The sequence below is a fragment of the Pseudomonas canadensis genome (assembly GCF_000503215.1).
Classification (GTDB): domain Bacteria; phylum Pseudomonadota; class Gammaproteobacteria; order Pseudomonadales; family Pseudomonadaceae; genus Aquipseudomonas; species Aquipseudomonas canadensis.
Genome location: NZ_AYTD01000016.1, coordinates 171,722 through 227,767, shown reverse-complemented (window position 1 = coordinate 227,767; position 56,046 = coordinate 171,722). Strand labels below are relative to the sequence as shown.

The 56,046-nt window shown below is 61.3% G+C and carries 54 protein-coding genes (1 of these 54 running past the window's edge); 30 read left to right on the top strand and 24 right to left on the bottom strand.

Translation table 11 applies throughout. The features are described from left to right. Positions 1 to 26: 26 nt before the first annotated feature. The 3 genes from U367_RS0118185 to U367_RS0118175 form a co-directional block, all read right to left on the bottom strand. Positions 27 to 668, bottom strand: coding sequence for an oxidoreductase (locus tag U367_RS0118185; protein ID WP_028618084.1), 642 nt, complete (start codon positions 666 to 668; stop codon positions 27 to 29). A 29-nt stretch (positions 669 to 697) separates the two neighbouring features. Next, positions 698 to 2,416 (bottom strand): C13 family peptidase, encoded by a 1,719-nt coding sequence (locus U367_RS0118180; protein ID WP_028618083.1) that lies wholly within the window; start codon positions 2,414 to 2,416, stop codon positions 698 to 700. Positions 2,417 to 2,625: 209 nt separating this feature from the next. After that, the gene (locus tag U367_RS0118175) at positions 2,626 to 3,081 is read right to left on the bottom strand and encodes a MaoC family dehydratase (RefSeq protein ID WP_028618082.1); all 456 of its coding nucleotides are present in this window, start codon (positions 3,079 to 3,081) and stop codon (positions 2,626 to 2,628) included. Between the two features lie 177 nt (positions 3,082 to 3,258). On the opposite strand from U367_RS0118175, the gene U367_RS0118170 reads away from it, so the two are divergent. The 3 genes from U367_RS0118170 to U367_RS0118160 are packed head-to-tail and all read left to right on the top strand — an operon-like array spanning position 3,259 to position 4,937. Beyond that, positions 3,259 to 3,612 carry a CidA/LrgA family protein gene (locus tag U367_RS0118170; RefSeq protein ID WP_028618081.1) on the top strand — a complete coding sequence of 118 codons (354 nt, stop codon included), beginning with the start codon at positions 3,259 to 3,261 and terminating at the stop codon, positions 3,610 to 3,612. Then, entirely contained in the window at positions 3,609 to 4,325 is a 717-nt protein-coding gene (locus tag U367_RS0118165; protein ID WP_028618080.1) for an LrgB family protein, read from the top strand. The genes U367_RS0118170 and U367_RS0118165 overlap by 4 nt, the downstream gene beginning before the upstream one ends. Before the next feature lie 21 nt (positions 4,326 to 4,346). Further along, entirely contained in the window at positions 4,347 to 4,937 is a 591-nt protein-coding gene (locus U367_RS0118160; protein ID WP_028618079.1) for an LON peptidase substrate-binding domain-containing protein, read from the top strand. On the opposite strand, the gene U367_RS0118155 is transcribed toward U367_RS0118160, so the two are convergent. Together U367_RS0118155 and U367_RS0118150 are read right to left on the bottom strand one after the other, a co-directional pair. Further along, positions 4,934 to 6,250 carry a bifunctional DedA family/phosphatase PAP2 family protein gene (locus tag U367_RS0118155; protein ID WP_028618078.1) on the bottom strand — a complete coding sequence of 439 codons (1,317 nt, stop codon included), beginning with the start codon at positions 6,248 to 6,250 and terminating at the stop codon, positions 4,934 to 4,936. The genes U367_RS0118160 and U367_RS0118155 overlap by 4 nt on opposite strands. 105 nt (positions 6,251 to 6,355) lie before the next feature. Next, positions 6,356 to 7,039 (bottom strand): DNA-3-methyladenine glycosylase, encoded by a 684-nt coding sequence (locus U367_RS0118150; RefSeq protein WP_028618077.1) that lies wholly within the window; start codon positions 7,037 to 7,039, stop codon positions 6,356 to 6,358. A gap of 175 nt (positions 7,040 to 7,214) precedes the next feature. Here U367_RS0118150 and U367_RS0118145 point away from each other — a divergent pair, with 175 nt between their 5' ends. The 13 genes from U367_RS0118145 to U367_RS0118085 all read left to right on the top strand — a co-directional run bounded on the left by U367_RS0118145 (position 7,215) and on the right by U367_RS0118085 (position 19,641). Continuing rightward, the gene (locus tag U367_RS0118145; RefSeq protein WP_028618076.1) at positions 7,215 to 8,480 is read left to right on the top strand and encodes a glutamate-5-semialdehyde dehydrogenase; all 1,266 of its coding nucleotides are present in this window, start codon (positions 7,215 to 7,217) and stop codon (positions 8,478 to 8,480) included. Next, entirely contained in the window at positions 8,480 to 9,124 is a 645-nt protein-coding gene (gene nadD, locus U367_RS0118140) for a nicotinate-nucleotide adenylyltransferase (protein WP_028618075.1), read from the top strand. Before U367_RS0118145 ends, nadD begins: the two co-directional genes overlap by 1 nt. Positions 9,125 to 9,193: 69 nt before the next feature. After that, complete coding sequence (gene rsfS / locus U367_RS0118135; protein WP_010206793.1) at positions 9,194 to 9,688, top strand: ribosome silencing factor; 495 nt, start codon at positions 9,194 to 9,196, stop codon at positions 9,686 to 9,688. Positions 9,689 to 9,697: 9 nt separating this feature from the next. Next, positions 9,698 to 10,165 carry a 23S rRNA (pseudouridine(1915)-N(3))-methyltransferase RlmH gene (gene rlmH / locus U367_RS0118130; protein ID WP_003176297.1) on the top strand — a complete coding sequence of 156 codons (468 nt, stop codon included), beginning with the start codon at positions 9,698 to 9,700 and terminating at the stop codon, positions 10,163 to 10,165. Between the two features lie 15 nt (positions 10,166 to 10,180). Continuing rightward, the gene (mrdA, locus tag U367_RS0118125; protein WP_028618074.1) at positions 10,181 to 12,079 is read left to right on the top strand and encodes a penicillin-binding protein 2; all 1,899 of its coding nucleotides are present in this window, start codon (positions 10,181 to 10,183) and stop codon (positions 12,077 to 12,079) included. Positions 12,080 to 12,110: 31 nt separating this feature from the next. Then, positions 12,111 to 13,214, top strand: a complete 1,104-nt coding sequence (gene rodA / locus U367_RS0118120; protein ID WP_050587903.1) for a rod shape-determining protein RodA — start codon at positions 12,111 to 12,113, stop codon at positions 13,212 to 13,214. Between the two features lie 17 nt (positions 13,215 to 13,231). Then, positions 13,232 to 14,242 carry a lytic murein transglycosylase B gene (gene mltB / locus U367_RS0118115; protein WP_010206788.1) on the top strand — a complete coding sequence of 337 codons (1,011 nt, stop codon included), beginning with the start codon at positions 13,232 to 13,234 and terminating at the stop codon, positions 14,240 to 14,242. After that, a complete protein-coding gene (locus U367_RS0118110; protein ID WP_028618072.1) occupies positions 14,242 to 15,240 on the top strand; it encodes a septal ring lytic transglycosylase RlpA family protein in 999 nt (332 codons plus the stop codon). The genes mltB and U367_RS0118110 overlap by 1 nt, the downstream gene beginning before the upstream one ends. A gap of 180 nt (positions 15,241 to 15,420) precedes the next feature. Further along, on the top strand, positions 15,421 to 16,578 hold the full coding sequence (locus tag U367_RS0118105; protein ID WP_027605239.1) for a D-alanyl-D-alanine carboxypeptidase family protein: 1,158 nt from the start codon (positions 15,421 to 15,423) through the stop codon (positions 16,576 to 16,578). A gap of 84 nt (positions 16,579 to 16,662) precedes the next feature. Continuing rightward, entirely contained in the window at positions 16,663 to 16,938 is a 276-nt protein-coding gene (locus U367_RS0118100) for a DUF493 domain-containing protein (protein WP_015886061.1), read from the top strand. Continuing rightward, complete coding sequence (gene lipB, locus U367_RS0118095; protein WP_028618071.1) at positions 16,938 to 17,585, top strand: lipoyl(octanoyl) transferase LipB; 648 nt, start codon at positions 16,938 to 16,940, stop codon at positions 17,583 to 17,585. Before U367_RS0118100 ends, lipB begins: the two co-directional genes overlap by 1 nt. A 26-nt stretch (positions 17,586 to 17,611) precedes the next feature. Further along, positions 17,612 to 18,613: a lipoyl synthase gene (lipA, locus tag U367_RS0118090; RefSeq protein ID WP_017735632.1), complete on the top strand. Its 1,002-nt coding sequence runs from the start codon at positions 17,612 to 17,614 to the stop codon at positions 18,611 to 18,613. 107 nt (positions 18,614 to 18,720) lie between these two features. Then, positions 18,721 to 19,641: a S66 peptidase family protein gene (locus U367_RS0118085; RefSeq protein ID WP_028618070.1), complete on the top strand. Its 921-nt coding sequence runs from the start codon at positions 18,721 to 18,723 to the stop codon at positions 19,639 to 19,641. 130 nt (positions 19,642 to 19,771) lie between these two features. Here the strand turns inward: U367_RS0118085 and U367_RS0118080 are convergent, their stop codons facing one another. From U367_RS0118080 to leuS, 5 genes are all read right to left on the bottom strand, one after another. Next, positions 19,772 to 21,097, bottom strand: a complete 1,326-nt coding sequence (locus U367_RS0118080) for a lytic murein transglycosylase (RefSeq protein ID WP_028618069.1) — start codon at positions 21,095 to 21,097, stop codon at positions 19,772 to 19,774. Between the two features lie 61 nt (positions 21,098 to 21,158). After that, positions 21,159 to 21,323, bottom strand: a complete 165-nt coding sequence (gene arfA, locus U367_RS0118075; RefSeq protein WP_003176285.1) for an alternative ribosome rescue factor ArfA — start codon at positions 21,321 to 21,323, stop codon at positions 21,159 to 21,161. 194 nt (positions 21,324 to 21,517) lie between these two features. Continuing rightward, positions 21,518 to 22,555: a DNA polymerase III subunit delta gene (gene holA, locus U367_RS0118070; RefSeq protein ID WP_016978592.1), complete on the bottom strand. Its 1,038-nt coding sequence runs from the start codon at positions 22,553 to 22,555 to the stop codon at positions 21,518 to 21,520. A gap of 39 nt (positions 22,556 to 22,594) precedes the next feature. Beyond that, a complete protein-coding gene (locus U367_RS0118065) occupies positions 22,595 to 23,200 on the bottom strand; it encodes an LPS-assembly lipoprotein LptE (protein ID WP_028618068.1) in 606 nt (201 codons plus the stop codon). Positions 23,201 to 23,288: 88 nt separating this feature from the next. Then, positions 23,289 to 25,895 carry a leucine--tRNA ligase gene (gene leuS, locus U367_RS0118060; protein WP_028618067.1) on the bottom strand — a complete coding sequence of 869 codons (2,607 nt, stop codon included), beginning with the start codon at positions 25,893 to 25,895 and terminating at the stop codon, positions 23,289 to 23,291. 261 nt (positions 25,896 to 26,156) lie between these two features. Here leuS and U367_RS0118050 point away from each other — a divergent pair, with 261 nt between their 5' ends. Then, positions 26,157 to 26,474: a hypothetical protein gene (locus U367_RS0118050; RefSeq protein ID WP_028618066.1), complete on the top strand. Its 318-nt coding sequence runs from the start codon at positions 26,157 to 26,159 to the stop codon at positions 26,472 to 26,474. 114 nt (positions 26,475 to 26,588) lie between these two features. Next, positions 26,589 to 27,350, top strand: coding sequence for a YdcF family protein (locus tag U367_RS0118045; RefSeq protein ID WP_028618065.1), 762 nt, complete (start codon positions 26,589 to 26,591; stop codon positions 27,348 to 27,350). A gap of 91 nt (positions 27,351 to 27,441) precedes the next feature. Here U367_RS0118045 and lnt read toward each other — a convergent pair whose 3' ends face one another. The 5 genes from lnt to miaB form a co-directional block, all read right to left on the bottom strand. Further along, positions 27,442 to 28,965, bottom strand: a complete 1,524-nt coding sequence (lnt, locus tag U367_RS0118040) for an apolipoprotein N-acyltransferase (RefSeq protein WP_028618064.1) — start codon at positions 28,963 to 28,965, stop codon at positions 27,442 to 27,444. Between the two features lie 8 nt (positions 28,966 to 28,973). After that, entirely contained in the window at positions 28,974 to 29,813 is an 840-nt protein-coding gene (locus tag U367_RS0118035) for an HlyC/CorC family transporter (RefSeq protein ID WP_010206772.1), read from the bottom strand. Positions 29,814 to 29,854: 41 nt separating this feature from the next. Then, positions 29,855 to 30,313 (bottom strand): rRNA maturation RNase YbeY, encoded by a 459-nt coding sequence (gene ybeY, locus U367_RS0118030; protein ID WP_028618063.1) that lies wholly within the window; start codon positions 30,311 to 30,313, stop codon positions 29,855 to 29,857. Next, positions 30,306 to 31,310, bottom strand: a complete 1,005-nt coding sequence (locus U367_RS0118025) for a PhoH family protein (RefSeq protein WP_016978598.1) — start codon at positions 31,308 to 31,310, stop codon at positions 30,306 to 30,308. The genes ybeY and U367_RS0118025 overlap by 8 nt, the downstream gene beginning before the upstream one ends. 113 nt (positions 31,311 to 31,423) lie before the next feature. Next, positions 31,424 to 32,752 carry a tRNA (N6-isopentenyl adenosine(37)-C2)-methylthiotransferase MiaB gene (gene miaB, locus U367_RS0118020; protein WP_028618062.1) on the bottom strand — a complete coding sequence of 443 codons (1,329 nt, stop codon included), beginning with the start codon at positions 32,750 to 32,752 and terminating at the stop codon, positions 31,424 to 31,426. A gap of 131 nt (positions 32,753 to 32,883) precedes the next feature. Here miaB and U367_RS0118015 point away from each other — a divergent pair, with 131 nt between their 5' ends. The 6 genes from U367_RS0118015 (at position 32,884) to U367_RS0117990 (ending at position 38,931) form a co-directional block, all read left to right on the top strand. Beyond that, positions 32,884 to 33,210 carry a DUF1820 family protein gene (locus U367_RS0118015; RefSeq protein WP_003194436.1) on the top strand — a complete coding sequence of 109 codons (327 nt, stop codon included), beginning with the start codon at positions 32,884 to 32,886 and terminating at the stop codon, positions 33,208 to 33,210. 307 nt (positions 33,211 to 33,517) lie between these two features. Continuing rightward, entirely contained in the window at positions 33,518 to 35,572 is a 2,055-nt protein-coding gene (locus U367_RS0118010; protein WP_028618061.1) for an oxidoreductase, read from the top strand. A 38-nt stretch (positions 35,573 to 35,610) separates the two neighbouring features. Beyond that, positions 35,611 to 36,369, top strand: coding sequence for a transporter substrate-binding domain-containing protein (locus U367_RS0118005; RefSeq protein ID WP_028618060.1), 759 nt, complete (start codon positions 35,611 to 35,613; stop codon positions 36,367 to 36,369). A gap of 16 nt (positions 36,370 to 36,385) precedes the next feature. Further along, the gene (locus tag U367_RS0118000; RefSeq protein WP_028618059.1) at positions 36,386 to 37,099 is read left to right on the top strand and encodes an ABC transporter permease; all 714 of its coding nucleotides are present in this window, start codon (positions 36,386 to 36,388) and stop codon (positions 37,097 to 37,099) included. After that, positions 37,099 to 37,809 carry an ABC transporter permease gene (locus tag U367_RS0117995; RefSeq protein ID WP_028618058.1) on the top strand — a complete coding sequence of 237 codons (711 nt, stop codon included), beginning with the start codon at positions 37,099 to 37,101 and terminating at the stop codon, positions 37,807 to 37,809. The genes U367_RS0118000 and U367_RS0117995 overlap by 1 nt, the downstream gene beginning before the upstream one ends. A 9-nt stretch (positions 37,810 to 37,818) precedes the next feature. Beyond that, positions 37,819 to 38,931, top strand: coding sequence for a succinylglutamate desuccinylase/aspartoacylase family protein (locus U367_RS0117990; RefSeq protein ID WP_028618057.1), 1,113 nt, complete (start codon positions 37,819 to 37,821; stop codon positions 38,929 to 38,931). Here the strand turns inward: U367_RS0117990 and U367_RS0117985 are convergent, their stop codons facing one another. From U367_RS0117985 to U367_RS0117970, 4 genes are all read right to left on the bottom strand, one after another. Continuing rightward, positions 38,932 to 39,486, bottom strand: coding sequence for a tetratricopeptide repeat protein (locus tag U367_RS0117985; protein ID WP_010206766.1), 555 nt, complete (start codon positions 39,484 to 39,486; stop codon positions 38,932 to 38,934). A gap of 225 nt (positions 39,487 to 39,711) precedes the next feature. After that, on the bottom strand, positions 39,712 to 40,995 hold the full coding sequence (hemL, locus tag U367_RS0117980; protein WP_016973898.1) for a glutamate-1-semialdehyde 2,1-aminomutase: 1,284 nt from the start codon (positions 40,993 to 40,995) through the stop codon (positions 39,712 to 39,714). 17 nt (positions 40,996 to 41,012) lie between these two features. Further along, on the bottom strand, positions 41,013 to 41,636 hold the full coding sequence (gene thiE / locus U367_RS0117975; RefSeq protein WP_028618056.1) for a thiamine phosphate synthase: 624 nt from the start codon (positions 41,634 to 41,636) through the stop codon (positions 41,013 to 41,015). A gap of 21 nt (positions 41,637 to 41,657) precedes the next feature. Further along, on the bottom strand, positions 41,658 to 42,455 hold the full coding sequence (locus tag U367_RS0117970; protein ID WP_016978603.1) for a hydroxymethylpyrimidine/phosphomethylpyrimidine kinase: 798 nt from the start codon (positions 42,453 to 42,455) through the stop codon (positions 41,658 to 41,660). A gap of 276 nt (positions 42,456 to 42,731) precedes the next feature. Here U367_RS0117970 and U367_RS0117965 point away from each other — a divergent pair, with 276 nt between their 5' ends. The 4 genes from U367_RS0117965 (at position 42,732) to U367_RS0117950 (ending at position 49,208) form a co-directional block, all read left to right on the top strand. Beyond that, positions 42,732 to 45,122, top strand: a complete 2,391-nt coding sequence (locus tag U367_RS0117965; RefSeq protein ID WP_028618055.1) for a hybrid sensor histidine kinase/response regulator — start codon at positions 42,732 to 42,734, stop codon at positions 45,120 to 45,122. A gap of 193 nt (positions 45,123 to 45,315) precedes the next feature. Further along, positions 45,316 to 46,962: an acyl-CoA dehydrogenase family protein gene (locus tag U367_RS0117960; RefSeq protein ID WP_028618054.1), complete on the top strand. Its 1,647-nt coding sequence runs from the start codon at positions 45,316 to 45,318 to the stop codon at positions 46,960 to 46,962. Between the two features lie 66 nt (positions 46,963 to 47,028). Continuing rightward, on the top strand, positions 47,029 to 48,501 hold the full coding sequence (gene amn / locus U367_RS0117955; protein ID WP_161634128.1) for an AMP nucleosidase: 1,473 nt from the start codon (positions 47,029 to 47,031) through the stop codon (positions 48,499 to 48,501). Between the two features lie 71 nt (positions 48,502 to 48,572). Then, the gene (locus U367_RS0117950; protein WP_028618052.1) at positions 48,573 to 49,208 is read left to right on the top strand and encodes a pseudouridine synthase; all 636 of its coding nucleotides are present in this window, start codon (positions 48,573 to 48,575) and stop codon (positions 49,206 to 49,208) included. Here U367_RS0117950 and U367_RS0117945 read toward each other — a convergent pair. After that, positions 49,203 to 49,412 carry a DUF2788 domain-containing protein gene (locus U367_RS0117945; protein ID WP_025999909.1) on the bottom strand — a complete coding sequence of 70 codons (210 nt, stop codon included), beginning with the start codon at positions 49,410 to 49,412 and terminating at the stop codon, positions 49,203 to 49,205. The two genes, U367_RS0117950 and U367_RS0117945, sit on opposite strands and share 6 nt — an antisense overlap. Before the next feature lie 190 nt (positions 49,413 to 49,602). Beyond that, positions 49,603 to 50,082, bottom strand: a complete 480-nt coding sequence (locus U367_RS0117940; RefSeq protein WP_003194418.1) for an Lrp/AsnC family transcriptional regulator — start codon at positions 50,080 to 50,082, stop codon at positions 49,603 to 49,605. 397 nt (positions 50,083 to 50,479) lie between these two features. On the opposite strand from U367_RS0117940, the gene U367_RS0117935 reads away from it, so the two are divergent. Next, complete coding sequence (locus U367_RS0117935; RefSeq protein WP_028618051.1) at positions 50,480 to 51,508, top strand: DUF6515 family protein; 1,029 nt, start codon at positions 50,480 to 50,482, stop codon at positions 51,506 to 51,508. On the opposite strand, the gene U367_RS0117930 is transcribed toward U367_RS0117935, so the two are convergent. Both U367_RS0117930 and U367_RS0117925 read right to left on the bottom strand, forming a co-directional pair. Next, positions 51,505 to 52,398 (bottom strand): cation diffusion facilitator family transporter, encoded by an 894-nt coding sequence (locus U367_RS0117930; RefSeq protein ID WP_016978609.1) that lies wholly within the window; start codon positions 52,396 to 52,398, stop codon positions 51,505 to 51,507. The two genes, U367_RS0117935 and U367_RS0117930, sit on opposite strands and share 4 nt — an antisense overlap. A gap of 15 nt (positions 52,399 to 52,413) precedes the next feature. Then, complete coding sequence (locus tag U367_RS0117925) at positions 52,414 to 52,833, bottom strand: hypothetical protein (RefSeq protein WP_010206751.1); 420 nt, start codon at positions 52,831 to 52,833, stop codon at positions 52,414 to 52,416. Positions 52,834 to 53,084: 251 nt separating this feature from the next. Between U367_RS0117925 and hrpB the strand changes: the two genes are divergently transcribed. Further along, positions 53,085 to 55,592 (top strand): ATP-dependent helicase HrpB, encoded by a 2,508-nt coding sequence (gene hrpB, locus U367_RS0117920; RefSeq protein ID WP_028618050.1) that lies wholly within the window; start codon positions 53,085 to 53,087, stop codon positions 55,590 to 55,592. On the opposite strand, the gene U367_RS0117915 is transcribed toward hrpB, so the two are convergent. Next, positions 55,593 to 56,046, bottom strand: partial view of an endonuclease/exonuclease/phosphatase family protein gene (locus U367_RS0117915; protein ID WP_028618049.1) — the 3' portion only. 635 nt of this gene lie beyond the right edge of the window; the window shows 454 of its 1,089 coding nt (coding positions 636–1,089); the start codon falls outside the window, past its right edge — the gene reads right to left on this strand; it ends in the stop codon at positions 55,593 to 55,595. It abuts the gene before it with no gap.

Here is a 56,046-nt window from a genome sequence, read left to right as displayed (position 1 = left end):
TCGCTCCTACAGGTATTTGAAACCTATTATTTGCCTAGCTTGCGCAACTCATCCGACTCCACCACCCGCACCCCATCCTGCTCTTCCAGCGCCAGGCGCCACATGGCCCGGGCCAGTTCGCACACTTCGATGCCACGGTATTTGCCGGGAATCAGCTTCGACAACGGCCCGGCCAGTTGTTCGGCCAAGCGCGGTTCCAGCCGTTCCCCCAACAGCAACGATGGCCGCACGATGGTCAGTTGTGGCCAGTCCTGGGCTTTCAACGCCTCTTCCATTTCCCCTTTGACACGGTTGTAGAAGATCGAGGATTTCGGGTCGGCGCCAATCGCGCTGATCACGATCAGGTGGCGTGCGCCCATTTCCCGCGCGCGTTTGGCGAAGGCCACGACCATGTCCAGGTCGACGGCGCGAAAAGCCACTTCGGAACCCGCCTGTTTGAGGGTAGTGCCCAGGCAGCAGAAGGCGATATCCACCTGGCCGCTCAGTTGCGGCAGGAACACTGCCGGGTCGCCCACCGGGTTTTCCAGGTGCGGGTGTTCGGCCAGTGGCTTGCGGCTGGGCGCGAGCACCCGGGTCACGGTAGGTTCGTTGAGCAGGCGGTCGAGCAGGTGTTCGCCGGTGAGGCCAGAGGCGCCAGCGAGCAAGATATGCTGCGGTGTCAGGTACATGGTGTTTCCCCCTCGTTACACATTACAGCTTAGTTGCCTTTGGCTTCCTTGCTATTCATTGAGACGCTTTCGAGCGCCTTTCGTGCCTGCTGTTTGCGTAATAATTGCCAGTGGGCGATCACGCCCTTGGGGGCCCAGATTTGCGGTTCGGAGGCTTCGAAGTTGTCCGCCTGTTCGCGTTCGGCCACATGCAGTTGCGCCAGCTTGAAGGCTTGCTGCAAGTCGTCGGTCTGGTTGAAGGCTTGGGCGAAGAGGGCGTCGCCAAAGTAGGTGAAGTCAGCTTCCTCGGAGCAACCGAAGGACACGCGATCGGCACGGGACGCGGTCATGATCAAGGTACGATCATCCTTCAAGGCCGGGATGAAACCACCGGAGTAGCAGGCGGAAATCACCACGATCTTGTCCCGGTTCTTGAGCGGCGCCAGCACGGCGGCCAACTCATCGGTGGGCAGGTCGGCCAGCTCCATGCGCGGTTGGTCCAGCACCAGCTCGTGTTCGTGGGTGCCGTGGCTGGTCATGTAGATAAACACCAGGTCTTCCGGCCCGGTGCGGTCGGCCAGGGTCTGCGCGGCGCGGCGCAGGCTTTCGCGAGTGGCCAGGGGGCGGTCGGCAATGTGGTCGCGGTGGTTGACCAGGCGAATCTGTCCGCGTGCGCCAAAGCGGGTGGCGAGCATGTTGCTGACATAATCGGCTTCGCGCAGGAACACGCTCTGCTTGCCGTCGCCGGCCACGGCCAGGGTGTACAACTCCACGGCCGGAGTGGAGGTGGGCACGGCGGCGAGGGCGGCGTCGAGCAAGCGGCCCTGGGCGAGCACGCCGATCTCCAGCGGGTCGGGCAGCAGTTTGCCGTCGGCGTCACGCACGCGCATGCCGTTGACCCAGGTGCCGGCCTGTACGGTACCGTCGGTGAGGGCCAGGGTGCCTTTACCTTGATAGCTGTCGCTGTCGAAACCGCCGATATAGAAGCTGCCGTCGGTGAGGTTCAGGCGGCCTTCACCCGTGAAACGCCAATCGCTGAACTGGCCGACATAGTGGCTGCCGTCGACGCCGATCAATTCGCCCTTGCCGGTGAGCGCGCCTTCCTTGAACTGGCCGATCCACACGTCGCCGTCGGCGTTCTCGTAGCGGCCTTTGCCGTTCAGTTGATTTTGTTTGAACTGGCCGACATAGATGTCGCCGTCGGCACTGTTGAACGTGCCATTACCTTCCAACTGGCCATCAACGAAATGACCGCTGAACTGGTTGCCGCTGTCGTCGTTGCGCTGGCCTTCGCCATTCGGCTTGCCGTGGGCGAATTGGCCCTGATATTGGCTACCGTCGGCCAGTTCCAGGCGACCGAGGCCGGAATACTGGTCGTCCTTGAACTCGCCGCGGTAGGTCATTTGCCCCTCTTTAAGGGTGCCTTCACCGTTGCGTCGACCATTCTTGAAACCGCCCACATAGTGGCTGCCCGCCGTGGTCAGGCTGCCCTGGCCGTCGAACAGGCCCTGCTTGAACTGGCCTTTATAGACTTCGCCGTTGCTGCCATGCCACTCGCCCTGGCCGTGCCACTGGCCTTTGTCGAACTGGCCGGCGTACCAACTGCCGTTGGGATAGTCCACGCGGCCCTGGCCTTGCAGCAAGCCATCGACCACATCGCCCCGGTAACGGCCGCCGTCGGGCAGGCGCGCATCGGGCGGCAACAGCGATTCGCCGTCTCCGCAAGCGGTGAGCAACAGGGCAAGGGCGAGGGGAGCGAGTGGGCGCATAGCGGGATCCGGATAATTGAGCGCCGAGTATGCCGCAGCTGCGAGTTTCATACATAAATTTACATACGCTGTGGTGAGGATTTTGCCTCTCCACAGACCCGTAGGAGCCGGCTTGCCGGCGATGCTCTTCAACGATGGCGCAGGCATTCGGAGGGAATGCGGCGGCTGTGCGTTTTTCGCTGGCAAGCCAGCTCCTACAGGGCGGGGGGTTACACAAAGTAGAGTGACAACGACTCCGCAATGTAAGCCGGTTTTTCCTGGCCTTCGATTTCCAGGGTGGCAGTGGCCTTGAGCAGCCATTGGCCGGGCTTTTTCTCGGTGACGTCATTGAGCTTCACGTTCAGGCGTACCTTGGAATTGACCTTGACCGCCTGGATGAAACGCACGCTGTCCAGGCCATAATTGACGGCCATCTTCAGGCCTTCGGGCACTATCAGCAGGTCTTCCATCAGCTTGGGCATCAGTGACAGCGACAGGAAACCGTGGGCGATGGTGCTGCCGAACGGGGTTTGCGCGGCCTTGACCGGGTCGACGTGGATGAACTGATGATCGCCAGTGGCTTCTGCGAACAGGTTGATACGCGCCTGGTCGATGGTGAGCCATTCGGAACGTCCCAGTTCCTTGCCGACATAATCTTTGAGCTGCGCTACGGGTACATAGGGCATTGCGTCTCTCCTTGGTTCATCACGCTGTGTACAACGTCTGGTTTTTTATGGGTTACAGAGAACCAATGTAGATCATCATGGCCAATCGGCTCGGTCAACCCACCATGCTTTTGGCGAATGCCGGTGCATAGGGCGGGCGTGCTTATAATGCGGGCGAGTCTTGAGGGGGAAGAACGGATGCTGTTACGTGGCCTGACCTGGCTGGTGCTGTTTCAACTGATCGGCACGGCGATCAATCATTTGCTGTTGCCGGTGCTGCCGGGGCCGATCATCGGCTTGCTGCTGATGCTGGGTTTCCTGATCTGGAAGGGCGAAGTCGGCGAGCCCTTGAGCCTGGCCGCCAGCAGTCTATTGCGTTACTTGCCGTTGCTGCTGGTGCCGCCGGCGGTGGGGGTGATGGTGTATGCCAAGGACATTGCCGCGGATTTCTGGGCCATTGTTGGCGCGCTAGTGCTGTCGCTGGTGATCGCCATGGGCCTCGTCGGTGTGTTGATGCAGCAGATGGTCAAGCGCAAGGAGAAGGATCAATGATCTTCGACTGGCAGGGCGCGTGGACGGCGGTGATTCATCACCCGTTGTTCGGCATCGGCATCACCCTCGGCGCTTATCAGCTGGTACTGGCAGGGTTTGAGAAAACCCGCTGGATCTTCCTGCAACCGGTGCTGGTGTCCATGCTGCTGGTGATCGGCGTGCTGATCAGCTGTGGCCTGAGCTACGCCGAGTACCGCAAGAGCACCGAGATCATGGGCATCCTGCTCGGCCCGGCGACGGTGGCCCTGGCGGTGCCGCTTTACCTGAACCTGCGGCGCATTCGCCAATTGTTCTGGCCGATTTTTACTACGCTGGTGATAGGTGGGGTGTTGGCCACCGGCCTGTGTGTGCTGCTGGGTTGGTGGTTTGGCGCCGAACACATGATGCTGATGACCATGGCCCCCAAGTCGGTGACGTCGCCGATCGCCATGCTGGTGGCTGAACAGATTGGCGGCGTGGCGGCGCTGGCGGCGGTATTTGTGCTGATCACCGGCGTGATCGGCGCGATGATCGGTCCGGCGTATTTGTCCCGCCTGGGTGTGCACAGCCCCGAGGCGCGCGGCATGGCGCTGGGCATGACGGCCCACGCGGTGGGCACCTCGGTGGCCCTGCAGGAAAGCGAAGAATGCGGCGCCTTTGCAGCGCTGGCGATGAGTCTGATGGGCGTGGCCACGGCGGTATTCCTGCCGCTGGCCGTGTCGATGATCGTTTAAATCGGGTTTAAGGAAACCTTTATGAGTCTGGCGCTGTTCCCGCTCAATACCGTGCTGTTCCCTGGCTGCACCCTCGACCTGCAACTGTTCGAGGCGCGCTACCTGGACATGGTCGCGCGTTGCATGAAAAAGGGCGAAAGCTTCGGCGTGGTGTGCATTCTTGACGGCCAGGAGGTGGGCACGGCACCCGACGGCTACGCATTGATCGGCTGTGAAGCGCTGATCCGTGACTTCAAACAACAAGACAATGGCTTGTTGGGGATTCGTGTCGAGGGCGGGCGCCGCTTCCGCGTGCGGGACGCTGGCGTGCAGAAAAATCAGTTGCTGGTGGCCGAGGTGCAATGGCTCGAAGAACTGCCGGATCAACCCTTGGAAGAGGAAGACGCCGACCTGCTGGCGCTGCTCCAAGCGTTGGCCGAGCACCCGATGGTGGCCTCGCTGGACATGGACGCCCACGCCGACGGGCAGCAAGCCTTGGGCAATCAGTTGGCGTATCTGCTGCCCTTTACCGAGGCCGACAAGATCGACCTGCTGCAACTTGATGACCCGCAGCAGCGCCTGGATGCGATCCAGATGCTCCTCGACGAGCTGCAGGGCGAACTGTTCACTTAATAGGCGTAGCGCAGCAGGGCGTGGGGCGTGCCGGTGAGCGCGATGAAACTCAGCACCGCGACCAGCGCCGGCAGCAACAGCCACCAGGTTTTTTGCGACATGGCCGGCAGCGGGCTTCGGTACTGGCTGACGCCCAGGCTGAACGCGCACACCGTCATCGCCAGCAGTGTGCCAGCCAGGATGTCCGTGGGCCAATGGGCACCTAGGTAAACCCGCGACAGCGCAATGAACGCGGCGGGAATGCAGCCCAGCAACATCCAGGTCAGGCGCAACCGCACGGGTTGCCCGCGACCGGCCAGGATCGCCAGGGCCAGGAAAAACGCGAACGCCCCGGACGCATGGCCGCTGGGCATGCTGAAACTGGTCAATGGGTCTGTCAGAATTTCCGGGCGGCCTCGCGCGAAAAACAGCTTGGTCCCCGTGTTGATCACCGCAGCCCCGGCCAGCGTTGCGCCGACAAACACGGCATGGCGCCATTGTCGCGCCAGTAGCAAGAGACCGGTGAACACGGCACTGGCGAAGAACATCTTCTTGAATTCGCCCAGTTGGGTGATGCGTACCATCACCTCGTCCAGCCAGGGGCTGCGGTGTTCCTGCACCAGGGCGCTGAGGCCTTTGTCGAAGTTGTCCAGCGAGTGGTAGCCAATAAACAACGCAATCAACAGCACCAGGCTGGCACAGCCAATCCACAAGGTGGCGCGACGATGGCCGCGCAAGCTGCTGTTCAGGCTCAGTCCAATCAATACCGCAAGGCATCCCGCAACTACTGCCGCTTCGGGCCAGAAACCTTCGGGCAAAGGCAGACGGAAAGCCGCGCCGGTTGCCCAGCCTGGCAGCAGATACGCCACCGACCAGCCTGCGGCCGCGACGATGCTGACAATCGCAAAGCGCGGGAAGGGCATGTCGCACATCCCGGCCACCATCGGCAGCATGGGCCGCAGCGGGCCGATGAAGCGGCCGACCAACAGGCTGGCGATGCCGTACTTGTGGAAGTAGGTCTCGGCGCCGTTCATCCATTCAGGGTGGTGACGTAAGCCGGGCAAGCGCCGGATGTTCTGATGGAAATGTCGGCCCAGGAAGTAGGAAACCGCATCACCCAGTAGACCGCCGAGGAAACCCAGCAACAGGGTTTCACTGAGTGACAACGCACCGCTGCCGGCGAGGGCGGCAATGGCAAACAACAACACCGTGCCCGGCACGATCAACCCGGCGATGGCCAGGCACTCCACGCACGCGACGATAAACACCGCGACCGCCAGCCATTCGGGGTTCAGGGTCAACCAGCCGGTAATGCTATCGAGCCATTGGCCCATACAATCCCCTCCATCCAGGTTCGTGCACCTTGTAGGAGTCCGGCTTGCCGACGATGGCGACCTTGAGATCGCTATCGCCGGCAAGCCGGACTCCTACAGGTCGTGTTAAGTCAAAAAGTAGTCGCGGCCTTCGACCTGGCCGCGGCGCAGCGGGTTCCGCGTGCAATAAGGCGCGTAGCCAGCATCGACGAAGCGGTACATCAGGTGTTCATCACGGCCGCTGGGGATGCCCAGGCGCGTGGTCTGGATAATCTGGGTCGGGGTCTGGCCGACGTCTTCAACGTAGAGCAGTTCCTGATCGAAGCGCTTGGCGTCCCACATCGGCACCTTCAGCCCCAAGGCTTTGCACAATAGTGTCTGGCCAGCGCACAGCTTTTGCGAAGCGCGCGGGCTGCCGTCGGCATTCGGGTTGTTCAGCAGCATCTGCGCAAGGCTCGCCGGGCCGGATAATTCATCGACCCACGGATAGGCCGATTTGATCAACACGGCATTGCCCGGTCCATGGGCGCTAAAGTTCAGGGAATCGCCGCCACGGGCGTAGTACATGTAGATATGGCCGCCGTCCAGAAACAAAGCCTTACGTTTTTCTGTGTAGCCCAATGAAGCGTGACTGCCTTTTTCGGCCACGTAATAGGCTTCGGTTTCAATAATTCGCGCCGAAAGCCAGATTTTTCCCACGCGATGGCGTATGACTTTTCCGAGCAAATCTCGCGCGAGCGTTTGTGCGTCACGGTCGAAAAAGCTATCGGGCAGGGCGCTTGCGGGGAGTTGAGGCGATGAGCTGGGCATGGCAGTCAGGGGTAAATACGGCTAAATGTGACGGAATCATAACAACTCCCACCTTAATTACCGCTGAACCCCAGGTTTTTACAGTTCATTTCGACCATCCGCCCCTCACCGCTGTCAGTCGGGCGGCGTCACAGCTATAATCTGCCGCTTTCCTCCCTGCCAAGACTCCCTGACCATGACTGAGTCCGTTCTTGACTACATGACCCGCCTGGGTCGCGCTGCCCGTCAGGCCTCGCGGTTGATCGCCCGTGCGAGCACCGCGCAGAAGAACCGCGCCCTGCTGGCCGCCGCCGACGCTCTGGATGCTTCGCGCTCCGAGCTCACCGCCGCCAACGAGCAAGACCTGGCCAGCGGCCGCGCCAATGGCCTGGAACCGGCCCTGCTGGACCGCCTGGCGCTGACCCCGGCACGTATCGACGACATGATCGAAGGCCTGCGTCAGGTAGCCAAGCTGCCTGACCCCATCGGTGAAATCCGCGATATGCGTTACCTGCCGTCCGGCATCCAGGTCGGCAAGATGCGCGTGCCCTTGGGCGTGATCGGCATCATTTACGAGTCGCGCCCGAACGTGACCATCGACGCCGCGAGCCTGTGCCTCAAGTCTGGCAATGCCACCATCCTGCGTGGCGGTTCCGAGGCGATCAATTCCAACCGTGCCATCGCCGCGTGCATCCAGCAGGGCCTGGCCGTGGCCGAGTTGCCCGCCGAAGTGGTGCAGGTGGTAGAAACCACCGACCGCGCCGCCGTGGGCGCGCTGATCACCATGCCGGAATTCGTCGACGTGATCGTGCCACGCGGTGGCAAGAGCCTGATCGAGCGCGTCAGTCGCGACGCCAAGGTGCCGGTGATCAAGCACCTGGATGGCGTGTGCCATGTCTACATCGACATCGCCGCCGACATTGACAAGGCGATCCGCATCGCCGACAACGCCAAGACCCACCGCTACGCCCCATGCAACACCATGGAAACCCTGCTGGTGCACGTCGGCATTGCCGAGCGCGTGCTGCCGCCGCTGGCTGCCATCTACCGTGACAAAGGTGTTGAGCTGCGCGGTTGTGAGCGCACCCGTGCGCTGTTGGGCGCGGACGTAATTGAGGCGACCGAGCTGGACTGGTACACCGAATACACGGCGCCGATCCTGTCGATCAAGCTGGTCGACGACCTGGACGAAGCCATCGAACACATCAACACCTACGGCTCCAAGCACACTGACGCCATTGTTTCCGAGCATTTCAGCGATGCCCGGCGTTTCCTCAACGAAGTGGATTCCGCTTCGGTGATGATCAACGCCTCGACGCGTTTTGCCGACGGCTTCGAGTACGGCCTGGGGGCGGAGATCGGTATCTCTACCGACAAGCTGCACGCACGCGGCCCGGTTGGTCTGGAAGGCCTGACCAGCGAGAAGTACGTGGTGTTCGGCGACGGTCATGTGCGCACTTGATGGGTAAACGCATCGGGCTGCTCGGCGGTACTTTCGACCCCGTGCACATCGGCCATTTGCGCAGTGCCCTGGAAGTCGCGGATGCCCTTGCGCTGGACGAGTTGCGTGTGATGCCCAACGCTCGGCCGCCCCATCGCGATACGCCGCAAGTGTCACCGCAGCAGCGCCTGGAAATGGTGCGCCTGGCGGTGCAGGGCATATCGCCGTTGGTGGTGGACGACCGCGAGCTCAAGCGCGATAAACCGTCCTACACTGTTGACACCCTGGAACTGATGCGCGCCGAGTTGGCCGCGGATGACCAGTTGTTTCTGCTTTTGGGCTGGGACGCATTTTGCGGCCTGCCCTCTTGGCACCGCTGGGAGGAACTCCTCCAGCATTGCCACATCCTGGTTTTGCAACGCCCGGATGCCGACAGCGAACCGCCGGATGCCTTGCGCAACCTGCTGGCCGCGCGGTCGGTAAGTGACCCCTTGGCCCTGACCGGGCCGAACGGGAATATTGCATTCGTCTGGCAGACCCCGCTTGCGGTGTCCGCCACCCAGATCCGTCAACTGCTGGCCAGCGGTAAGTCGGTACGTTTCCTGGTGCCTGACGCGGTCCTGGCCTACATCGATGCGCACGGGCTTTACCGTGCGTCGAACTGAAAAGGCGCGCTTGAACGCACGAATCAATGTGCAGCGAGCGCCCGAACATACGAGCAAAACGAGTTTTATATGACGAACAAAGACGTAAGCAAAGTTAAGCGCAAAGGCACCTTCAAAAGCGCTCCGTTGCCAGTAGAAGCCCACACCGGCCCTGAGCTGGCCGGCGAAGAGCTGGTAAAAGTCGCCGTGGCCGCCCTGGAAGACGTTAAAGCCCAGGACATCCAGGTGCTTGACGTGCGCGACAAGCAGAGCATCACCGACTACATGATCATCGCCACCGGTACCTCGAACCGCCAGATCGGCGCGATGCTGGACAAGGTCCGCGAAGCCGTCAAAGCCCAGGGCGTGAAGCCATTGGGTGAAGAAGGCAAGGGCGACAGCGACTGGGTGCTGCTGGACATGGACGACGTGATCGTTCACATGATGACCTCCAACGCCCGCCAGTTCTACGACCTGGAGCGTCTGTGGAAAGGCGCCGAGCAGAGCCGTGCCGCCGATGGCAAGCACCACAGCCCGGAAGTGGGCCACGCGCACTTCGACAAGCTGAACAAAGACCAGGAATAAGGAACGGCTGTGCGCCTGCGTCTGATCGCTGTCGGTTCACGCATGCCCAAGTGGGTGGAAGAAGGCTGGCACGAGTATGCCAAGCGTCTGCCCGCTGAGCTGTCGCTTGAGCTGGTGGAAATACCGCTTAACACCCGGGGCAAGAATGCCGATGTGGCGCGCTTCATCCGTCAGGAAGGCGAAGCCATGTTGGCCAAGGTCGGCCCCAACGAGCGCATCGTCACCCTTGAAGTGCACGGCAAACCCTGGAGCACCGAGCAGTTGGCGGTGGAACTGGATCGCTGGCGCCTGGATTCGCGTACGGTCAACTTCATGGTCGGCGGCCCCGAAGGGCTGGCGCCGGAAGTCTGTGCGCGAGCAGATCAGCGTTGGTCGTTGTCGGCGCTGACGTTGCCGCACCCGTTGGTACGGATTCTGATCGGTGAACAGCTGTATCGCGCCTGGACAGTTCTGTCCGGGCACCCTTACCACAAATAATCTGCGCCTCTCCCGATGACCCAGCCGATCCGCATCAAGGACCACGAGAAAGACGCACGTCTTGTACGCGCTCGCGTGGTGTTTGGCGCAATCATGGTGGTGGCGTTGTTGGGCGTGCTGATCGCGCGCCTGTATTACCTGCAGGTGATCCAGTACGACTATCACTCCACCTTGTCGGAAAACAACCGGGTGCATGTGCAACCGATTCCGCCAACCCGTGGGCTGATTTTCGACCGCAATGGCGTGGTGGTGGCGGATAACCGGCCCAGCTTCAGCCTGAGCATGACCCGCGAGCGGTCCGGCGACTGGCAGCAGATCCTCGATGTGATCGTCGAGGTGCTGCAGCTGACGCCGGAAGACCGGGTGATCTTCGAAAAACGCATGAAACAGGGGCGCCGGCCGTTCGAGCCGGTGCCCATCCTGTTCGAGCTGACCGAAGAACAGATCGCGCGGATCGCGGTGAACCAGTTCCGTCTGCCGGGTGTGGAAGTGGTGGCGCAGTTGGTGCGGCATTACCCGCAAGGGCCGCACTTTGCCCACTCTGTCGGCTACATGGGGCGGATCAACGAGAAAGAGCTGAAGACCCTCGATCCGGTCAATTACAGCGGCACCCACCATATCGGCAAGACCGGCATCGAGCGTTTCTACGAGCCGGAGTTGCACGGCCAGGTGGGTTACGAAGAAGTCGAGACCAACGCCCGTGGCCGCGTGCTACGGGTGCTCAAGCGTACCGACCCGGTGCCGGGCAAAGACATCGTGCTGAGCCTGGACATCAAGCTGCAGGAAGCTGCCGAGATGGCCCTGGGCGGTCGTCGTGGCGCGGTGGTTGCCCTGGACCCGAAGACGGGCGAAGTGCTGGCGATGGTCAGTCAGCCGAGCTTTGACCCCAACCTGTTCGTGACCGGCATCAGCTTCAAGGCCTACGCCGAATTGCGCGATTCCATCGACCGGCCACTGTTCAACCGCGTGCTTCGCGGCCTGTATCCGCCGGGATCGACGATCAAGCCGGCGGTGGCGATTGCGGGGTTGGACGCGGGTGTGGTGACGGCCTCCAGTCGAGTCTATGACCCCGGCTACTACATGCTGCCCAACTACGATCATAAATACCGTAACTGGAACCGCACCGGTGACGGCTATGTCGACTTGGACACCGCGATCATGCGCTCCAACGACACCTATTTTTACGACCTGGCGCACAAGCTAGGGATCGACCGCCTCTCTGCCTACATGGGCAAATTCGGCCTCGGTCAGAAAGTCTCCCTGGACATGTTCGAAGAGTCACCTGGCCTGATGCCGTCGCGCGAATGGAAGCGCGCCACCCGCCGCCAGGCGTGGTTCCCGGGTGAAACCCTGATTCTCGGTATCGGCCAGGGCTATATGCAAGCCACGCCGCTGCAATTGGCCCAGGCCACGGCACTGGTAGCCAACAAAGGCATCTGGAACCGTCCACACCTGGCCAAGACCATCGAGGGCGAGAAGCCTTTGGACGAAAACCCGATCCCGGACATCGTGCTGCGCGACCCGTCCGACTGGACCAAGGTCAACCATGGCATGCAGCAAGTGATGCACGGCGCCCGTGGTACTGCGCGCAAGGCCGCGATTGGCGCTCAATACCGCATCGCCGGCAAGAGCGGTACGGCCCAGGTCGTGGCGATCAAGCAGGGCGAGAAATACGACCGCACCAAGGTTCAGGAACGCCACCGAGACCACGCCTTGTTTGTCGGCTTCGCCCCGGCGGACGACCCGAAAATCGTGGTAGCGGTTATGGTCGAGAACGGCGAGTCCGGCTCCGGCGTCGCGGCGCCCGTGGTGCGTCAAGTGATGGACGCCTGGCTGTTGGCCGACGACGGCAGGCTCAAGCCCGAATATGGCGGCCCCCCTTCAAGCACCGAGGTTACGGCCCGTGAAGAGTAATTTTGACCGCATCCTCTCCAGTGAGGATGTGATGCGTCGCCGTGCGACGTTGCTGCAGCGCATGCACATTGATGGCCCGTTGCTGATCCTGCTGCTGACCCTCGCGGCGGGCAGCCTGTTTGTCCTGTATTCGGCCAGCGGCAAGAACTGGGACCTGCTGATCAAGCAGGCCTCGTCGTTCGGCCTGGGCTTGTTGTCGATGGTGGTAATCGCTCAGCTTGAGCCGCGCTTCATGGCCCGTTGGGTGCCACTCGGCTATGTGGCAGGCGTGTTGCTTTTGGTGGTGGTGGACGTAATGGGCCACAACGCCATGGGCGCGACCCGCTGGATCAACATTCCGGGGGTGATTCGCTTCCAACCGTCGGAATTCATGAAGATCCTGATGCCGGCGACCATCGCCTGGTACTTGTCCAAGCGCACCTTGCCGCCGCAGCTCAAGCACGTGGGGATCAGCCTGATCCTGATCGGTGTACCCTTCATCCTGATCGTGCGCCAGCCCGACCTCGGCACCTCGCTGCTGATCCTGGCGGGCGGTGCGTTCGTGCTGTTCATGGGCGGATTGCGCTGGCGCTGGATCCTCAGCGTACTGGCCGCCGCCGTACCCGTGGCCATCGCCATGTGGTTCTTCTTTATGCACGACTACCAGAAGCAGCGGATCCTCACCTTTCTCGACCCGGAAAGCGACCCGCTGGGCACCGGCTGGAACATCATCCAATCGAAGGCCGCCATCGGCTCCGGTGGAGTATTTGGTAAGGGTTGGTTACTGGGTACCCAGTCGCATTTGGACTTTTTGCCGGAAAGCCATACCGACTTCATCATTGCAGTAATGGGCGAAGAGTTCGGCCTGGTGGGCATTTGCGCGCTGTTGCTGATCTATTTGCTGTTGATTGGTCGCGGCCTGGTGATCACCGCCCAGGCGCAGACACTGTTCGGCAAATTGCTGGCCGGTGCCTTGACCATGACTTTTTTTGTTTACGTTTTCGTCAACATCGGTATGGTCAGTGGCCTGTTGCCGGTGGTTGGGGTGCCGTTGCCGTTCATTAGCTACGGCGGAACTTCGCTGGTGACATTGCTGTCAGCGTTTGGGGTTTTGATGTCGATTCATACGCATCGCAAATGGATCGCGCAGGTTTGAATAAGGTGAAGATGTCAATGCAAGTAATGCGCGGCTGGGCGACTCGGCACGCGTCCTGGATGGGCCTGATTGGCCTGCTGGGCGCAACGCAAGAGGCGCAGGCCGGTGACTACGATGGTTCACCCCAGGTCGCCGAGTTTGTCGGTGAAATGACCCGCGACTATGGTTTCGCCGGTGAACAACTGATGGGCGTGTTCCGCGAAGCCCAGAAAAAGCAGGCGATCCTCGACGCCATCTCCCGCCCTGCCGAACGTGTGAAGCAGTGGAAGGAATACCGCCCGATGTTCCTGACGGACGCCCGTGTGGCGCGGGGTGTGGATTTCTGGCGCCAGCACGAGGCCGTACTGGCCCGCGCCGAGCAGGAGTACGGTGTACCGGCCCAGGTGATTGTCTCGATCATTGGCATCGAAACCTTCTACGGGCGCAATACCGGCAGCTACCGGGTGATCGACGCCTTGTCGACCCTGGGCTTCGATTACCCGCCGCGCGCTGACTTCTTCCGCAAGGAACTGCGCGAATTCCTGCTGCTGGCCCGTGAAGAACAGGTTGACCCGCTGACACTCAAAGGCTCCTACGCCGGTGCGATGGGCTTGCCCCAGTTCATGCCGAGCAGCTTCCGCGCCTATGCGGTGGATTTTGACGGCGACGGGCATATCAACATCTGGAGCAACCCCGACGATGCCATCGGCAGCGTGGCCAGCTACTTCAAGCGCCACGGCTGGGTAGCCGGCGAGCCGGTGGTGATCCGCGCCGATGTCACCGGTGACCGCGCCGATGAAGGCCTGACCCAGGGCATCGAGCCGGCCAAGACGGTCGGGGAGTTGCGGGCGCTGGGCTGGTCGAGTCAGAATGCGCTGCCGGATGATATGCCGGTCACGGCGTTCCGCCTTGAAGGCGAAAACGGCCCGGAATACTGGATGGGCCTGAAGAATTTCTACGCAATCACGCGTTATAACCGCAGTGTGATGTACGCCATGGCCGTGCATCAGCTGTCAGACATGCTGGTCCAAGCACGGGGCAACAAGTAATGCGGGCATCGCCGTTCAATCAACCGCTCAAGCTGGTGGCGTTCGCCGCGTTGTCCCTGCTGGTCGTCAGTTGCTCCACCAGCCGTGGCCCGGCGCCGAAGTCCGGGGGCGCGGTTGTCCGTTCCCAGCCGGGTCTGGATATCAACCGCGCGCACAAAGACGGCGCGCCGTGGTGGGACGTCGACGTGTCGAAGATCCCGGATGCTACGCCGACCCTGCACACCGGTCCGTACAAGGCCAACCCCTACACCGTGCTGGGCAAAAGCTACTTCCCGTTGCAGGAGTCCAAGACCTACGTGCAATCGGGTACGGCGTCCTGGTACGGCACCAAGTTCCATGGCCAGAACACCGCCAACGGCGAAGTGTATGACCTGTACGGCATGAGCGCGGCGCACAAGACCTTGCCGCTGCCCAGCTATGTACGCGTGACCAACCTGGACAACAATCGCACAGTGATCCTGCGCGTGAACGACCGTGGCCCGTTCTACTCGGACCGCATCATCGACTTGTCCTACGCCGCCGCGAAGAAACTCGGTTACGCCGAAACCGGCACTGCGCGCGTGAAGGTCGAAGGCATCGACCCGGCGCAGTACTGGGCCCAGCGTGGCAAGCCGGCACCGCTGATGCTCAATGAGCCGCAAACCCAACAGCCGCAAGTGACTGCTTCCACCGGCAAGATCGAGCAGTGGACGCCGCCGCCGGCACAGCACGCGCCTGATACGGTAGTCGTGCCCCATGCGGCGCCTGGTGCGTCCATGGCTGGCGGGCAATACCTGCAGGTCGGCGCTTTCGCCAACCCGGATGCGGCAGAACTGTTAAGGTCCAAGCTCAGTGGCATGGTCAACGCGCCGGTGTTCATCAGCTCCATCGTGCGTAACCAGCAAACCTTGCACCGTGTACGCATGGGCCCGATCGGCTCGCCGAGCGAAGTGGCACACGTTCAGAACAGTGTGCGCATGGCCAACCTGGGGCAACCCAGCGTCGTCACTGCTGAATAATAGAGAATTGATGGTTCAGGCTCGTGCGCGGGCTCGAACCCTGGTTGTTGGCTCGTTAGACAATAAAAACCCAGGGGCAAGGGGTGAGCGGGCAACCGAACACGCGACAGTCTGGCAACGGGCTGTCTGAATAAGTTTTGCCCGCGAGGGCAAGTTTCCATAAGCAATTTCGAGAGACGGATGAACATCACCACCTTAGCCAAACGCACGTGCCTGCTTCTTTCGCTGATCATCACCCCGGCCGCCTGGGCCGTTGAAATGGTGCCGGCTTCCCCGCAACTGGCCGCCAAGTCCTGGGTCCTCATGGATGCCGCCAGTGGCAACGTGCTGGTCGAGAGCAACGGTGACCAGCGCCTGCCGCCGGCCAGCCTGACCAAACTGATGACTGCCTACATCGCGACCCTGGAAATCCGTCGCGGCCAGATCGGCGAGAACGACCCGGTTACTGTCAGCGAAAACGCCTGGCGCACCGGCGGTTCGCGGATGTTCATCAAGGTCGGCTCGCAAGTCACCGTGAGCGACCTGCTGCACGGCATCATCATTCAGTCGGGTAACGACGCCAGCGTCGCCCTGGCCGAGCACATCGCCGGTAGCGAAGACGCATTCGCCGACATGATGAACAAAACCGTGGCCGACCTGGGCATGACCAACAGCCACTTCATGAACCCGACCGGTCTGCCGAACCCAGAGCACTACTCGTCGGCTCACGACATGGCGATCCTGGCGCGCGCGATCATCCGTGTCGACCCGGTGCACTACGCGATCTACTCCCAGAAAGAGTTCTTCTGGAACAACATCAAGCAGCCTAACCGCAACCTGTTGCTGTGGCGTGACAAGACCGTCGATGGCCTGAAAACCGGCCACACCGACGAAGCCGGCTACTGCATGGTGTCGTCCGCCGTACGTGATGGCCAACGCCTGATCGCCGTGGTCTTCGGCACCAACAGCGAGCAGGCCCGTGCGGCCGAAACGCAGAAACTGCTGACCTACGGTTTCCGCTTCTTCGAAACCCAGACCTTCTACCAGAAGGGTGCTGAACTGGCGACCGCGCCGGTGTGGAAAGGCGCAACCTCCCAAGTCAAGGCCGGCCTGGCTGAAGATCTGACCCTGACCATGCCTAAAGGCCAGCTGAAAAAGCTCGCTGCCAGCATGACCATGAACCCGCAATTGGTTGCTCCAATCGCCAAGGGTGACGTGATTGGCAAGGTCGAAGTGAAACTGGACGACAAGGTGGTGCACAGCGCCGACCTGATCGCACTGGACGCCGTCGACGAAGGTGGTATCTTCCGCCGCGTGTGGGATAGCATCCGTCTATTCTTCTACGGCTTGTTCAACTGATTGTGTGCACCTGCAAAGCCCCGCGTTGATCCGACGCGGGGCTTTGCCGTCGCCACGGCTTACCGCTTACGAGGCCGTTCTGCCATGACCGATAAAGAAGTAAAGGCGCCAAAGATCGAATTTCCGGTGGTGGACTATCCCATCAAGGTGATCAGCGATACCGGTGTCGGCCGTAAAGACCTAATCCTCGAGATCGTGCGCAAACACGCAACGATCAACGATCAGCGCGTGGATGAGCGCTCAAGCTCAACCGGCAAATACACCACGATCCAGTTGCACATCGTTGCGACCGATCAAGACCAGCTCTACAACATCAACAGCGAACTGCGGGCCACCGGCTTCGTGCACATGGTGCTGTGATGTCTCAAGTCCTGGGCTTTCGCGAGCTCGGCCGGATGGACTACGAGCCCGTCTGGCACGCCATGCAGCGGTTCACCAATGAACGCGGCACCTCGGCCCCCGATGAAATCTGGCTGGTGGAGCACCCGCCGGTCTTCACCCAGGGCCAGGCCGGCAAGGCCGAGCATCTGTTGCTGCCGGGTGATATTCCGGTTGTGCAGGTCGACCGAGGTGGCCAAGTGACTTACCATGGCCCGGGTCAACTTGTCGCATACCTGTTGCTGGATGTGCGCAAGCTGGGGTTTGGTGTACGCGACCTGGTCAGCCGCATGGAGACATGCCTGATCGAGCTGTTGGCCAGTTACGGCGTGACCGCCGCGGCCAAGCCCGATGCACCAGGTGTGTATGTCGACGGCGCGAAAATCGCCTCCCTGGGGCTGCGGATTCGCCACGGCTGTTCCTTTCATGGCCTGGCCCTGAATGTGGACATGGACCTGGCCCCGTTCCGGCGGATCAACCCGTGTGGCTATGCCGGGTTGGCGATGACGCAACTGAGTGACCATGCTTCACCGATTAAATTTGCCGAGGTGAGTGCCCGGCTGCGTGCGCAGCTCGTCAAACACCTCGACTATGCTGAGCAGACGACCCTTACGGGCGGAATCGACTGATTATGACTACTGATGCAGTGCAAACCATGATCCCGACGGTGGACGTTACCGACCGTCCGGCCCCGGCCCCGCGTGCCAAGGTGGAAGCCGGCGTCAAGCTGCGCGGCGCCGAGAAGGTTGCACGCATCCCGGTGAAGATCATTCCGACCACCGAACTGCCGAAGAAACCTGACTGGATCCGCGTGCGCATCCCGGTTTCGCCGGAAGTCGACCGTATCAAGGCCCTGCTGCGCAAACACAAGCTGCACAGCGTGTGCGAAGAAGCGTCCTGCCCGAACCTGGGCGAATGCTTCTCCGGCGGCACCGCCACCTTCATGATCATGGGTGACATCTGCACCCGTCGTTGCCCGTTCTGCGACGTCGGCCACGGCCGTCCGAAGCCATTGGACGTCAACGAGCCGGAAAGCCTGGCCATCGCCATCGCCGACCTGCGCCTCAAGTACGTGGTGATCACCTCGGTAGACCGCGACGACCTGCGCGACGGCGGTGCCCAGCACTTTGCCGACTGCATCCGCGAAATCCGCAAACTGTCGCCAAACGTGATGCTCGAAACCCTGGTCCCGGACTACCGTGGCCGCATGGACGTGGCGCTGGAAATCACCGCCGCCGAGCCGCCTGATGTGTTCAACCACAACCTGGAGACCGTGCCGCGCCTGTACAAGGCTGCGCGTCCGGGTTCGGACTACCAGTGGTCGCTGACCCTGCTGCAGAAATTCAAGCAGATGATGCCGCACATCCCGACCAAATCCGGCCTGATGCTGGGCCTGGGCGAGACTGACGAAGAAGTCATCGAAGTCATGAAGCGCATGCGCGAACACGACATCGACATGCTGACCCTGGGCCAGTACCTGCAACCGTCCCGCAGCCACTTGCCGGTGCAGCGTTTCGTGCACCCGGACACCTTCGCCTGGTTCGCCGAGGAAGGTTACAAGATGGGCTTCAAGAACGTGGCGTCGGGCCCGCTGGTACGTTCCTCGTACCACGCGGACGAGCAGGCCAAGCTGGTCAAGGCAAGCCTGGTTTCTTAAGTCGCGCCGCAGCCTCAATGTGGGAGGGGCTTGCTGTGGTGAGCGGGCTGCCCCGCGCTGGGCTGCGAAGCGGCCCCATCAACTGATGAGAACCACGGATGACTCAACTGACCGCTGCAGTACCTGCCCTTCGCAGCGAAGGCACCATCGCCTTGATCGCCCCCGCCGGCCCCGCCACCCTGGACGTCGAAAAAGCCGGCCAGTGGATGCGCACTCGCGGCTACGACCTGCGAATCTTCCCCGGCGTCTATGAACGCGACGGCTACCTCGCCGGCAGCGATAAAACCCGCCTCAACGACCTGCACAACGCCTTTGCCAACCCTGACATCGACGCCATCTTCTGCCTGCGCGGCGGCTACGGCACGCCACGCCTGCTCGATAGCCTGGACTTCGGCCTGCTGCGCGCCAACCCCAAGCCATTCGTAGGCTACAGCGACATCACCGCGTTGCACCTGGCCATCAGTCGCTACGCCGGTTTCGTGACCTTCCACGGTCCGATGCTCAACGCCGACCTGTTGGGGGACACGCAGCCACCTACCGAGTCTTCATTGTTCAGCATGCTTCGTGGCCAGTTGGGTGCTGGCAGCGTACTGGCGCACCCCGCAGCCTACCCGCTGACCACTATCGAACCGGGTATCGCCTGCGGGCGTCTGCTGGGTGGCAACCTGTCGATGATCGCGGCAGTCATGGGCACGCCTTTTGAGATCGACGCCGAAGGCATCATCCTGCTGATCGAAGACGTCAACGAGCCGATCTACCGCATTGACCGACTGCTGACGCACCTGCGCCTGGCGGGCAAGCTGGCGCAGGTGGCCGGTGTGCTGGTCGGGGATGTGGCGGGTGTGGACAGTGCCGCGCTGGAGCGCCTGCTCAAGCAGACCTTCGAACCGTTGCGCATTCCGGTGCTGTCCGGCTGGCGCAGTGGGCATTGCGATCCGAACCTGACGCTGCCGATGGGTGCGTTGGTACGGCTGGATGCGGGGGAGCAGCAGTTGGTGTTGGAGCAGGATGTAGTGTTAAAGCCGTAGCCTGTTGTCGCCCGTTAAACCGCCTTCGCGAGCAAGCCCGTTCCCACATTCAACCGCATTCCAAATGTATGTACTCGGTCAAATGTGGGAGCGGGCTTGCTCGCGAAAGCGGTAGCAGCCATAAGCCGATCTAACGGTTCTGCAGCGACTCCAGCAACTTCACCGTCGGATACCCATCCGCCGGCCAGCCCAGCGCCTGCTGCGCCGCACGAATCGCCTTGCGCGTATTGGCGCCGATAATCCCATCCGGGTTGCCCGCGTCATAGCCATTGGCACTCAAGGCCGTCTGCAGGTCGATACGCTGCGAGCGGCTCAATGGCCGCTCATCCTTCGGCCAATCGCCACGAATCACACCACCACCACCGAAACGTTCCGACAACAGGCCGACCGCCAAGGCGTAGGACGACGAGTTGTTGTACTTGAGGATCGCACGGAAGTTATCCAGCACCAGGAACGCCGGGCCACGATAACCTGCGGGCAGTAGCAGAGCGGCGGACAGTTGGTCGACGTTCGGCGGCATGCTCGCGCCAAAGGGCAGCTGAATACCGAGTTTCATCCACTCGGCAACGGTTTTGCGGATGCCACCATCGGCCAGCGCGTAATCGAAGTTCGCCGGCAGTTGTTTCACCTCAAAGCCCCATGGCTGGCCTTTCTGCCAGCCGGAGCTCTGCAGGTAGTGCGCGGTGGAGGCGAGGGCGTCAGCCGGGCTGTTCCAGATATCGCGGCGACCGTCGCCGTCGAAGTCCACGGCGTGGGTGTTGTAGGTGGTCGGGATAAATTGGGTCTGGCCCATGGCGCCGGCCCAGGAGCCTTTCATCTGGTCGGCCTGGATATCGCCGTGCTGGATGATTTGCAACGCGGCCAGCAATTGCGCCTGGGCGAATGCCGGGCGACGCCCTTCGTAAGCGAGGGTCGCCAGGGAACGGATCACCGAGTTATTGCCTTGGAACTGGCCGAAGTTGCTCTCCATGCCCCATACCGATACCAGCGCCTGGCGGTCAACGCCATAACGTTGTTCGATGCTTTGCAGGGTATCGGCGTACTTGATCAGCAGCGCCTGGCCGTTACGCACGCGCAGCGGCGAGAGGGCGCCGTCGAGGTATTCCCACACCGGGCGGGAAAACTCCGGCTGGCTGCGGTCGGCACGGATCACTGCCATGTCGGGGGTGACATTGGCGAAGGCGTTATCGAATACAGCGGCGGTGATGCCGGCCTGCAGGGCTTGCACACGGAAGCCAGCCTGCCATTCGGCAAAGGTCTGGGTCGGCTGGATGTCCAGATTATCCACCGCCAGCGGGGCCACAACAGCGGGCGCTACCACAGGGGCGGTCTGGAGCTTGGGCAGGGGTTGAGCGTCGGCGGCAGTGGGTTTTTCCGCGCAGGCGACGAGCAGAATGAGGCTGGAGGCAGCGATCAATTGGCGAAGGTGCCAACGACGGGAAAGACTAGAGGGCATGCACAGGTCCAGGGATTACAAATCAGGTGCAGACCTTATCATGTCGGAGGGGCGCTTGCCTTCAGGCAGCCAGAAAGTAAGAAGCCTCCCAGCTATTAGACTGGAAGGCTTCGCGGCGGTAGCTGCCTTTGCCCTTGCCGGCGCGTTCCTGACGGCTGCGGAACAGTGGCTGGGCGATGATGGATTTGGCCTTGTTGGGGCCATGCTTGGATGGCTTTTTGCTCATGGTCGTTACTCTCGATAGGTGGGATGGAGCGGTGCAAATCATCTGCCGATGTTGGACTGCTGTAAAGCCCGGCGATAGGTAGGAAGGTCACACATCACCTGTAGGAGCCGGCTTGCCGGCGATGGCGGTCTTGGGATCACCGTTACCGTCAACGGCCCCATCGCCGCCAAGCCGGCTCCTACAGAGAGCGGTGGTTACTCGGCGGGAAGGGTCAGGCGCTGGCCGGCCATCAGCAGCGACAAACGGCTCAGGCTCATCCACGGCGAACCGGCCGCCTGGCCTTTGATCTGTGCGTCGATGCGCTGCGCTTCCAGCAAGAGCTGCGCCCAGCGTTGTGCAGAGTGCCGTTGCAGCGCTTTGCTCATCAGCGGTTTGCGCTTGTCCCAAACCGGCGGTCGGGCTTGGCTGAAGGCCTTGTCCAACGGCGTGCCCTGGCTGTATTGCAGGGCAATATTGGCCAGTACGCGCAGTTCCCTGGCCAGGGCCCAGAGAATCACCGGAGGCTCCACGCCTTCACCGCGCAGGCCTTCGAGCATGCGCAGGGCGTGGGCGGGTTCGCCATTGAGGATCGCATCCACCAGCCCGAACACATCAAAGCGCGCACTATCCGCCACGGCGCCCTGGACGGTCTCGACGGTAATCTGCCCGTCTTCGGCCATCAGCTTGAGCTTTTCGATCTCTTGGGCGGCGGCCAGCAAGTTGCCTTCGACCCGAGCCGCGATCAGCTCCACTGCGTCCTGGGTCGCCGACAGCCCCGATTGGGACAGGCGCTGGCGTATCCATTGCGGCAACTGGTTGCTGTCCACTGGCCAGATCTGGATGAACTGGGTTTGCGCCCCTTCCACCAGGGCCTTGCCCCATTTGGTTTTCTGCGCGCTGCCGTCGAGCTTGGGCAGGCTGATCAACAGCACCGTGTCTTCGGCCGGTCGCGAGCAGTACTCCATCAGGGCGGCGGCACCTTTGTCGCCCGGCTTGCCCGAAGGCAGGCGCAGCTCCAGCAAGCGTTTCTCGGCAAACAGCGACATGCTCGCGCCAGCTTGCAGCAGCGTGCCCCAGTCGAAGCTGGCGTCGGCGCTGAAGACCTGGCGTTCGTCGAAGCCTTGCTGACGTGCAGCCGTGCGGATGGCGTCGGCGGCTTCCTGGCACAGCAGCGGGTCATCACCGCTGACGATGTAGACAGGCGCAAGGCCACCTTGCAGGTGTTTGGCGAGTTGGGCGGGAGCAAGTTTCATAGGCAGGGCGAACGGGGCGCTTGGGGCGCCCCGTCTGGCTTACTCGACAGGAACTTCAACAGGCGATTGTTTCGGTGTGTTGTCTTCGTACTCTTTGGCGGCTTTCAGCGCGTCAGCATCGGCCTTGGCCTTGTTGTCAGCTTGTTGCTGCAGGGCTTCCAATTGCACCGGCGTCAGCAGTTGCAGACGCAGGATCATGCGCTGAACCAGCTCGCGACGCATTTCCTTGCGCACCTGGACGATTTCCGAGTCCGAGCCCACCAGGTTGTTGCCATCGTGGCTCACGACCTTCTGGACCTGGATCTTGTCACCCATCAACGGCAGATGGTCGCGACCCTGGATTTGAAAGCTCAATTCGGTGCTCAGCTCGACGTCGGATGCACGCCCGGCGCTGGCGTAGCTCAGGTTACGCTGGGTTTCTCTCTCGTCTACCAGGAACAGTTTGTACGTCGCGCCGGTATAGACGTGCACGCCGCTGTTTTCCAGAACCTGGCGCAACTGCGTCACGGTTTCGCCGTAGGCATTGCGGGCGCTGACGTCCAGTTCCTTGATCGCCAGGTCGTTGGTGCCGGTGCCGCGCAGCTGGAAGCCGCAAGCGCTCAGCAGCACGGCAAGGCCCATCACCAGCAAATTGCGTTTGATCATTTTGTTGCTCCCCTTGAAACCATGTGGGCCTTATCGAGGCCCTGAAGGCTTTGTTCGGCGCAGGGTTAGAACCCTGCGCCCGATCCGATTAGCTAGCGACGATATTGACCAGTTTGCCAGGCACCACGATCACTTTGCGGATCGTCAGGCCTTCGGTAAAGCGCAGCACGTTCTCGTTGACGCGGGCAGCAGCCTCGACGTCTTCGCGGCTGGCCGTGGCCGGCATGTCGATCTGGCCACGCAGTTTACCGTTGACCTGGATTACCAGTTGCAGCGTGTCCTGTACCAGGGCGCTGTCATCCTGCACCGGCCAGCGCGCATCGATGACGGCGTCGCTGTGGCCCAGGCGGTTCCACAGGTCGTGGCTGATGTGCGGCGTGATCGGTGCCAGCAGCAGGGTGACCGTTTCCAGGCCTTCCTGTACCAGTGCGCGATCCTGTTCGGTGGCTTGTGGCGCTTTTTCCAGCACGTTCATCAGCGTCATCACCTGGGCGATGGCGGTGTTGAACTTGTGGTTTTGGCCCACGTCCTGGCTGGCTTGCTTGATGGCCAGGTGGGTGCTGCGGCGAATCAGTTTCTGCTCGTCGCTCAAGGCGGCCACGTCCAGCTTGCCCGGCAGGCCCAGGCTGATGTGGGCGTGCGCCAAGCGCCAGACGCGCTTGAGGAAGCGGTGCGAGCCTTCGACGCCGGAGTCGGACCATTCGGCGCTCATGTCAGGCGGCGAGGCGAACATCATGAACAGGCGGCAGGTGTCTGCGCCGAACTGATCGATCATCGACTGTGGGTCAACGCCGTTGTTCTTCGACTTGGCCATCTTCTCGGTGCCACCGATTTCCACCGGCAGGCCGTCGGCGATCAGCTTGGCGCTGATGACCTTGGCTTTGCTGTCGCGCTCAAGCTCCACGTCAGCCGGGTTGAACCAGGTGTAGGCACCGTTGGCTTCACGGCGATAGTAAGTCTCGGCGACCACCATGCCCTGGGTCAGCAGGTTCTTGAACGGCTCATCGGAGCTCACCAGGCCTTCATCACGCATCAGCTTGTGGAAGAAGCGCGCGTACAGCAGGTGAAGGATGGCGTGTTCGATACCGCCGATGTACTGGTCCACCGGCAGCCAGTGGTCAGCCGCGGATTTTTCTACCAGGCCGCCCTCATAGTGCGGCGAGGCGTAGCGGGCGTAGTACCACGAGGACTCGACAAAGGTGTCCATGGTGTCGGTTTCACGCTTGGCAGGCTGGCCGCATTTCGGGCAGCTGCATTCGTAGAACTCGGGCATGCGCGCCAAGGGCGAACCGGCGCCGTCCGGCACCACGTCTTCCGGCAGGACGACTGGCAGTTGGTCTTCCGGTACTGGCACGTCGCCACAGCTTTCGCAGTGGATGATCGGGATCGGGCAGCCCCAGTAGCGCTGGCGGCTGATGCCCCAGTCGCGCAGGCGGAACTGGGTGCGCGAGGCGCCGAGGTTTTTCTTGATCAAGGCGACTTCGATGGCGTCGAAGGCGCCTTGGAAGTCCAGGCCATCAAACTCGCCGGAATTGATCAGCTCACCGTGCTCGCCATAGGCGTCTTGCCACGGGGCCGGGTTGGTATCGCCCGAGCTGGTGCGCACAACGGATTTGATCGGCAGGCTGTACTTGGTGGCGAATTCGAAATCGCGCTCGTCGTGAGCCGGCACTGCCATTACGGCGCCATCGCCGTAGTGCATCAGCACGTAGTTGGCGACCCACACCGGCAGCTTCTCGCCGGTCAGGGGGTGTTCGACGAACAGGCCGGTCGGCAGACCTTTTTTCTCCTGGGTGGCGACGTCGGCTTCAGCCACGCTGCCGCCTTTGCATTCAGCGATGAACGCCTGCAGTTCAGGATTGTTCTGTGCGGCCTGGGTGGCCAGCGGGTGCTCGGCGGCCACAGCGACGTAGGTCGCTCCCATTAAAGTGTCCGGACGGGTAGTGAAGACTTTGAGTGCGCCCGCTTCGCCGATCGAATCGACGTTGTACGGGAACTGCACTTCCATGCCCTTGGATTTGCCGATCCAGTTGCGCTGCATGGTCTTGACCTGTTCAGGCCAGCCCGGCAAATCGTCGAGGCTCGACAAGAGCTCATCCGCGTAGGCGGTGATCTTGAAGTAGTACATCGGGATTTCGCGCTTTTCGATCAGCGCGCCGGAGCGCCAGCCGCGACCGTCGATCACTTGCTCGTTGGCCAGTACGGTCTGGTCCAACGGATCCCAGTTCACGGTGCCGCTCTTCTTGTAGATCACACCTTTTTCGAACAGGCGCGTGAACAGCCATTGTTCCCAGCGGTAGTAGTCCGGCTTGCAGGTGGTCACTTCGCGGGACCAGTCCACCGCGAGGCCCAGGCTGCGCAGTTGGGTCTTCATGTAGGCGATGTTTTCGTAGGTCCACTTGGCGGGGGCTACGTTGTTTTTCATCGCGGCGTTTTCCGCCGGCATGCCGAAGGCGTCCCAACCCATGGGTTGCAGGACGTTCTTGCCTTGCATGCGCTGGTAGCGGGAAATCACGTCGCCGATGGTGTAGTTACGCACGTGCCCCATGTGTAGCTTGCCGCTGGGGTAAGGGAACATCGATAGGCAATAGAAAGTCTCCTTGCCTGGCTGTTCACTGACTTCAAAGGACTTTTGCTCGTCCCAGAAGGTTTGGGCGGCATTTTCTATTTCACGGGGCTGATATTGTTCGTGCATGGCTACTTTTGAACTGAATAGGGGTGGCCTAATCCTCTTCGGTGCAACGTTCAGGTTGATCGACACCAAAAAGCGGCGCGTCCGTGCCCAAACCCTGCGGGAAGTGGAGTTACAGGAAGCGCCGTAGCATACATGACCCCACTCTATCGAGGGAAACCCTGATTGCGCAGGCAGGGCCGTCTGTCGCGGCGCCAGGCGCGCGCAGCCACGAGGACTACGCTGTTTATTGGGGAGCAAGTCTTTCTTCAATGAGGTGAGGGGATGGTTGAATCGCAAAGAATCGTATCGAAACCGGATGTCTACGAAGGACTGATCGACCGCTTGGGTCGTGCATTGGATGCAGCGAGGACAGCAGGCCGATTGCGTGATGAACGGCCTGTGGAGTTGGAACTGCGCGGTCTTAGTTGCGCGGAGCTGGAACTGATCAAGGTATATCTGGAAAGGAATGGGCGCAGTGCGCCTCCTCTGGTGGCAACCCCGCCAATCAAGGAGCCTGCGCACTCAGCCAAAGTGGTGTGGCTCAAGGACTTGTCGGCCGGTCGTGGCCCGGAAAGGCTCCGGTCCGCCCGCTACAAGTAATTCACTGCCCCTTGGACGGCTTCACCACGCCGTTTCACTGTAAAGCATGTCACCGTAAAGATTGTCGCTAAACCCCGTTACACCTTAGGCTTCGGGCATCTATGGAGATGCCCGATGCCTATTCGTTATTTCATCAAACAACTGCTCCTGCCGCCCGGCATTCTCTTGCTGCTGTTGGCACTTGCCTGGTGGTTTCGTCGCAGCCGCCCGCGCTTGGCCGCGTGCTGCTTTGCCCTGGGTTTTGGGGGGCTGTGGTTGATCAGCCTGCCGGTTGTGGTGGAGCGGGGCGCACGGGCCCTGGAAACCGAACCGGCATTGCCCCGGGAAGACTGGTCGACGCTGGCCCAGCGCGCCGACGCGATAGTGATATTGGGCTCCGGACGTGAGCGCGGTGACCCGGCCTGGGGCACCGACCAGCCCACCGGGATCGGCCTGGAGCGCCAGCGCTACGCCGCACGATTGGCCAAGGCTTCCGGCTTGCCGGTGCTGACCAGCGGCGGCCTGCATTACGGCACACCGCCCAGCGAAGCGGAGTTGATGGCAGTGTCGATGCAGGATGACTTCGGCGTAGCGGTGCGCTGGAAGGAAGAGCGCAGCCGTACCACTTGGGAAAATGCGCAGATGAGTGCCGAAATTCTGCTGCCCGAGGGTATCAAGCGCGTCGTGGTGGTGACCCAGGCCTGGCACATGCCGCGTTCGGTGTGGAGCTTTGAGAGAGCGGGCTTTACCGTGGTGCCGGCGCCCGTGGGTTTTCTGGGCGTGGACAACGCACGGCCACTGGGCGGGTGGATGCCGGAGTTCGTAGCGGTGTGGCGCAGCGGGCAGTTGATCAACGAAGCGGCGGGGCAGATAGGTTACCGTTTGTTCTACCGCTGAACATGTAGGAGCCGGCTTGCCAGCGATGAGTCCCTTGAGACATGTGTTCACTTTGAGGACGCCATCGCTGGCAAGCCAGCTCCTACAGGCGTTAGACGGTTTTGGACATCCGGCCCGCGAGCAGCGCCCAGCCAAACAGCCCCAGGCACACAATGATCAACGGCCATGAGCGCCATTGCAGGTACGGCGTGAGGTTGTGCATCGGCACCACTTCGCCGTAGAGGATGCCGCGTTCGAATTGCGGGATCTGCGCGGTGATCTGCCCAAACGGGTTGATCAGGCCGGTCACGCCATTGTTGGTGGCGCGGATCATCCAGCGACCGGCTTCCAGTGCACGCATCTGCGCCATTTGCAGGTGCTGCAACGGGCCGATGGAGCGGCCGAACCAGGTGTCGTTGCTGATGGTCAGCAGCAAATCGCTCTGCGCCGACAGGCCTGCGGCGAACTCCGGGTACACCACTTCGTAGCAGATGAACGGCGCAATCTGATAGCCCTTGGCCTGTAGCATCGCCTGGTCGGACGGTCCGCGTGCGAAGTCCGACATTGGCAGATCAAAGAACGCAATCAGGCCGCGCAGCATGTCCTGCAGCGGCACGTACTCGCCAAAGGGCACCAGCTTCTGCTTGAGGTAGGTGCCGTCGCCTTCGCCAACCACGGTGATGCCGTTGAAGTAGCGCTTCTGGTGATGCACTTCCTGGCGGATTGGCACGCCGGTGATCAGCGCGGTGTGCCGGTCGGCGGCGAACTTGCCCATCATGCCCAGGTAGCCTTCGACAGACTCTTTGAGCACCGGCACAGCGGTTTCCGGCCACACCAGCAGGTCGACGGGCTTGGAGGTGAAGCTCATGTCGCGGTACAGCGCGAGCTGTGCGTTGAGCTGCTCCGGGTCCCATTTCATGCTTTGTTCGACGTTGCCCTGGATGGCGGCCACGGTCAGTGGCGCACCGGAGGGGCTGGTCCAGGTGTGATGCTTGAGCGCCAGGCCGATGGCCCAGGGCGCGACCAGCAACACCAGGCCTGCGCCGATAAATGCGTTGCGCTTGCCAGCCAGCAGACGCGGCAGGTTGCACAGCAGCGCTGCTGTCAGTGCCAGGGCAAAGGAGATCAGCCACATGCCGCCCACTGGGGCCAAGCCCGTCAGCGGGCCGTCAAGCTGGCTGTAGCCGGAGTACAGCCACGGGAAACCAGTGAGGAACCAGCCGCGAAATGCTTCCTGGCCCACCCACAAGGCGGCAAACGTCAACGCATCCGCCAACGGCGCCTCATTGCGCCGCAACCAGCGCGCCCACAACCAGGCGGGCAGGGCGAAGAACCACGCGATGGCGGCGGTAAACAGCAGCATCAGGAAACCCGCCAGCAGCACCGAAGCGCCGCCGAAGTGGTGGATGCTGTAGTAGATCCAGCTAGTGCCGGCGCCGAACAGGCCGAAGCCGAAACACCAACCGCGGCCCAATGCCTGGCGCGGGCTCAGGTCCCGCAGCCCGACATAGAACAAGCCGACCGCGACCAGCGCAAACGGCCACAGGTCGAACGGCGCCAGCGCCAGGGTGGTGATGGCGCCGGCCACCACGGCCAGCAAATTACCGGGCCAGCCGGGGCGGGTTAGGCGCTGCATGTCATTCCTTAGCGGGCAATAGGTGTCAGGCGGATCAGATGGATGCGACGGCTGTCGGCATTCAGGATACGGAAGCGATACGCGCCGATCTCGGTGGTCTCGTTACGTTTTGGCAGATGGCCAAACGCACTCATCACCAGGCCGCCCACGGTATCGAACTCGTCATCGGAGAATTCGCTGTCGAAGAACTCATTGAAGTTCTCGATCGGCGTCAGCGCCTTGATCAGGAAGTCACCGCTGGGCAGCGGCTTGATGTAGCTGTCTTCTTCGACGTCGTGTTCGTCTTCGATGTCGCCGACGATCTGTTCCAAAACGTCTTCAATCGTCACCAGGCCAGCTACGCCGCCGTATTCGTCGATCACGATGGCCATGTGATTGTGGTTGGCGCGGAATTCACGCAGCAACACGTTCAGGCGCTTGGACTCGGGCACGAAGGTGGCCGGACGCAGCAGGTCCTTGATGTTGAAGCTGTCGCCGTTCTCCTTGAGGATCAACGGCAGCAGGTCCTTGGCCAGCAGGACGCCCATGACGTCGTCATGGCTTTCACCGATCACCGGGTAGCGCGAGTGCGCCGAGTCGATCACGGCCGGGAGGAATTCCCGTGGGGTCTGGGTCGCCTTGATGCTGATCATCTGTGAGCGCGGGACCATGATGTCGCGTACTTGCAGGTCAGCCACCTGGATGGCGCCTTCGACGATGGCCAGCGCTTCGCTGTCCAGCAACTTGTTCTGATGGGCCTCGCGCAGCAGCTCAAGCAGCTCCTGGCGGTTTTTCGGCTCGTGGGCAAAAGCCTGGGTCAGCTTACCCAGCCATGACTTCTGCCCGTTGCTCGATCGGTCTTCGCTCATAGCGATTACTCTGAATCCTTTATTGTTACAGTTGAGTGTTTTTAAACTTCGTCGTCCGCATACGGGTCCGGATGACCCAATTCTGCAAGCAACGTTTGTTCCAGTGTTTCCATTTCCTCGGCTTCGTCATCGTCTATATGGTCGTAACCCAAGAGATGCAAGCAGCCGTGGATGACTAGATGGGCCCAATGGGCCTCAAGTTCCTTGCGTTGTTCTTTTGCTTCGCGCTCCACCACGGCGACACAGATGACCAGATCGCCCAGCAGTGGGATATCCAGCAGCTCATCCGGTACGTCGGCAGGGAAGGACAACACGTTGGTCGCATAATCCTTCTGGCGCCAGGTGTGATTCAGTTCACGGCCCTCGGGCTCGTCCACCAGTCGAATGGTCAGTTCCGAATCGGCGGTGCGCTGGCGCAGGGCCAGGGCACACCATTCGCGGAACTGGGCTTCACTGGGGGCGGGCGCATCGGTGGCCAGCTGCAGGTCAAGCTCAAGCATCGCGGCGAACGTCCTTGGACAGCCCGTCATCGCGGTGTTCGAAGCGCTCGTAGGCTTCGACAATGCGCTGTACCAGCGGATGGCGCACCACGTCCTTGGGCGAGAAGTGCGTGAAACTGATGCCCGGCACGTCCTTGAGTACTTCAATCACATGGCTCAAGCCCGACTTGGTGCCCTTGGGCAGGTCAACCTGGGTAATGTCGCCGGTGATAATGGCCGTGGAGCCGAACCCGATGCGGGTCAGGAACATCTTCATCTGCTCGACGGTGGTGTTCTGGCTTTCGTCGAGGATGATGAAACTGTTGCTCAGGGTGCGGCCGCGCATGTAGGCCAGCGGGGCGATCTCGATCACCTGGCGCTCGATCAATTTGGCCACGTATTCGAAGCCGAGCATCTCGTATAGCGCGTCGTAGAGCGGCCGCAGGTACGGGTCGATCTTCTGGGCCAGGTCGCCGGGCAGGAAACCGAGCTTTTCGCCGGCCTCGACCGCTGGGCGCACCAGCAGGATGCGGCGCACTTGCTCGCGCTCAAGGGCATCCACTGCACAGGCCACGGCCAGGTAGGTCTTGCCGGTACCGGCGGGGCCGATGCCGAAGTTGATGTCGTTACCCAGGATTGCCTTGACGTACTTCTGCTGGTTCAAGCCCTTTGGGCGAATCATGCCTTTTTTGGTACGCAGGGCCACGCTGGCTTCAGCCACCGGATTGTTGGCCAAGTCTTCCACAGCCGATTCCTGCAAATACAGGTGCACGATTTCTGGCGACAGCTCGCTACCCTTGGTTTCGCGGTAGAGACGGCGCAGCAGGTTTTCTGCGGATTTAGTGTGCAGGGCTTCACCAATGAGCTCGAACTGATTGCCGCGATTGCGGATCTCGATGCCCAGGCGTTGTTCGATCAGGCGCAGGTGCTCGTCGAACTGTCCGCACAGGTTGGCGAAACGGAGAGCCTCAAAGGGCTCGAGGATGAAACGATGGGGTTCTGCTATGGGTGCGTTCAAGGTCGCTTTTAGCCGCCCTTTGGCTGTTGAGGTGAAATAGAGAATAACGCCAGCCGGCTGTGTGCGAAAGCACTTAAACGGCACATGTTGGCTGGCGATAATTCAAAAAGTGATTATGGGATCAACGACCCACGCAGCGAATGGGGCTGCGCCGCGTCGATGTGCACATCGGCAAACTGGCCGATCAGGGTCGGATTATCGCAACGGAAGTTTACGATTCGGTTGTTCTCGGTACGTCCCTGCAATTCGCCGGGGTCTTTTTTCGAGTAGTCGGTGACCAGGATGCGCTGGGTCGAACCGACCATTTGTCGGCTGATCTCGAAACCCTGCTGGTTCAAGCGGTGTTGCAGCGCGTTGAGGCGCTCTTTTTTCAGCGCTTCCGGGGTTTCGTCCAGCAGGTCGGCCGCCGGGGTGCCGGGGCGCTGGCTGTAGACGAACGAGTAGGAAAAGTCGAAGCCGACGTCTTCGATCAGCTTCATGGTCTGCTGGAAGTCTTTCTCGGTCTCGCCGGGGAAGCCGACGATAAAGTCCGAGCTGATGCAGATACCCGGCACCGCCGCGCGCAGTTTGCGCAGTTTGGATTTGTACTCCAGGGCCGTGTGGTTGCGCTTCATCGCCGAGAGGATGCGGTCAGAGCCCGATTGCACCGGCAAGTGCAGGTGCTTGACCAGTTCCGGCACTTCGGCGTGGGCCTGGATCAGGCTGTCGGAGAACTCCAGTGGGTGCGAGGTGGTGTAGCGGATGCGCTCGATACCGTCCACGGCGGCGACCACGCGGATCAATTCCGCCAAGTCGGCCAGGCGGCCGTCGTGGGTCTGGCCGCGATAGCCGTTGACGTTCTGGCCCAGCAGGGTCACCTCGCGCACGCCGTTTTCGGCCAGGTGGATGATTTCCGACAGCACATCGTCAAATGGCCGGCTGACTTCTTCACCACGGGTGTAGGGCACCACGCAGAAGGTGCAGTACTTGCTGCAACCTTCCATCACCGACACGTAGGCGCTCGGCCCGTCGATGCGCGGCTCGGGCAAATGGTCGAATTTTTCGATTTCCGGGAACGACACGTCGACCTGCGGCAGCTTGGTAAAGCGCGCGGCGTCGATCATTTCCGGCAGGCGGTGCAGGGTCTGCGGGCCGAAGACCACGTCAACATAGGGCGCGCGGTCGCGGATCGCGGCGCCTTCCTGGCTAGCCACGCAACCGCCGACGGCGATCACCATGTCCGGGTTGGCCAGTTTCAATTCGCGCCAGCGGCCCAACTGCGAGTACACACGGTCCTGGGCCCGCTCGCGGATCGAGCAGGTATTGAGCAGGATCACGTCGGCATCTTCGGCGCGGGCGGTGACTTCCAGGGCCTGGTGTTCGCCCAGCAGATCGACCATGCGCGAGCTGTCGTACTCGTTCATCTGGCAACCGTGGGTTTCGATGTAAAGCTTCTTGGCCATGGGAATCGTCAACTGGTGGTAAAGAACCGCGCATTATAGGGGGCATGCCCATTGGTTCCTAGCGTTGTGCATCGGGTGCCATGCTATAGTTCGCGCCCTCTTTTATATCCCCGATGTGTTATTCGCCCACCATGACCAAACGTGAAGCTCCAATCTACAAGGTGATTTTCCTCAACCAGGGCCAGGTGTTCGAAATGTACGCCAAGCAGATCTATCAGAGCGATCTGTGGGGTTTCCTGGAGGTGGAAGAGTTCGTCTTTGGCGAGCGCACCCAGTTGGTCGTCGATCCGGGCGAAGAGAAGCTCAAGGCGCAGTTCGAAGGGGTGGTGCGCAGCTTTGTGCCGATGCATTCGATTGTGCGCATCGATGAGGTCGAGCGTTTGGGCACGCCGAAGATCAGCGAAGCGCGTGGCACCAGTAACGTGATGCCGTTTCCGATGCCGATGCCTGAAAAGTAAACATCAACTATTTTGTAGGGCGTTTCTGATTCTGCTCTCATGCGTGTAGACATTCTGCTTAAAAAATAGCAGATTTTTGTTTGTGCAGAGAGGAGTGTCATGAATATACCAATAATAAAGCGCCTCAACATTTTTCCCATTCTTGTGGTGCTTAAGTTTAGATTGCGAATTAACCAACTTTCCAAATCATTCGACTCTGACATGCAACGGCATTAGTCCACCATTGTCCAGTTACGCCACGCATTAGTTAACACCGAGTTTCCTATCACGCAGTCATCATCGGACTTATCTGTTCGGGAGTAGCCCTGTGCGCGATCCTCGTTACGACATTCTGTTTGAACCGGTACAAATCGGCCCGGTTCGCACCCGCAATCGCTTTTATCAAGTGCCCCACTGCAATGGCATGGGTCATGTGCATCCATCGGCTATGGCCCGCATGCGTGGGTTAAAAGCCGAGGGTGGGTGGGGCGTGGTCTGCACCGAGGAGTGTGAGATCAGCCCGCTGAGCGAGTTCTCGCCCTACATAGAAGCGCGGTTGTGGGATGAGCGCGACATTCCGGCACTTGCGCGGATGTGTGAGGCGGTTCACCACCACGGTTCTCTGGCCGGCGTCGAGTTGGCGTTCAACGGTTACTCCGCGCCTAACCGCTACAGCCGTGAAATCCCCTGGGCACCCTCCAATACACCGGTGCGGGGTTATGACCCCGTGCAGGCGCGGGCCATGAGCCGTGCCGATATCCAGCAACTGCGTGCACTGCACCGGGCAGCTGCGCTGCGTGCGCGGGACGCGGGTTTTGACATCATCTATGTTTACGCCGGGCATGATCTGGGCCTGCCATTCCATTTCCTTACGCCACGTAACAACCGGCGCACTGACGAGTACGGCGGTGTGTTAGAGAACCGGGTGCGCCTGTTGCGCGAACTGATTGAAGACACCCGCGACGCAGTGGGTGACCGGTGTGCCGTGGCAGTACGCCTGGCGGTGGATGAGCAGATGGCGGGTGGCTTGAGTCGCGAGGGCGAAGGCGCTGAGATCTTCTCGATGTTGGCGGACTTGCCGGATTTATGGGATGTGAATGTCGCCGACTGGTCCAACGACAGCATGACGTCGCGCTTTGCTCCGGAAGGTTACCAAGCGGACTTCCTGCAGGGGCTTAAGGCGCTGACCCGCAAGCCGGTGGTTGGCGTCGGGCGGTTTACTTCGCCGGATACCATGGTCTCCCTGGTCCGCAGTGGCGTAATCGACCTGATCGGCGCAGCCCGCCCGTCGATTGCCGATCCTTTCTTGCCGAAGAAGATTGAAGAGGGGCGCGCGGAGGAAATTCGTGAGTGCATAGGCTGCAACGTGTGTGTCAGTGGTGATCACACCAGCACGCCTTTACGTTGCACCCAGAACCCGACCATGGGCGAGGAGTGGCGGCGCGGCTGGCACCCCGAGTCGGTCCAGCGAGCGCCTCAGCCTGGGCGCGCGCTGGTGGTCGGCGCCGGGCCCGCAGGGCTTGAGTGCGCACGGATATTGGGGGCGAGAGGAATGGATGTAGCGCTGGCCGACAGCCTGCGCACGCTGGGTGGGCGCGTGACGCTGGAGGCGCGCCTTCCCGGACTGGCGAGTTGGGCTCGGGTCATCGACTATCGACTGGATGCCTTGAGCCGCCTGGCGTCGGTCGAGATTTATCGGGAAAGCCCCATGCAAGTCCAGGATGTGCTCGACTTCGCTGCCGAGCACGTGTTTATCGCCACCGGCTCCCACTGGCGGCGGGACGGCTTGGGACGCGCCCTGCGTCACCCGATGCCGGGCCTGGAGTGCCTGCCCGTACTGACGCCTGACGACGTGATGGCCGGTGTGTTGCCGCCGTCACCGGTGCTGTTGTTCGACGATGATCACTACTACATGGGCAGCGTGCTGGCCGAGCATTTGGTGGCGCGGGGTGTGGACGTAATCTTCGTTACCCCGGCGGCGGATGTAGCGGCCTGGACCCATAACACCCTTGAACAGCATCGCATCCAGCGTCGCCTGCTGGAGTTGAGTGTCACGATCATCGCGTCTCACACGCTGGTCGGCGGCATGCCGGAGGGCGTGGTCGCCGGGTGTGTCTACACCGAGCGAACCCGCTTCGTTCCCGCCGCGTCCTTGTTGTTGGTCACCTCTCGAGCGCCCGAGCAAGCGCTGTATCAGGCGTTGCATAACGGCCCCGAACAAATGCGCGCGGCCGGTATCACCACGCTGGCGTTAATCGGCGACTGCGTGGCGCCAGGCACCATTGCAGCCGCTGTGTATTCAGGGCATCGCATGGCACGAGAGTTTGATGCGCCTGCTGATTCATTAGTTGTACGTCGAGAAATTCCTTTTATCGAAGTGTAGTCAGTCCTGCTGTTTCATTAATGACGAGGCCTATAATAATGAAAAAAATAATCCTGACGTTATTCGCAACACTGTTTATAAATACATTTCTCTTTGCCAATGAATATACGGTAATACGTTTTGGTGTTGACCCTAACTACGCCCCGTTTGCCTACAAGGACACTAAGGGGGCGTTGACAGGTTTCGAAGTTGATGTGGGTACTGCCATTTGCATTAACCTTAACGTTCGCTGCCAATGGGTCGAAAGCGATTTCGACGGCTTGGTCCCCAGCCTGAATGCCGGCAAGATTGATGCGATCCTGGCTTCAATGACGGTCACTGACGCACGACAAAAGGTGATCGATTTCTCCTCGGAGGTTTTTTCCAGCCCCACCGCCATGGTGTTTCGCCCAGGCACCGAGCTGTCCAAGAGCAAGGCCGTAGGCTATTTGCAGGGCAGCACCCAGGAAACCTACGCCCGGCAAGTGCTCGCCAAGCAAGGCTTGAGAATCGTGGCTTATGCCGATCAGGAGCAGGTGTATGCCGACCTGGTGGCGGGTCGTTTGGACGCTTCATTGCAGGACGCCCAGCAGGCGCAGAGCGGTTTTTTGCGATCCAACCAAGGAGCGGGGTTTGTGCTGGGGCCGTTGATTGAAAGCGAACTGATGCCTTCCAAAAGTGCCATCGGCATCGCCAAAGGCAATCAGGCCTTGAAAACCCTGCTGGATAAGGGGCTGGCGGCATTGCACGCCGATGGCACCTATGCCCGGCTGCAGGAGCAGTATTTCCCGGGTGTGGACATGTTCAGCGGCCAATGACCGGCGAGGGCGCAACATGCTACCCACTTTTACGCAATTCGCCGCGACCCTGGACGGTTTTGCACCGCTGTTATTGCGCGGTGTCTGGGTAACGCTGCAACTGGCGTTGCTGTCATTGCTGCTGGGGCTGGTCTTCGGCTTGCTGGGGGCCGGCGCCAAGTTGTCCAAGGTCAGGGCCTGGCGCATCTGCGCACAGCTCTACACCACCCTGATCCGTGGGGTGCCGGACCTATTGTTGATGTTGTTGATCTTCTATGGGCTGCAAACAGGCTTGAGTCGTCTGACAAATGCGCTGGGTTGGGCCTACATCGAAATCGACCCCTTCAGCGCGGGCGTGCTCACCCTGGGGTTTATCTACGGCGCCTATTTCACCGAGACCTTTCGCGGCGCCTTGCTGGCCGTGCCTCTTGGCCAGTATCAGGCCGCCAAGGCCCTTGGCATGACCTTCTATCAAGGCTTTGTGCACGTGATATTCCCGCAGATGATGCGCTTCGCCCTGCCAGGGCTGGGCAATAACTGGATGGTGTTGCTCAAGGCCACCGCGCTGGTGTCGATCATCGGCTTGGCGGACCTGGTGAAAGTGGCCCAGGTGGCGGGCAAGAGCAGCCAGCAATTGTTAGCTTTTTTGCTGTTTGCAGCGTTGATCTACCTGGTGCTCAGCAGCGTTTCAAACGCCGCGTTGCGCTGGCTGGGACGCCGCTACGGTGCCGGTGTGCAGGAGGCATCATGATGATTGAGCTGATCCAGGAATATTGGCGACCACTCCTCTATTCCGACGGTCAACAAGTGACCGGCCTGGCAATGACCTTATGGCTGACCAGCGCCTCGCTGTGTTTTGGCCTGTTGCTGGCACTGCCATTGTCCATCGCCAGGGCGTCGTCCCGGCGCCGCTGGCGTTGGCCGGTGCAAAGCTTCACCTATCTGTTCCGTGGCACGCCGCTTTATATCCAGTTGCTGATTTTCTACACCGGGATTTACAGCATTACCGCGGTGCGTGAGCAGCCACTGCTGGATAGTTTTTTTCGCGAGGCACTGAACTGCACGCTGCTGGCGTTCGCCCTGAATACTGGGGCCTACACCACCGAAATACTGGCCGGCGCCATTCGAGCAATACCGCGCGGTGAAATCGAGGCCGCGCGATCCTTGGGGTTTGACAGCTGGAAGCTGTATATCCACTTGATCATGCCCTCGGCCTTGCGCCGGGCATTGCCGTACTACAGCAATGAAGTGATCTTCATGCTGCATTCCTCCACGTTGGCGTTTACGGCCACGGTTCCGGACATCCTCAAAGTTGCCCGGGATGCCAACGCTGCGACCTTCTTGACCTTCCAGTCCTTCGGCCTTGCCGCAGCTCTTTACCTGTGCATCACGTTTGTCTTGGTCGGTCTGTTTCGCCTGGCTGAACGACGTTGGTTGCGCTTTCTCGATCCAGGCCGATAGGGGGCCGCTATGCAGACTCGCGTACATGAATTACTGGCGGCCGTGCCGGGTATGACCCGGCAGATCCAGAGTTTTCATTACGAGCCAGCCAATCCGGCAGGTAAGGTTTACCTCCAGGCGTCGCTGCACGCTGATGAGTTGCCGGGGATGCTGGTGTTATGGCACCTGAAGCAGCAACTGGCACAGATGGAGGCGGCCGGGCTGCTACTTTGGTCGGTCGTGCTGGTGCCGGTAGCCAATCCGCTGGGTTTGGAGCAGGTACTCATGGACGTGCCGCAGGGGCGCTTCGATAACGACAGCCGTGAGAACTTCAACCGTTTCTTCCTTGATGTCAGCCAGCAGGTCGGTGATGACGTGCAAGGTCTGTTGACTGATGATCCTTCCAGCAATCTACAACTGATCCGCTCGACCTTGCGGCAAACGCTTGCCAGCCAGGTATCGGCGACGCAGTTGCAATCCATGCGCGTGATCCTGCAGACGCTGGCTTGTGACGCCGATATCGTGCTGGACCTGCATTGTGATTTCGAAGCCGTGCAGCACTTGTATCTGTCGCCGGATTTCTGGTCACAGGTGGAGCCGCTGGCCCGCTATCTGGGCGCGGAGGCCTGCTTTTTGACCAAAGAAGCCGGTGGGCAGTCGTTCGATGAGTGCTTTACGTTGTTTTGGGAGCAAATGCAGACGCGGTTTGCCGGGCGCTTCTCGGCACCTGGGTTCGCTGTGACCGTGGAATTAAGAGGGGTTGCTGATGTGGATCATGGGCTGGCTCGTCAGGATTGCCAGGCGTTGATTAACTTTCTAATTGAGCGTGGTGCGATTGATAGCCAAGCGCCTCCGTTGCCGCCATTGCTCAATCTACCAACCCCGTTGGCAGGGGTAGAGCCGGTGACCAGCCCGACGGGAGGCTTGATCGTGTTCTGCGCGCAGGTGGGAGATTACCTGAAGGCAGGGCAAATCGTGGCGGAAATCATCGACCCGATCACCGATCGCGTGACGCCAGTGGCTTGCACACATGCAGGGCTTTTGTATGTTCGATCAATACGGCGAATGGCTAGCACCGGTATGACAATCGCCCATGTCGCCGGCCAAAAGGCATACCGACAGGGTTATTTGTTGTCGCCTTGATCAGGGCAGTGGTGAGAAGGGCGAACGCCCGTCGGCACTCTGCAATTCCTGCAGATAATTGCGGAAAATCTGCCCTAGCACCTGGGTCGCCACTTCCAACTCATCGCGCTGCATGTGCTCGGCGACTTCGTCGGCGGTGTCCAGTGCGTCTTCTGCGCCGTTGACCGCGGCCATTTTCAGCACGATATACGCTTGGACGTTGTTGGCCGGCACGCCTTCGCCTTTGAAGAACATGTTGCCCAGTTCGAATTGCGCTTGGGCGTGCCCTTGCAACGAGGCTTTCTCGAAGTAGCTCAAGGCCTTGTTGAGGTCGCGGGCCGGGTTTTTACTGTCGTGGAAGTACTCGCCCAACTCGTATTGCGCCTGCGCATCCCCGCCGTCGGCCTGTTTCTGGCACGCGCTCAGGGCTTCGGCCTGGCTGTCTGGCTGGGTATTGAGGGTGCAACGACCCATCGCTGGGATTAACAACGAGTTGCCGCCTGCTTGTGCATGTGCCAGCAGCGGCTGAAGGAGCAACAGGCAGCCCAGAACCAGGGTGCGGCCGGTGCGTTTCATGGGAATCGACTTACCTCTGACGGGGCGCGCGGACCCTCGGGGGATCCAATAAGCGCGCATTATGAAATAAGCAGGCCTCTGCTTACAAAGTCTTTACTCGTTTTTCTGCTGCTTGGGCAAGTTATCTGCCGGATTGCAGGTGATTTCTCTAAAAAACGCGGAAATCTCTGTAAGCAAAGTAGCAAATCAGACACCGTTTGCGCGGTGCCTGATTTGTACGACCCATTATTTCAATGCGGCAAAGGCGCGTTCGGCGGCATCGAGGGTCAGTTTCAACTCGGCTTCGCCATGGGCGATCGAGGTGAAGCCGGCTTCGAAAGCGCTTGGCGCCAGGTACACACCGCCTTCCAACATCAGGTGGAAGAAGCGCTTGAACAGATCGGCGTCGCTGCCCATCACGTCATCAAACGTGACGATATCGTCAGCGCCGCTGAAGTACAGGCCAAACATCCCGCCCGCCTGGGTGGTGACAAACGGAATGCCAGCGGCATCGGCGCGCTGTTGCAGGCCGTCGAGCAGGCGCGTGGTGTAGTCGGTCAGCTCGGCGTGGAAGCCCGGGCGGCTGATCAGGCGTAGGGTGGTCAGGCCGGCGGCCATGGCCAGCGGGTTACCCGACAAGGTGCCCGCCTGGTACACCGGGCCCAGTGGCGCGATGTGCTGCATGATTTCGCGCTTGCCGCCGAAGCAGCCCACCGGCATGCCACCGCCGATGATCTTGCCGAAGGTGCTCAGGTCCGGCGTGACGCCGTAGTGAGCCTGTGCGCCGCCGAGCGCGACGCGGAAACCGGTCATCACTTCGTCGAAAATCAGCACCACGCCGTGCTTGTCGCACTGCTCGCGCAGGCCTTCGAGGAAGCCTGGCGCCGGTGGTACACAGTTCATGTTGCCGGCCACCGGCTCGACGATGATGCAGGCCACGTCCTGGCCCACTTCGTTGAGCATCTGCTCGACGGCGGCAATGTCGTTGAACGGCAGGGTCAGGGTGTGTTTGGCGAAAGCCGCCGGCACACCGGCCGAGCTTGGCACGCCTTGGGTCAGCAGGCCGGAACCGGCTTTCACCAGCAGGCTGTCGGAGTGACCGTGGTAGCAGCCTTCGAACTTGATGATGCTGTCGCGGCCGGTGAAACCACGGGCCAGGCGGATCGCGCTCATGGTGGCTTCGGTGCCGGAGCTGACCATGCGCACCATTTCCATCGACGGTACGATCGAGCAGACCAGATCGGCCATCTCGGTTTCCATGGCGGTCGGCGCGCCGTAGGACAGGCCGTGTTCCAGTTGCTTGCGCACCGCGTCCAACACGTCCGGGTGGCTGTGGCCGAGGATCATCGGGCCCCAGGAGCCGACGTAGTCCACGTAGCGCTTGTCATCTTCGTCGGTGACGTAGGCGCCTTCGGCATGCTTGAAGAACAGCGGCGTGCCGCCCACGCTCTTGAACGCACGCACGGGGGAGTTCACACCGCCGGGGATGTGTTTCTGGGCATTGGCAAACAGCGTTTCGGAACGGGACATGATCGGGCTCTCTTAAATCAAATCTGAAAAAGGGCGTTGAACGCACGGGCGCGGCGCGTGACTTCCTGGGTGCTGTCGGCGCCAAACAGGCCATGCACCACCGCCAGCAGGTCGGCGCCGTGGGCTACCAGGGGGGCGGCGTTTTCCAGGGTGATGCCGCCGATCACGCAGATCGGCAACTGCAAACGCGCACGGGCCTGGGCCAGCATCTCTGTGGTGGCGGCCGGTGCGCCGGGCTTGGTGTTGGAATTGAAGAAGCGGCCGAAGGCGACATAGCTGGCGCCTTCCTTGGCGGCCTGCTCGGCCAGTTCGATCTGGCTGTGGCAGGTGGAACCGATGATGGCTTTGGAGCCTAGCAGGGCACGGGCCGGGGTCAGCGGGCCGTCGGTCTGGCCCAGGTGCACGCCGACGCCGAGGCGGGCGGCCAGTTCGGCGTCGTCGTTGATGATCAACTGGGTCTTGTAGCGCGAGCACAGCTCCCGCAGCTTTTCTGCTTCACGCAGGCGTCGGGCTTCGTCGCTGCTTTTGTCGCGGTATTGCAGCAGGGTCACGCCACCGTCCAACGCTGCTTCGACGTAGGCGAGGAATTTACCGGCCAGCAGTTGGCTGTCGGTAATGGCGTAAAGGCCACGTAGTTTCATCGGGCAGGCCCCTCTGTCGTCTTACGAGCAAAAATCCAGCGGCAGCCGGCGCGGTACAAACTGGCCCTGGCCGAGTTGTTCGGCATCACGCAAGGTGCGCCAAGTGTAGTTGAGGGCCGATTGCACGGCGCTCACCAAGCCTTCGCCCTGGGCAATCCGGCCGGACAACGCACTGGCCAACGTACAGCCCGAACCGTGATAGCTGCCGGGCAGGCGCTGGCAGGTAAAGGTCTGGCGCGTGCCGTCGCGGCTATAGAGGCGGTTGTGCACTTCGTGCTCGTCGCCATGGCCGCCGGTGATCAATAGGTGCTTGATGTACGGCAGCAGCTTCTCGGCGCATTCGTCTGCGGTGCCTTCAGGCAGCTCCGCGAGGATGCGCGCTTCCGGCAGGTTGGGCGTGGCAATCAGCGACAGCGGCAACAACCGCTCGCGCATTGCATAACCGACTTCGTCCTTGCCCAGGCTGCCACCGCCGCCGGCGCGTAGCACCGGGTCGCATACCACCGGCAGGTGCGGATGCGCCTGCAGCAGTTCGACTACGGTGTCGACCATCGCGGTGGAACCGAGCATGCCCAGCTTGACCGCCGCCACTTCTGAATCGCCGAGTACAGCATTGGCCTGAGCCAGTACCCACTCGCGGTCGAGCACGCGGAAATCGATGACATTGACGGTGTTTTGCACGGTCAAGGCGGTGACGGCCGGAGCCGCATGGCAACCCTGGGCGAGCAGGGCTTCGATATCTGCCTGCAAGCCGGCGCCACCACTGGGGTCATGGCCGGAGAGACAGAGGACAACGGGACGAGAGCTGTAGATATTCATGGTGCGCGAGCTTACCACCAAACGCTTTTGGCGGGGCTGTCTGGCGATGGTTGAATTTTGCCATCGCAGTGACGCTTTTTTGGCGGTTTTGCACTCGCTTTATATCGCTGAAAGCCTCGTTCTAGAGCCTTTCAAAAAATTATTTCAATGGTGTCCAATAGCCTTTAGTGGCTATGCTAGAGTGGATCCAAACTACTTACTGTATTGCCGGTGTACGTCTTCTCAAAAGGAATGGGGGGCTTTTTGACATAACCGGACAGGCCACGCTGGGGCTCTATGCGCTATTTGCTGATTTTATTGTTGTGCGGGTTGCCGATGCTCGCCAACGCCATCGAGTTTAACCAGGACACACAAAGCCTGCCGTTGGGGCGAGTGATGCAAGTGCTCGAAGACCCGACCGATGCCCTCACCATCGCGGATGTGATCGCGCCGTCCGCCACCGCGCAGTTCAAGCCCCACGTTAAAGACACCCTGAATGCTGGCTACTCGCGCTCGGTGTTCTGGCTCAAGGTCAATCTGCATTACCTACCCACTAATCCCGAAGCGCAGCGCACCTGGTTGCTGGAGCTGGCGTACCCGCCGCTCGACCATCTTGACCTCTACCTGCCCGACAACACCGGCACTTATCGGCTGGCAGGACGTACTGGGGATGCGCTGCCGTTTTCCGCCCGTGAGATCCGCCAGAACAACTACTTGTTCAAGGTCGACTTCACGCCGGGCGAGGCAAAAACCGTGTACCTGCGCCTGCAAAGCGAAGGGTCGATCCAGGCGCCTGTGACGCTGTGGTCCAGCACCGCCTATCTGGAGCAACAGCCGCTGCGCCTGTATGTGCTGGGCCTGATCTATGGCGTGTTGCTGGGGATGCTGGTCTATAACCTGTTCATCTACCTCAGCGTGCGCGACACCAGCTACCTCTATTACATCTTTTATATCGCCTCGTTTGGCATGTATCAGCTGTCGGTCAACGGTGCGGCGGTGGAGTATTTCTGGCCGAACAATCCTTGGTGGGCGAATGCCGCGACGCCATTCCTGATCGGCTCGGCGGCGTTGTTCGGCAGCCTGTTTGCGCGCAGCTTTTTGCACACGGCCCAGCACAGTCGCTGGATCAACCGGCTGTTGCTGGCGCTGGTGGCCTGCGGTGGCGTGGTGATGCTGCTGTCGTTGATGACCAGCTACGCGCTGGCACTGCGCCTGGCCACCGGTTTGGCACTGGTGTTTACCGTGACTATTTTTGTCGCCGCCATCAAGGCTTGGTATTGCGGCCAGCGGGTGGCGCGCTATTTCATCATCGCCTGGTCGGCGTTCCTGCTAGGTGGAGTGGTGAATACGCTGATGGTGCTGGGCTATCTGCCCAACGTATTCCTGACCATGTATGCCAGCCAGATCGGCTCGGCGATTGAAGTGGCGCTGCTGTCCCTGGCTCTGGCCGACCGCATCAATTCCATGCGCGAGCAACAAGCGCAGATCCTGCTCGATGCCAGCCAAAAACTTGAAGTGCTCAACCAGCAATTGGCCCGCAGCAACCGACTCAAGGACGAGTTCCTCGCCACCCTGACCCACGAACTGCGTACGCCCATGAACGGCGTGATCGGCTCCCTCGAACTGATGCAGACCGTGCCCCTGGACGCGGACCTGGCGCAATACCATCAAACCGCCGCCGGTTCGGCGCGGGACATGATGCGCATGGTCAACGGCATCCTAACCCTCACCGAATTGCAGGCCGGCCGCTTGAGCGCCCAACCCCAGGTATTCAGCCTGCGCGGTACGCTCGACACCTTGCGCCAGCAGTTCACCGCCAGCGCCCAGAGCAAAGGCCTGGCGTTCTCCATCGATGTGGCGGACGAGTTGCCAGACCGCGTACTGGGCGACGCCGACAAACTGCTGCAGTGCCTGGATTGCCTGCTGGACAACGCCTTCAAGTTCACCCACGAAGGCGCGGTGCGCCTGCGCGTGGTCGGTGTGCCCCAGAGTGGCGGTGGCCTGCGCTTGAGCTTTATCGTCACCGACACCGGAATCGGCTTTGCTTTCCTCGACGAAGCGACCCTGTATCAGCGGTTCTTCCAACTGGATGGCTCCATGACCCGCGAGTACGGTGGCCTGGGTATCGGCCTGGCGATCTGCCGGCAACTGATCGAGCTGCTGGGCGGGCGTCTCACCCATCATTCCGAGCCGCGCAAAGGCAGCCGCTTCCAGCTTGAAGTGGAGGTCAGTCCCCTAGCACCTGAATCCCGACCTGCGCCGGATAAGCAGCGCGCACCTCAGGAGTGCTCGGTGCTGCTGGTGGACGACAACAGCGTCGGCCAACTGGTGGTGCGCGGCATGCTGCTCAAACTCGGATACCGGGTGAAAACCGTGGACACCGGCCCGAACGCGTTGGCTGCCTTGCAAGCAGGAGATTTCGACGCAGTACTGTTGGATATCCCTGAAGGTGGCTTCTCGTTGTGTTGTCAGATCCGTGCATTGCCCGGCTGCGGTGAGTTACCGGTAATCGCCTTAAGTACGTCGCTGAATGCGTCGGAGCGTGAGCGCTGCCATGGCATCGGCCTCTCCGATCGCCTGGCCAAACCTGTGCGTTTCGAGGCCTTGCAGGCGGTGTTGGAGCGTCGGTTGCTGTGTCCGGTAGAGGGCGAAAGCGCCGGACATTCGGCGGGTATGCCACTTTTTTAAGCGGTATGACGGTGTTTAACTGAAAAAACCGGCCTCAATCGACGGGCACCGTGTAGGAGCGAGCTTGCTCGCGAAGAACGTCAACGATAACGCGAGCACCCTGTAAAAACGCGGTGCTCTCACGTTCTTCGCGAGCAAGCTCGCTCCTACAAACAGCCTCAATCGAAATGGGCCTTTTTCCAGGAGGCCCGTCATGAACCTGCATCAGTTTGCCGAAACCCACGACGTCACCAACCAGCCACCGTCCCTGGACGGCACCAACCTGTACCGTATCGATTTGCCCCTGCAGGAATGGTCGCGCCGCTTTGGTGCTGGCTGGGCAGAAGCGCGTATCGATGCCTACGGCGCACTGGCCGGTGGGCCGTTGATGGAGGCCGGGTTCCTGGCGAACCAGAACAAACCGGTGTTCAACAGCCATGACCGTTATGGCCATCGCATCGACCTGGTGGAGTTTCACCCGGCTTACCACGAACTCATGCGCACGGCCGTCGAACATGGCTTGCCGTCGCTGCCGTGGGCGCATCCGCAGTCCGGCGCTCATGTGGCCCGCGCCGCCATGACCTACCTGCACAGCCAGGCCGAAGCCGGCACCGGCTGTCCGCTGACCATGACCTTCGCTTGCGTGCCTGCCCTGCGCCTGCAACCGGACCTGGCCAAGACCTGGCTACCGAAAATCCTCAATACCCAATACGACCCGCGCAATGTCGGCATCGCTCACAAGGCCGGTGCCACTATCGGCATGGCCATGACTGAGAAACAGGGCGGCACCGACGTGCGCGCCAACACCACTCGCGCCTATCCGGTGGGTGCCGGCGGTCCGGGCCAGGCGTATGAACTGGTGGGCCACAAGTGGTTCTGCTCGGCACCGATGTGCGATGCCTTCCTGACCCTGGCGCAAACCGACAAGGGCCTGACCTGCTTCCTACTGCCCCGGCACCGCCCGGATGACACGCGCAACGAGTTCTACATCCAGCGCCTGAAAAACAAACTGGGCAACTGCTCCAACGCCTCCAGCGAAGTAGAGTTCCGTGGCGCCCTGGCCTTAATGATCGGTGAGGAAGGCCGTGGCGTGCCGACTATCATCGAAATGGTCGCCATGACCCGCTTCGATTGCATGGTCGGCTCCAGCGCATTGATGCGCCAGGCGCTGACCCAGGCCAGCCATCATTGTGCCCATCGTTTGCTGGGGGGGCGGGTGCTCAGCGAACAACCCTTGATGCAAAACGTGCTGGCGGACCTGGCGTTGGAAAGCGAGTCCGCGTTGGCCCTGAGCCTGCGCATGGGCCGCGCATTGGATCATTTAGGCGATGAGCAGGAAGCCAAGTTCGCCAGGCTCGTGACAGCCGTGGGCAAGTATTGGATCTGCAAACGCGCCCCGGCCATGATCAATGAAGCCGCCGAGTGCATGGGCGGTGCCGGGTACGTCGAGGACAGCATCCTGCCGCGCCTGTACCGTGAGGCGCCGGTGAATTCGACGTGGGAAGGTTCTGGCAACGTGCAGTGCCTGGACGTGCTGCGCGCGTTGTCAAAAGAGCCGGGCGTGCTGGAAGCGCTGTTTGTCGAGCTGGGGGATGGGCATGGCGACAAGCTACTGGCGCGGCATATCGAGCAATTGAAGTCAGCCTTTATGGACACCCAGGACATCCAATACCGTGCGCGCCAGCTTACCGAAGACATCGCCGTGGCGTTGCAGGCCAAGCTGTTGCTGGAAGCCGGCAATGCGGCGGTCAGCGATGGGTTTATCGCCAGTCGCTTGGGCGAATCGTCCGGTCGAGTGTATGGCACCCTGCCGCGTGGCGTCGACGTGGCGGCGATTGTCGCCAGGTCCACACCTTGTTGATTGCATTCAAAGTTTGCGTCTGACGGGGATACAGGCAAGATAAAGGCCTGCAAGTCAGAACACAGGATGCTTACCGTGACCGAAGCTTTTGTTGTCGTTCAAACCGCTGAAGAAGCCGTGGACCGGCTGGCGGCCCTGCATGAGCGTGCCACGGGCGCGCTCAATCAAGCCCTCAAGCAATACCTCAAGGACCGCGTCGAACCCGACGCCGAACAACGTGCGTTGTTCCGCTACCCGGAACTGCGCCTGACCTACCACTGCCACGGCGAAGTCCCACAGACCACCCGGGCGTATGCCAAGGTTCAGTTACCAGGGACCTACAGCGTTACCGTCACCCATCCTGCGGCGTTTCGTAAATACCTGCTGGAGCAACTGGTGCCGCTGATGCACGACTTCACCGTGACGGTGGAAGTCGGTGTGAGCCAGCAGAACATTCCATACCCTTACGTAGTGGAGCAGGGCGATGAACTGGCCGGCTCCGGCGTGACTGCGGCGACCCTGGCCCGCGTCTTCCCGAGTACCGACCTGTCGGCCGCCACTGATGGCATCGCCGATGGCCTGTACGACTGGGAAAACACTGACCCGCTGCCCCTGGCGTTGTTCGATGCGGCGCGCGTGGACTTTTCCCTGCGCCGCCTGGTGCACTACACCGGCAGCGATTGGCGCCATGTGCAGCCGTGGATCCTGCTGACCAACTACCACCGTTATGTCGACCAGTTCATCCTGCATGGCCTGGAACAACTGCGCAGCGACCCGCGTTTTATCCGCATGGTGTTGCCGGGCAACGTGGTGATCGACAAAGCGATGGACCACGGTGAAGCCTCGGCGATTGCTGCCGGGGTGGTGTGGCACCGTTATCAGATGCCGGCTTATCACTTGCAAGCCACTGACGGCCACGGCGTGACCTTGGTCAACATTGGCGTCGGCCCGTCCAACGCGAAGAACATCACCGACCACCTGGCCGTGCTGCGTCCGCATTGCTGGCTGATGATCGGCCACTGCGGCGGCCTGCGCCAATCCCAGACCATCGGCGATTACGTGCTGGCTCACGCTTACATGCGCCGCGACGGGATTCTCGACCGCGTCGTGCCGCCGAACATCCCGATCCCGGCCCTGGCCGAAGTGCAGTTGGCCTTGCAGCAAGCGGCGGCTAACGTCACCGGCGAAAAAGGCGAAGAGCTGAAAAAACGCCTGCGCACCGGCACCGTGTTGACCTACGACGACCGTAACTGGGAACTGCGCTGGGCACAGGAGCGGCCGCTGATCAACCTGTCCCGCGCCGTGGCCGTGGACATGGAAAGCGGCACTATCGCCGCCCAGGGTTATCGCTTGCGGGTGCCGTACGGCACTTTGCTGTGTGTGTCGGATAAGCCACTGCACAGTGAGATCAAGCTGCCCGGTTCGGCCAACGCATTCTATGAGCGTGCGGTCAGTCAGCACTTGAAGATCGGCATCGAGGCGGTGGATTTGCTGCGTACCGAACTCAACTCGCTGCACTCGCGCAAACTGCGCAGCTTCGACGAGCCGCCGTTCCGCTAAGCGGTTGGGATGGTCATTTAACGGTCAGGCCACTAGCATTGTCGGTCCTGACCGTTAGATGTTCCTTTGCCATGTCCCGTCCCACCCGTCCCGATTCGCGCCGCCCTGGCGTGAAACCTCCGTATTCCGCAGCGCGGCGTGTCGCCAAGGCGCCACCGGCCGAGCCGAAGCTGATCCTGTTCAATAAACCCTTTGACGTGCTGACCCAGTTCAGCGACGAAGGCGGGCGCGCGACGCTCAAAGATTTCATCGACATCCCCGGCATCTACCCGGCGGGCCGCCTGGACCGTGACAGCGAAGGCTTGTTGTTGCTGACCAACGATGGCCAGTTGCAGGCGCGGATTGCCGACCCTAAGCACAAGTTGGCGAAAACCTACTGGGTGCAGGTGGAAGGCGAACCGACCGAAGAGCAACTGCAACGCTTGCGCGAAGGTGTCGAACTGAATGACGGCAAGACCTTGCCTGCGCAAGCGCGGCAGTTGGATGAGCCCGAGTTATGGCCGCGTAACCCGCCGGTGCGCTTTCGCAAAAACATACCGACTTACTGGCTTGAATTGGTGATTCGCGAGGGGCGTAACCGCCAGGTGCGGCGCATGACCGCCGCCGTGGGCTTGCCCACCCTGCGTCTGGTGCGCGTGCGCATTGGCGATTGGACGATTGACGGCCTGGATCAAGGCCAGTGGAAGGAAGTGCCGGCGCGCTTATAAGGCGCCGGACTCGATCAGGCCGATCACCACGCTCTTGATGATGAACGCGGCCACGCCCAGGCCCAAGACGAAGAACAGGATGAACGAGCCAAAACGCCCGGCCTTGGACTTCTTCGCCAGGTCCCAGACGATAAAGCCCATGAAAATGATCAGGATCGTGACCAGGCCGGTCATCATCCATTCTTCGAAGAGGGCGGGATCGATGTTGTTCATGGCGAATTTTCCGACAAAGGCAGGCGGGCAGTATAAGGCCGCGCGATGCGCTCAAGGTTGACCTGCGTCGGTGCGACGCACGCCCGCTTGTAGAAGCCGGCTTGCCGGCGATGGCGTCCGAACGATCGGCACTTGGTTCAAGGGCCTCATCGCCGGCGAGCTGGCTCCTACAGGTTGGGGGTCAGGTTCTCAGGTGCGTCAGCGGCAATTCGGTGCTGTTAAGCACCTGATTCAACACAAAACTGGAGCGCACGCTGGTCACACCTTCAATGCGGGTCAGGTGACCTAGCAGCAGTTTCTGATAGTGATCCATGTCCGGCACCACCACTTTCAACTGATAGTCCGCATCCATCCCGGTGACCAAACTGCATTCCAGCACCTGGGGCAGGGTGCGGATTGCCGCTTCGAAGTTCTCGAAACGTTCGGGCGTGTGGCGGTCCATGCCGATCAGCACATAGGCGGTCAGACTCAGGCCAAGCATCTTGCGGTCGAGCAAGGCGACCTGGCGAGCGATGTAGCCGTCGTCCTCCAACTGCTTGACCCGGCGCGAGCACGGCGACGGCGACAAGCCGATGCGTTCGGCCAACTCCTGGTTGGAGATCCTCGCATCACGTTGCAATTCCGCCAAAATACTCAGGTCGTATCGGTCAAGCTTGCTCATTGGGATGGCCTTTGTCGTAACTATTGCGGTGAATTATCCATGAAGGGTTAAAAATTGCGCAAGCACTGTTTATTGACGCAATCTTCGCAATCATTTGCCGGGCGCTGGCGGGTATCGTTATCAACAGAATCACCGCCTGGACAACAGTCCAAAGCAGCCCGCCCAATCAGGCCCGCTGCGGCCGCCACCCCAGCAGGGTTGAGCCGGCCTCCAGGCTGCACACTGTCCACAAGACGGCGTGAGGTGAGCCAACGTCAAAAGCGTTGAGCCAAGACGAAGTTCTCAAGGGGTGGCCGACGGGTCACCCCTTTTCTTTTGCCTGCTGATAACCTGTCCGAGAACCGGGCCTGGCTTTTCCAGTCTCATGGACAGGCCCTAATCCGCAGTGAGGAATAGCATGAAGCGCATCTGGCGTTTGGCAGGTGTAGGTTTGCTGATGGTCACCGTTGGCGCCCAGGCAGTGGCCGACGAACGTGATACCGGGCCGCGTGGTGAGGGCGGTGGTCAGCATGAAAGAGGGCCGGAGGGCGGACGGCCAGGAGGCGGTAATGAACAGCCGCGTCCGCAGAACAACCCACCACGTCAGCAAAACAACCAGCCGCGCCCGCAGAATCAGCATTTTGATCGCGCAGGCCAGAACGGTGGTGGCCAATGGCAAGGGCGTCCCCAGGGCAATGAGCAGGGGCGGCCCCAGCCACAACCACAGCCGTCGAACAACCTGCCGATCCAGAGTCGCCCCGACACCGTGCGCCAGACCCAGGAACCGCGTCAGGGCTATTACCGTGACATCCCTCGACGCAATGACGGCAACCAACACTGGGAAGCCGGCGGCCCAGGCTCGCGCCCCGGCGACAACCGCTGGCCCGGTCGCCCTGACGGCCATGGCAACGGCTGGGGCCCAGGCCCGCAGCATCGCCCAGGTTATGTGATCGACCGCTTCCCTGATCGCAATTACCGCGTGCCTTACCGTGGCCAGGACTACTTCTACTCCGGCGGCTATTGGTATCGCCCGCAAGGCCCGCGCTATGTGGTGGTGACGCCGCCCTACGGCATCCGTGTGCATTACCTGCCGGACTACGCGCGTGAAGTGTGGATCGGCAGCGCGCTGTTCTTCCTCGCGGCGGGTTCCTACTACACCTACGAAAGCAGCTCCCAGCAATACGTGGTGGTGCAACCGCCAGCCGCCGTACCGGCACCGCAGCCCGCGCCGCAAGGCAATGGCTATGACGTGGTGGCGTATCCGGCCAACGGCCAGTCACCGGCCCAGGTGCAGCAGGACGGTTATGACTGTTATCGCTGGGCCGTGCAGCAAAGTGGCTTCGACCCGCAGCAAGTCACCTACGCCCCCGATCCGGCGGTGGTGCAAACCTACCGCCAGGCCCAGGGCAACTGCCTGAGCAGCCGCGGTTATCAGGTGCAGTACTAGGTTTTATTGCCTGTGACCACTTCCCGCGGGTCGGCGTGCACCAGCACTTCGGCGCGCGGGTAGGCCTTGTGAATCGCATCGGCGGCCTGGTCGCTGATGCCGTGGGCCACTGACAGTGTCAATTCCCCCGGCAATTCCAGGTGCAACTGCACAAACCAGTGGCTGCCGGAAATCCGCGTGCGCAAATCATGCGCGCCCAATACACCCGGTACGCCACGAGCCAGTTCGAGCATGTGCTGGCTCACGTCCGGCGGCAGTTCTTCATCCATCAACACCGCAAAGCTTTCACGGGCGATCTGGATGGCGCTCCATAAGATGTAAGCGGCAATGCCCAGTCCGAACCAGGCATCGACCTGATGGTAGCCAAACCCTGCCAGCACCAGCGCTACCAAGATGCTGCCGTTGAGCATCAGGTCGGAGCGGTAATGCAATGAGTCCGCACGCACGGCGTTGGAGCCGGTTTCGCGGATCACCCGGTGTTGCAGCATCAGCAAAGCCACGGTCAGTACCAGGGAAAACACGATCACGCCAATGCTCAACCACGGTGCGCCCACCGGTTCCGGATGTTGCAGACGCTGATAGGCCTGGAACGCGATCAACACCGCACTGCCGCCGATAAACAGCGCCTGCGCCATGCCCGACAGCGACTCCGCCTTGCCGTGCCCATAACGGTGATCGTCATCGGCCGGGCGCAACGCGTAATGCACCGCCACCAGGTTCAGCAGCGAGGTCACGCCATCCAGCAGTGAATCGGTCAACCCGGCAAGCATGCTCACCGAGCCGCTGAGCCACCAGGCGATGGCCTTGGTGATAATCAGCGCACAAGCCACGCCCACCGAGGCGCGGGTGGCCAGGCGCAAGAGCCTGGCGTGTTCGGGACTGCTGGTCATAGGCGGCTCGGATCCTTAAGCGGCGGGTTGCAGGCCCAGGCTGGCGAGCTGTTGCACACTGCCCTTGAACTGGATCATGCGCGGGTCGTCGAGCGGCAGGCTGCGGCCGGTTTCTTTCTGGATGATGCTTTGCAGCTTGGCGTTGTCGACCTTGCCGTCGGCGCCAATGGCTTCGTGGAGTTTCTGCGGATCGACCTGGGCGGTCTTGCCCGGTTCGAAGTAGATAGCGCCGGTGGCGAAGTCCACGCCGAACGCGATCAGGCCGGGGATCACATAGAACAGCAGGCCCACGGCGTCGAGCACGGCAATGGTCGGGTCGATCTTGCCGTCGATCTGGCCACGGCGGTCCGGGTAGAAGATCGAACCGCAGGCCGTCAATTGGCTCAGCAGGGTGACGGCGAGGACACCGCCAATGACACGGGAAGCGATACGCATGGAAACTCTCCTGAACACGATTGATACGGGACTATATGACAATACTGCCGAGCAACACCGCTCTAATGTGGGAGCTGGCTTGCCTGCGATGGCATCACCTCGGTTTATTTGAAAGACCGAGTTGTCAGCATCGCAGGCAAGCCAGCTCCCACCTTTGACCGCGTTGCCAGGCGCAGCCGGTGGTGTTTTTCAGACCAACGTCGGCACTCGGCAGTTCGCCGTTATACTCGCCGCTCTGCTTTGGAGCCAGTATGAATTCGTTGCCGATTGATGAAGTTTTACCTGCACTGCGTGACGCCTTGGCGAATCGCCATGAAGCCGTGCTCGAAGCGCCCCCCGGCGCCGGTAAAACCACCCGCGTGCCCTTGGCGTTATTGAACGAACCCTGGCTGGCCGGACAGACCATACTGATGCTCGAACCCCGCCGTCTTGCAGCCCGTGCGGCGGCCGAACGCCTGGCCAGTGAACTGGGCGAGAAGGTCGGCGAAACCGTCGGCTATCGCATTCGTCTGGACAGCAAGGTCGGCCCCAATACGCGCATCGAAGTGGTTACCGAAGGCATCCTCACCCGCCGCCTGCAGGATGACCCGGCGCTGGACGGCGTGGGTTTGCTGATCTTCGACGAATTCCACGAACGCAGCCTCGACGCCGACCTGGCACTGGCCCTGAGCCTCAACGGCCGCGAACTGTTTCGCGATGATCAACCGCTGAAAATCCTGCTGATGTCCGCCACCCTAGAAGGCGAACGCCTGGCCAGTCTGCTGGACGACGCGGCGATCCTGCGCAGCGAAGGGCGCATGTTCCCGGTGCAGATGCGCTGGGGCCGACCTTACCAGCCCGGTGAGTTCATCGAGCCGCGCGTGGTGCAGACCATTCTCGAAGCCCTGCATGACGAAACCGGCAGCGTGCTGGTTTTCCTACCGGGGCAGGCCGAGATTCGTCGGGTCAACCAGCAACTGGCCGACGCCCTCGGCGAGCGCATCGATGTGTTGTTGTGCCCGCTGCATGGCGAACTGGACCTCAACGCCCAACGCGCCGCTATCGATCCGGCACCCGCCGGTAAACGCAAAGTAGTGCTGGCGACCAACATCGCCGAAACCAGCCTGACCATCAACGGCGTGCGTGTGGTGATTGATGCCGGGCTGGCGCGAGTGCCGCGTTTCGACCCCGGCAGCGGCATGACCCGCCTCGATACCCAACGTATCTCTCGCGCCAGCGCCACCCAGCGCGCCGGCCGGGCAGGGCGCCTGGAGCCGGGCGTGTGTTATCGCTTGTGGTCCGAAGACCAGCATGAAGGTTTGGCCGCTTACGGCAGTGCGGAAATCCTCGCCGCCGACCTGGCCGGACTGGCTTTGCAGCTCGCGCGTTGGGGTGTCACACCCCATCAACTGGTGTGGCTGGATGTGCCGCCGACCGCCGCGTATGCCCAGGCCCAGGATTTGCTGGTGCGCCTCGGTGCTTTGAATGAAGACAAACTCACCGCCCATGGGCAGAAGATGGCCGAGTTGCCGGCCCATCCGCGTATCGCCCATCTGCTGCTGCGCGGGCAGGATTTTGGATTGGCGGCGACGGCCTGCGACGTGGCCGCATTGCTGGGAGAGCGCGACATCCTGCGCGGTGGCGGTGCGGATTTGCACAGTCGATTGGCGCTGTTGTCCGGCGAAGAACGCGCACGCGGCACCCAAGGCGGCGTGCAGCGGGCCAGGCAACTGGCGCGACAATATCGTGGTTACTTAAGAGGCCAGGCCACTCAAGCCGTTGCCGACCCCGACCATCCGCGCTGGCTCGGTGCCTTGCTGGCGCTGGCCTACCCGGACCGCGTCGCCCAGCAACGTCGCCCCGGCGGTGCGGAATATCGCCTGGCCAACGGCCGCGCGGCGCTGTTCGCCGAAGCCGACAGCCTGATGAAACAGGCCTGGCTGGTCATCGCCGACCTGGGCAGTCGCCAGGGCCAGCGCGAAGAACGTATCTACCTGGCGGCGGATTTTGATCCGGCGCTGTTCGACACGGTGCTGGCCGAGCAAGTGCGCAATGTCGACCAACTCGACTGGGACGAACGCGAAGGCGTCCTGCGCGCCGAACGCCAACGCAAAGTCGGTGAACTGGTGCTCAGCCGCGAACCGCTGACCGGCCTCGACGAATCCGCCCGCAGCCAGGCGCTGGTCAACCTGGTACGCCGCAAAGGCCTGGAACTGCTGCCGTGGACGCCGGAACTGCGCCAATGGCAGGCCAGGGTCATGCTGTTGCGCCAACTCGACGCCGGTAAATCCAGCGAATGGCCCGACATCAGTGACAAAGCTTTGCTCGCCAGCCTCGAACACTGGCTGATGCCTTACCTGGGCAAAGTCTCGCGCCTGAGCCATTTCGCCAACCTGGATATCTCCAGCTTCCTGCACAACCTGCTGCCCTGGCCACTGCCCCAACGTTTGGACGAACTGGCACCGCAGCATGTGAAAGTGCCGTCGGGTTCGTCAGTGCGTTTGGACTACAGCGAACAGCCGCCGATCCTGGCGGTACGCTTGCAGGAATTGTTCGGGCTGGCCGACACCCCGCGCATTGCTGGAGGGCGCCAAGTGGTGAAGCTGCATTTGCTGTCCCCAGCGCGGCGGCCGGTGCAGGTGACGCAGGACCTGGCGAACTTCTGGCGCAGTACCTATGCCGAGGTGAAGAAGGATTTGAAGGGGCGGTACCCGAAGCACTATTGGCCGGATGACCCGCTGGTGGCGGAGGCGACGGCGCGGATCAAACCGCGCAAGTGACTACTGGGCGGCAGGCAGCAGAAACCGCGCAATCACCGGCAAATGGTTGGAAATACGCAACGTATCCTCCTGCCGCACCTTGGCCTCCACCCGTTTGATCCGCGGGCTGTAGAACAGGTAATCCAGCGTACGATCCGGGCCGTCCACGCTCGGGTCGTTGGGGAAGTTCGTCAGCCATTTCTCACGATCAATCCCGCTGGATTGGCTGTTGCTCGGGATCATTGGGTATTTGTCCCACAGCAAATGCAGCTCGCTGTCCGGCGAATACTGCCCGCGTTTGGTGGCGTCCAGGCGTAGGAATTGCCCCAAGGGCAGCAGATTGAAATCCCCGCCGATCAGCCAGGGCGTGCCACGGCCCTCGAATTTATCCAGCAGTTTGACCGTAGTTCTCACCTGATTCTGCACCGCGCTGCGCCCAGGGGCATCGCCATCCAGGCGGGTGTTGAGCACCGCA

Excerpts from the sequence above, each read along its gene's own strand:
- U367_RS0118185 (WP_028618084.1), bottom strand. The coding sequence starts at position 668 with ATGTACCTGACACCGCAGCATATCTTGCTCGCTGGCGCCTCTGGCCTC.
- U367_RS0118180 (WP_028618083.1), bottom strand. The coding sequence starts at position 2,416 with ATGCGCCCACTCGCTCCCCTCGCCCTTGCCCTGTTGCTCACCGCTTGC.
- U367_RS0118175 (WP_028618082.1), bottom strand. The coding sequence starts at position 3,081 with ATGCCCTATGTACCCGTAGCGCAGCTCAAAGATTATGTCGGCAAGGAA.
- U367_RS0118170 (WP_028618081.1), top strand. The coding sequence starts at position 3,259 with ATGCTGTTACGTGGCCTGACCTGGCTGGTGCTGTTTCAACTGATCGGC.
- U367_RS0118165 (WP_028618080.1), top strand. The coding sequence starts at position 3,609 with ATGATCTTCGACTGGCAGGGCGCGTGGACGGCGGTGATTCATCACCCG.
- U367_RS0118160 (WP_028618079.1), top strand. The coding sequence starts at position 4,347 with ATGAGTCTGGCGCTGTTCCCGCTCAATACCGTGCTGTTCCCTGGCTGC.
- U367_RS0118155 (WP_028618078.1), bottom strand. The coding sequence starts at position 6,250 with ATGGGCCAATGGCTCGATAGCATTACCGGCTGGTTGACCCTGAACCCC.
- U367_RS0118150 (WP_028618077.1), bottom strand. The coding sequence starts at position 7,039 with ATGCCCAGCTCATCGCCTCAACTCCCCGCAAGCGCCCTGCCCGATAGC.
- U367_RS0118145 (WP_028618076.1), top strand. The coding sequence starts at position 7,215 with ATGACTGAGTCCGTTCTTGACTACATGACCCGCCTGGGTCGCGCTGCC.
- nadD (WP_028618075.1), top strand. The coding sequence starts at position 8,480 with ATGGGTAAACGCATCGGGCTGCTCGGCGGTACTTTCGACCCCGTGCAC.
- rsfS (WP_010206793.1), top strand. The coding sequence starts at position 9,194 with ATGACGAACAAAGACGTAAGCAAAGTTAAGCGCAAAGGCACCTTCAAA.
- mrdA (WP_028618074.1), top strand. The coding sequence starts at position 10,181 with ATGACCCAGCCGATCCGCATCAAGGACCACGAGAAAGACGCACGTCTT.
- rodA (WP_050587903.1), top strand. The coding sequence starts at position 12,111 with ATGCGTCGCCGTGCGACGTTGCTGCAGCGCATGCACATTGATGGCCCG.
- mltB (WP_010206788.1), top strand. The coding sequence starts at position 13,232 with ATGCAAGTAATGCGCGGCTGGGCGACTCGGCACGCGTCCTGGATGGGC.
- U367_RS0118110 (WP_028618072.1), top strand. The coding sequence starts at position 14,242 with ATGCGGGCATCGCCGTTCAATCAACCGCTCAAGCTGGTGGCGTTCGCC.
- U367_RS0118105 (WP_027605239.1), top strand. The coding sequence starts at position 15,421 with ATGAACATCACCACCTTAGCCAAACGCACGTGCCTGCTTCTTTCGCTG.
- U367_RS0118100 (WP_015886061.1), top strand. The coding sequence starts at position 16,663 with ATGACCGATAAAGAAGTAAAGGCGCCAAAGATCGAATTTCCGGTGGTG.
- lipB (WP_028618071.1), top strand. The coding sequence starts at position 16,938 with ATGTCTCAAGTCCTGGGCTTTCGCGAGCTCGGCCGGATGGACTACGAG.
- lipA (WP_017735632.1), top strand. The coding sequence starts at position 17,612 with ATGATCCCGACGGTGGACGTTACCGACCGTCCGGCCCCGGCCCCGCGT.
- U367_RS0118080 (WP_028618069.1), bottom strand. The coding sequence starts at position 21,097 with ATGCCCTCTAGTCTTTCCCGTCGTTGGCACCTTCGCCAATTGATCGCT.
- arfA (WP_003176285.1), bottom strand. The coding sequence starts at position 21,323 with ATGAGCAAAAAGCCATCCAAGCATGGCCCCAACAAGGCCAAATCCATC.
- holA (WP_016978592.1), bottom strand. The coding sequence starts at position 22,555 with ATGAAACTTGCTCCCGCCCAACTCGCCAAACACCTGCAAGGTGGCCTT.
- U367_RS0118065 (WP_028618068.1), bottom strand. The coding sequence starts at position 23,200 with ATGATCAAACGCAATTTGCTGGTGATGGGCCTTGCCGTGCTGCTGAGC.
- leuS (WP_028618067.1), bottom strand. The coding sequence starts at position 25,895 with ATGCACGAACAATATCAGCCCCGTGAAATAGAAAATGCCGCCCAAACC.
- U367_RS0118050 (WP_028618066.1), top strand. The coding sequence starts at position 26,157 with ATGGTTGAATCGCAAAGAATCGTATCGAAACCGGATGTCTACGAAGGA.
- U367_RS0118045 (WP_028618065.1), top strand. The coding sequence starts at position 26,589 with ATGCCTATTCGTTATTTCATCAAACAACTGCTCCTGCCGCCCGGCATT.
- lnt (WP_028618064.1), bottom strand. The coding sequence starts at position 28,965 with ATGCAGCGCCTAACCCGCCCCGGCTGGCCCGGTAATTTGCTGGCCGTG.
- U367_RS0118035 (WP_010206772.1), bottom strand. The coding sequence starts at position 29,813 with ATGAGCGAAGACCGATCGAGCAACGGGCAGAAGTCATGGCTGGGTAAG.
- ybeY (WP_028618063.1), bottom strand. The coding sequence starts at position 30,313 with ATGCTTGAGCTTGACCTGCAGCTGGCCACCGATGCGCCCGCCCCCAGT.
- miaB (WP_028618062.1), bottom strand. The coding sequence starts at position 32,752 with ATGGCCAAGAAGCTTTACATCGAAACCCACGGTTGCCAGATGAACGAG.
- U367_RS0118015 (WP_003194436.1), top strand. The coding sequence starts at position 32,884 with ATGACCAAACGTGAAGCTCCAATCTACAAGGTGATTTTCCTCAACCAG.
- U367_RS0118005 (WP_028618060.1), top strand. The coding sequence starts at position 35,611 with ATGAAAAAAATAATCCTGACGTTATTCGCAACACTGTTTATAAATACA.
- U367_RS0118000 (WP_028618059.1), top strand. The coding sequence starts at position 36,386 with ATGCTACCCACTTTTACGCAATTCGCCGCGACCCTGGACGGTTTTGCA.
- U367_RS0117995 (WP_028618058.1), top strand. The coding sequence starts at position 37,099 with ATGATTGAGCTGATCCAGGAATATTGGCGACCACTCCTCTATTCCGAC.
- U367_RS0117990 (WP_028618057.1), top strand. The coding sequence starts at position 37,819 with ATGCAGACTCGCGTACATGAATTACTGGCGGCCGTGCCGGGTATGACC.
- U367_RS0117985 (WP_010206766.1), bottom strand. The coding sequence starts at position 39,486 with ATGAAACGCACCGGCCGCACCCTGGTTCTGGGCTGCCTGTTGCTCCTT.
- hemL (WP_016973898.1), bottom strand. The coding sequence starts at position 40,995 with ATGTCCCGTTCCGAAACGCTGTTTGCCAATGCCCAGAAACACATCCCC.
- thiE (WP_028618056.1), bottom strand. The coding sequence starts at position 41,636 with ATGAAACTACGTGGCCTTTACGCCATTACCGACAGCCAACTGCTGGCC.
- U367_RS0117970 (WP_016978603.1), bottom strand. The coding sequence starts at position 42,455 with ATGAATATCTACAGCTCTCGTCCCGTTGTCCTCTGTCTCTCCGGCCAT.
- U367_RS0117965 (WP_028618055.1), top strand. The coding sequence starts at position 42,732 with ATGCGCTATTTGCTGATTTTATTGTTGTGCGGGTTGCCGATGCTCGCC.
- U367_RS0117960 (WP_028618054.1), top strand. The coding sequence starts at position 45,316 with ATGAACCTGCATCAGTTTGCCGAAACCCACGACGTCACCAACCAGCCA.
- amn (WP_161634128.1), top strand. The coding sequence starts at position 47,029 with ATGCTTACCGTGACCGAAGCTTTTGTTGTCGTTCAAACCGCTGAAGAA.
- U367_RS0117950 (WP_028618052.1), top strand. The coding sequence starts at position 48,573 with ATGTCCCGTCCCACCCGTCCCGATTCGCGCCGCCCTGGCGTGAAACCT.
- U367_RS0117940 (WP_003194418.1), bottom strand. The coding sequence starts at position 50,082 with ATGAGCAAGCTTGACCGATACGACCTGAGTATTTTGGCGGAATTGCAA.
- U367_RS0117935 (WP_028618051.1), top strand. The coding sequence starts at position 50,480 with ATGAAGCGCATCTGGCGTTTGGCAGGTGTAGGTTTGCTGATGGTCACC.
- U367_RS0117930 (WP_016978609.1), bottom strand. The coding sequence starts at position 52,398 with ATGACCAGCAGTCCCGAACACGCCAGGCTCTTGCGCCTGGCCACCCGC.
- U367_RS0117925 (WP_010206751.1), bottom strand. The coding sequence starts at position 52,833 with ATGCGTATCGCTTCCCGTGTCATTGGCGGTGTCCTCGCCGTCACCCTG.
- hrpB (WP_028618050.1), top strand. The coding sequence starts at position 53,085 with ATGAATTCGTTGCCGATTGATGAAGTTTTACCTGCACTGCGTGACGCC.